The sequence below is a fragment of the Trinickia terrae genome (assembly GCF_005144415.1).
Taxonomy (GTDB): Bacteria; Pseudomonadota; Gammaproteobacteria; order Burkholderiales; family Burkholderiaceae; genus Trinickia_A; species Trinickia_A terrae.
Genome location: NZ_SWJE01000001.1, coordinates 401,080 through 457,774 on the forward strand (window position 1 = coordinate 401,080; position 56,695 = coordinate 457,774).

At 64.9% G+C, this 56,695-nt stretch carries 51 protein-coding genes, 2 pseudogenes and 1 riboswitch (2 of these 54 running past the window's edge); of the genes and pseudogenes, 33 read left to right on the forward strand and 20 right to left on the reverse strand.

All coding sequences use genetic code 11. The features are described 5' to 3' along the window. The 3 genes from FAZ69_RS01800 to FAZ69_RS34510 form a co-directional block, all read right to left on the reverse strand. Positions 1-726, reverse strand: the 5' portion of a protein-coding gene (locus FAZ69_RS01800; RefSeq protein WP_136892217.1) for a glutamine synthetase family protein. Its footprint begins 609 nt before the window's first position; 726 of the gene's 1,335 nt are visible here — the first part of the coding sequence; the start codon lies at positions 724-726; its stop codon lies off the left edge, out of view. A gap of 38 nt (positions 727-764) precedes the next feature. Beyond that, entirely contained in the window at positions 765-1,559 is a 795-nt protein-coding gene (locus tag FAZ69_RS01805; RefSeq protein WP_136892218.1) for a gamma-glutamyl-gamma-aminobutyrate hydrolase family protein, read from the reverse strand. A gap of 303 nt (positions 1,560-1,862) precedes the next feature. After that, positions 1,863-2,069: a hypothetical protein gene (locus FAZ69_RS34510; protein ID WP_136892219.1), complete on the reverse strand. Its 207-nt coding sequence runs from the start codon at positions 2,067-2,069 to the stop codon at positions 1,863-1,865. A 391-nt stretch (positions 2,070-2,460) separates the two neighbouring features. On the opposite strand from FAZ69_RS34510, the gene FAZ69_RS01815 reads away from it, so the two are divergent. The 5 genes from FAZ69_RS01815 to FAZ69_RS01835 all read left to right on the forward strand — a co-directional run bounded on the left by FAZ69_RS01815 (position 2,461) and on the right by FAZ69_RS01835 (position 7,514). After that, complete coding sequence (locus FAZ69_RS01815) at positions 2,461-3,012, forward strand: cupin domain-containing protein (protein WP_136892220.1); 552 nt, start codon at positions 2,461-2,463, stop codon at positions 3,010-3,012. A 132-nt stretch (positions 3,013-3,144) separates the two neighbouring features. Then, a complete protein-coding gene (locus tag FAZ69_RS01820) occupies positions 3,145-4,638 on the forward strand; it encodes an aldehyde dehydrogenase (RefSeq protein WP_136892221.1) in 1,494 nt (497 codons plus the stop codon). A gap of 181 nt (positions 4,639-4,819) precedes the next feature. Next, a complete protein-coding gene (speB, locus tag FAZ69_RS01825) occupies positions 4,820-5,782 on the forward strand; it encodes an agmatinase (protein ID WP_136892222.1) in 963 nt (320 codons plus the stop codon). A 59-nt stretch (positions 5,783-5,841) separates the two neighbouring features. After that, positions 5,842-6,747, forward strand: coding sequence for a LysR family transcriptional regulator (locus FAZ69_RS01830; RefSeq protein ID WP_136892502.1), 906 nt, complete (start codon positions 5,842-5,844; stop codon positions 6,745-6,747). A 95-nt stretch (positions 6,748-6,842) separates the two neighbouring features. After that, complete coding sequence (locus FAZ69_RS01835) at positions 6,843-7,514, forward strand: HAD-IA family hydrolase (RefSeq protein ID WP_136892223.1); 672 nt, start codon at positions 6,843-6,845, stop codon at positions 7,512-7,514. Here FAZ69_RS01835 and FAZ69_RS01840 read toward each other — a convergent pair whose 3' ends face one another. The 5 genes from FAZ69_RS01840 to FAZ69_RS01860 form a co-directional block, all read right to left on the reverse strand. Beyond that, entirely contained in the window at positions 7,515-8,498 is a 984-nt protein-coding gene (locus FAZ69_RS01840) for a sulfonate ABC transporter substrate-binding protein (RefSeq protein ID WP_439654734.1), read from the reverse strand. Positions 8,499-8,662: 164 nt separating this feature from the next. After that, on the reverse strand, positions 8,663-9,238 hold the full coding sequence (locus tag FAZ69_RS01845; RefSeq protein WP_136892224.1) for a GNAT family N-acetyltransferase: 576 nt from the start codon (positions 9,236-9,238) through the stop codon (positions 8,663-8,665). A gap of 6 nt (positions 9,239-9,244) precedes the next feature. Next, a complete protein-coding gene (locus FAZ69_RS01850) occupies positions 9,245-9,586 on the reverse strand; it encodes a DHCW motif cupin fold protein (protein WP_136892225.1) in 342 nt (113 codons plus the stop codon). Between the two features lie 167 nt (positions 9,587-9,753). Continuing rightward, complete coding sequence (locus FAZ69_RS01855) at positions 9,754-9,996, reverse strand: hypothetical protein (RefSeq protein ID WP_136892226.1); 243 nt, start codon at positions 9,994-9,996, stop codon at positions 9,754-9,756. 80 nt (positions 9,997-10,076) lie between these two features. After that, positions 10,077-11,594, reverse strand: a complete 1,518-nt coding sequence (locus FAZ69_RS01860) for an MDR family MFS transporter (protein ID WP_136892227.1) — start codon at positions 11,592-11,594, stop codon at positions 10,077-10,079. An 82-nt stretch (positions 11,595-11,676) separates the two neighbouring features. On the opposite strand from FAZ69_RS01860, the gene FAZ69_RS01865 reads away from it, so the two are divergent. The 7 genes from FAZ69_RS01865 (at position 11,677) to FAZ69_RS01895 (ending at position 20,751) form a co-directional block, all read left to right on the forward strand. After that, positions 11,677-12,390: a TetR/AcrR family transcriptional regulator gene (locus FAZ69_RS01865; RefSeq protein WP_136892228.1), complete on the forward strand. Its 714-nt coding sequence runs from the start codon at positions 11,677-11,679 to the stop codon at positions 12,388-12,390. Between the two features lie 352 nt (positions 12,391-12,742). Next, entirely contained in the window at positions 12,743-13,153 is a 411-nt protein-coding gene (locus FAZ69_RS01870) for a response regulator (RefSeq protein WP_136892229.1), read from the forward strand. A gap of 314 nt (positions 13,154-13,467) precedes the next feature. Further along, on the forward strand, positions 13,468-14,220 hold the full coding sequence (locus FAZ69_RS01875; protein ID WP_136892230.1) for an SDR family NAD(P)-dependent oxidoreductase: 753 nt from the start codon (positions 13,468-13,470) through the stop codon (positions 14,218-14,220). 44 nt (positions 14,221-14,264) lie between these two features. After that, the gene (locus FAZ69_RS01880; protein ID WP_136892504.1) at positions 14,265-15,626 is read left to right on the forward strand and encodes an MFS transporter; all 1,362 of its coding nucleotides are present in this window, start codon (positions 14,265-14,267) and stop codon (positions 15,624-15,626) included. Between the two features lie 3 nt (positions 15,627-15,629). Beyond that, on the forward strand, positions 15,630-16,808 hold the full coding sequence (gene rhmD / locus FAZ69_RS01885) for an L-rhamnonate dehydratase (RefSeq protein WP_136892231.1): 1,179 nt from the start codon (positions 15,630-15,632) through the stop codon (positions 16,806-16,808). Between the two features lie 56 nt (positions 16,809-16,864). Beyond that, complete coding sequence (gene lra1, locus FAZ69_RS01890) at positions 16,865-17,647, forward strand: L-rhamnose 1-dehydrogenase Lra1 (protein WP_136892232.1); 783 nt, start codon at positions 16,865-16,867, stop codon at positions 17,645-17,647. Positions 17,648-18,354: 707 nt separating this feature from the next. Further along, on the forward strand, positions 18,355-20,751 hold the full coding sequence (locus tag FAZ69_RS01895; RefSeq protein ID WP_136892233.1) for a thiamine pyrophosphate-dependent enzyme: 2,397 nt from the start codon (positions 18,355-18,357) through the stop codon (positions 20,749-20,751). Positions 20,752-20,859: 108 nt separating this feature from the next. Here FAZ69_RS01895 and FAZ69_RS01900 read toward each other — a convergent pair whose 3' ends face one another. Continuing rightward, positions 20,860-21,825: a LysR family transcriptional regulator gene (locus tag FAZ69_RS01900; RefSeq protein ID WP_136892234.1), complete on the reverse strand. Its 966-nt coding sequence runs from the start codon at positions 21,823-21,825 to the stop codon at positions 20,860-20,862. Positions 21,826-22,070: 245 nt separating this feature from the next. On the opposite strand from FAZ69_RS01900, the gene rhaM reads away from it, so the two are divergent. The 9 genes from rhaM (at position 22,071) to FAZ69_RS01945 (ending at position 31,415) form a co-directional block, all read left to right on the forward strand. Beyond that, positions 22,071-22,385, forward strand: coding sequence for an L-rhamnose mutarotase (gene rhaM, locus FAZ69_RS01905; protein WP_136892235.1), 315 nt, complete (start codon positions 22,071-22,073; stop codon positions 22,383-22,385). A 58-nt stretch (positions 22,386-22,443) separates the two neighbouring features. Continuing rightward, positions 22,444-23,337 (forward strand): amidohydrolase family protein, encoded by an 894-nt coding sequence (locus FAZ69_RS01910; protein ID WP_136892236.1) that lies wholly within the window; start codon positions 22,444-22,446, stop codon positions 23,335-23,337. Between the two features lie 58 nt (positions 23,338-23,395). After that, a complete protein-coding gene (locus FAZ69_RS01915) occupies positions 23,396-24,925 on the forward strand; it encodes a sugar ABC transporter ATP-binding protein (protein WP_136892237.1) in 1,530 nt (509 codons plus the stop codon). Further along, complete coding sequence (locus tag FAZ69_RS01920; protein WP_136892238.1) at positions 24,922-25,980, forward strand: ABC transporter permease; 1,059 nt, start codon at positions 24,922-24,924, stop codon at positions 25,978-25,980. The genes FAZ69_RS01915 and FAZ69_RS01920 overlap by 4 nt, the downstream gene beginning before the upstream one ends. Continuing rightward, entirely contained in the window at positions 25,973-26,989 is a 1,017-nt protein-coding gene (locus tag FAZ69_RS01925) for an ABC transporter permease (RefSeq protein ID WP_136892239.1), read from the forward strand. Before FAZ69_RS01920 ends, FAZ69_RS01925 begins: the two co-directional genes overlap by 8 nt. A 117-nt stretch (positions 26,990-27,106) precedes the next feature. Beyond that, a complete protein-coding gene (gene rhaS / locus FAZ69_RS01930; RefSeq protein WP_439654740.1) occupies positions 27,107-28,078 on the forward strand; it encodes a rhamnose ABC transporter substrate-binding protein in 972 nt (323 codons plus the stop codon). Positions 28,079-28,255: 177 nt separating this feature from the next. Then, positions 28,256-28,828, forward strand: a complete 573-nt coding sequence (locus tag FAZ69_RS01935) for an H-NS histone family protein (RefSeq protein ID WP_136892241.1) — start codon at positions 28,256-28,258, stop codon at positions 28,826-28,828. A gap of 217 nt (positions 28,829-29,045) precedes the next feature. Next, entirely contained in the window at positions 29,046-29,714 is a 669-nt protein-coding gene (locus FAZ69_RS01940) for a glutathione S-transferase family protein (RefSeq protein WP_136892242.1), read from the forward strand. Between the two features lie 96 nt (positions 29,715-29,810). Next, the gene (locus FAZ69_RS01945) at positions 29,811-31,415 is read left to right on the forward strand and encodes a hybrid sensor histidine kinase/response regulator (protein WP_136892243.1); all 1,605 of its coding nucleotides are present in this window, start codon (positions 29,811-29,813) and stop codon (positions 31,413-31,415) included. A 26-nt stretch (positions 31,416-31,441) separates the two neighbouring features. Here FAZ69_RS01945 and FAZ69_RS01950 read toward each other — a convergent pair whose 3' ends face one another. Beyond that, complete coding sequence (locus FAZ69_RS01950) at positions 31,442-32,068, reverse strand: glutathione S-transferase family protein (RefSeq protein WP_136892244.1); 627 nt, start codon at positions 32,066-32,068, stop codon at positions 31,442-31,444. Positions 32,069-32,226: 158 nt separating this feature from the next. Here FAZ69_RS01950 and FAZ69_RS01955 point away from each other — a divergent pair, with 158 nt between their 5' ends. After that, on the forward strand, positions 32,227-33,882 hold the full coding sequence (locus FAZ69_RS01955; RefSeq protein ID WP_136892245.1) for an ATP-binding domain-containing protein: 1,656 nt from the start codon (positions 32,227-32,229) through the stop codon (positions 33,880-33,882). Between the two features lie 10 nt (positions 33,883-33,892). Here FAZ69_RS01955 and FAZ69_RS01960 read toward each other — a convergent pair whose 3' ends face one another. From FAZ69_RS01960 to FAZ69_RS01970, 3 genes are all read right to left on the reverse strand, one after another. Then, complete coding sequence (locus FAZ69_RS01960) at positions 33,893-35,437, reverse strand: methyl-accepting chemotaxis protein (RefSeq protein ID WP_136892246.1); 1,545 nt, start codon at positions 35,435-35,437, stop codon at positions 33,893-33,895. 121 nt (positions 35,438-35,558) lie between these two features. Next, positions 35,559-36,506: a phosphoribosyltransferase gene (locus tag FAZ69_RS01965; protein WP_136892247.1), complete on the reverse strand. Its 948-nt coding sequence runs from the start codon at positions 36,504-36,506 to the stop codon at positions 35,559-35,561. Between the two features lie 117 nt (positions 36,507-36,623). After that, positions 36,624-37,271: a pyridoxamine 5'-phosphate oxidase family protein gene (locus tag FAZ69_RS01970; protein ID WP_136892248.1), complete on the reverse strand. Its 648-nt coding sequence runs from the start codon at positions 37,269-37,271 to the stop codon at positions 36,624-36,626. Positions 37,272-37,370: 99 nt separating this feature from the next. Here FAZ69_RS01970 and pdxR point away from each other — a divergent pair, with 99 nt between their 5' ends. The 3 genes from pdxR (at position 37,371) to FAZ69_RS01985 (ending at position 41,024) form a co-directional block, all read left to right on the forward strand. Next, positions 37,371-38,840, forward strand: coding sequence for a MocR-like pyridoxine biosynthesis transcription factor PdxR (gene pdxR / locus FAZ69_RS01975; RefSeq protein ID WP_136892249.1), 1,470 nt, complete (start codon positions 37,371-37,373; stop codon positions 38,838-38,840). 520 nt (positions 38,841-39,360) lie between these two features. Then, complete coding sequence (locus tag FAZ69_RS01980; protein ID WP_136892250.1) at positions 39,361-39,630, forward strand: YodC family protein; 270 nt, start codon at positions 39,361-39,363, stop codon at positions 39,628-39,630. A 152-nt stretch (positions 39,631-39,782) separates the two neighbouring features. Beyond that, positions 39,783-41,024, forward strand: a complete 1,242-nt coding sequence (locus tag FAZ69_RS01985; protein ID WP_136892251.1) for a cytochrome P450 — start codon at positions 39,783-39,785, stop codon at positions 41,022-41,024. 82 nt (positions 41,025-41,106) lie between these two features. Here the strand turns inward: FAZ69_RS01985 and FAZ69_RS01990 are convergent. Both FAZ69_RS01990 and FAZ69_RS01995 read right to left on the reverse strand, forming a co-directional pair. After that, positions 41,107-41,803 (reverse strand): annotated as a pseudogene (locus FAZ69_RS01990) (LysE family translocator). Positions 41,804-41,842: 39 nt separating this feature from the next. After that, positions 41,843-41,926, reverse strand: a riboswitch (ZMP/ZTP riboswitch). Between the two features lie 93 nt (positions 41,927-42,019). Then, positions 42,020-42,331 (reverse strand): superinfection immunity protein, encoded by a 312-nt coding sequence (locus FAZ69_RS01995; RefSeq protein WP_136892252.1) that lies wholly within the window; start codon positions 42,329-42,331, stop codon positions 42,020-42,022. A gap of 173 nt (positions 42,332-42,504) precedes the next feature. Between FAZ69_RS01995 and FAZ69_RS02000 the strand changes: the two genes are divergently transcribed. The 3 genes from FAZ69_RS02000 (at position 42,505) to FAZ69_RS02010 (ending at position 46,212) form a co-directional block, all read left to right on the forward strand. Continuing rightward, positions 42,505-43,968 carry a M20/M25/M40 family metallo-hydrolase gene (locus FAZ69_RS02000; protein WP_136892253.1) on the forward strand — a complete coding sequence of 488 codons (1,464 nt, stop codon included), beginning with the start codon at positions 42,505-42,507 and terminating at the stop codon, positions 43,966-43,968. 82 nt (positions 43,969-44,050) lie between these two features. Beyond that, positions 44,051-45,163 carry a malate/lactate/ureidoglycolate dehydrogenase gene (locus tag FAZ69_RS02005; protein ID WP_136892254.1) on the forward strand — a complete coding sequence of 371 codons (1,113 nt, stop codon included), beginning with the start codon at positions 44,051-44,053 and terminating at the stop codon, positions 45,161-45,163. A gap of 200 nt (positions 45,164-45,363) precedes the next feature. After that, positions 45,364-46,212, forward strand: a complete 849-nt coding sequence (locus FAZ69_RS02010; protein ID WP_136892255.1) for a crotonase/enoyl-CoA hydratase family protein — start codon at positions 45,364-45,366, stop codon at positions 46,210-46,212. A gap of 57 nt (positions 46,213-46,269) precedes the next feature. Here the strand turns inward: FAZ69_RS02010 and pdeR are convergent, their stop codons facing one another. Next, positions 46,270-48,318, reverse strand: a complete 2,049-nt coding sequence (pdeR, locus tag FAZ69_RS02015; RefSeq protein ID WP_136892256.1) for a cyclic di-GMP phosphodiesterase — start codon at positions 48,316-48,318, stop codon at positions 46,270-46,272. 222 nt (positions 48,319-48,540) lie between these two features. Here pdeR and FAZ69_RS02020 point away from each other — a divergent pair, with 222 nt between their 5' ends. After that, entirely contained in the window at positions 48,541-49,119 is a 579-nt protein-coding gene (locus tag FAZ69_RS02020; protein WP_136892257.1) for an NnrU family protein, read from the forward strand. Between the two features lie 44 nt (positions 49,120-49,163). Here FAZ69_RS02020 and FAZ69_RS02025 read toward each other — a convergent pair. Continuing rightward, a pseudogene (locus tag FAZ69_RS02025) lies at positions 49,164-49,586 on the reverse strand (EamA family transporter); the annotation flags it as partial. A gap of 16 nt (positions 49,587-49,602) precedes the next feature. Between FAZ69_RS02025 and FAZ69_RS02030 the strand changes: the two are divergent. The 3 genes from FAZ69_RS02030 to FAZ69_RS02040 all read left to right on the forward strand — a co-directional run bounded on the left by FAZ69_RS02030 (position 49,603) and on the right by FAZ69_RS02040 (position 52,704). After that, positions 49,603-49,806, forward strand: coding sequence for a hypothetical protein (locus tag FAZ69_RS02030; protein WP_369407722.1), 204 nt, complete (start codon positions 49,603-49,605; stop codon positions 49,804-49,806). Between the two features lie 224 nt (positions 49,807-50,030). Then, positions 50,031-52,223: an NHL repeat-containing protein gene (locus FAZ69_RS02035; protein ID WP_136892260.1), complete on the forward strand. Its 2,193-nt coding sequence runs from the start codon at positions 50,031-50,033 to the stop codon at positions 52,221-52,223. Between the two features lie 46 nt (positions 52,224-52,269). Beyond that, the gene (locus FAZ69_RS02040; RefSeq protein WP_136892261.1) at positions 52,270-52,704 is read left to right on the forward strand and encodes a GNAT family N-acetyltransferase; all 435 of its coding nucleotides are present in this window, start codon (positions 52,270-52,272) and stop codon (positions 52,702-52,704) included. Here the strand turns inward: FAZ69_RS02040 and FAZ69_RS02045 are convergent. From FAZ69_RS02045 to FAZ69_RS02055, 3 genes are all read right to left on the reverse strand, one after another. Further along, positions 52,689-53,912 (reverse strand): winged helix-turn-helix domain-containing protein, encoded by a 1,224-nt coding sequence (locus tag FAZ69_RS02045; protein ID WP_136892262.1) that lies wholly within the window; start codon positions 53,910-53,912, stop codon positions 52,689-52,691. The two genes, FAZ69_RS02040 and FAZ69_RS02045, sit on opposite strands and share 16 nt — an antisense overlap. 111 nt (positions 53,913-54,023) lie before the next feature. Then, the gene (locus FAZ69_RS02050; protein ID WP_136892263.1) at positions 54,024-54,503 is read right to left on the reverse strand and encodes an OsmC family protein; all 480 of its coding nucleotides are present in this window, start codon (positions 54,501-54,503) and stop codon (positions 54,024-54,026) included. Between the two features lie 80 nt (positions 54,504-54,583). After that, a complete protein-coding gene (locus FAZ69_RS02055) occupies positions 54,584-55,855 on the reverse strand; it encodes an MFS transporter (protein WP_136892264.1) in 1,272 nt (423 codons plus the stop codon). Between the two features lie 105 nt (positions 55,856-55,960). Here FAZ69_RS02055 and FAZ69_RS02060 point away from each other — a divergent pair, with 105 nt between their 5' ends. Then, on the forward strand, positions 55,961-56,695 hold the 5' portion of the coding sequence (locus tag FAZ69_RS02060; RefSeq protein WP_136892265.1) for a LysR substrate-binding domain-containing protein. 186 nt of this gene lie beyond the right edge of the window; only the first 735 of its 921 coding nucleotides appear in the window; it begins with the start codon at positions 55,961-55,963; its stop codon lies beyond the right edge, outside the window.

Below are 56,695 nucleotides of genomic sequence, written 5' to 3' on the forward strand. Positions count from 1 at the left end.
CGCCATGAACGTCGCATACATGTGGTGCCGCAGCGCCGCTTCGCGCACGGTGCGCTTGAAGAGGAACACGCGGTCCGCGAGATTGAGCGGATCGCCGTGCAGGAAGTTGATCTCCATTTGCGCCGCGCCGACTTCGTGAATCAGCGTGTCGACCTCGAGCTCCTGCACCTCGCAATACTCGTAGATGTCCTCGAAGAGAGGGTCGAATTCGTTGACCGCTTCGATGGAATACGCTTGCCGGCCGGTTTCCGCGCGGCCCGTACGGCCGACCGGCGGTTGCAGCGGCAGGTCGGGATCCTTGTTCATGTCGACCAGGTAGAACTCGAGCTCTGGTGCGACAACGGGCTTCCAGCCACGGCTCTTGTACAGTTCCAGCACGCGGCGCAGCACGCGGCGCGGCGAGATCGCGACGGGCGAGCCGTCGAAGTGCACGCAGTCGTGAATCACTTGCGCGGTCGGATCGACGGCCCAGGGAATGATGCGGATCGTCGACGGATCGGGTACGCACACCATATCGGGATCGGTGACGCCGGTGAAGCTGCCGTCTTCCGGATAGTCGCCGGTCACGGTTTGGATCATCACGGCCTGAGGCAGCCGCATCGATTCGCCGGATTCGAACTTGTTGCGCGGAATGATCTTGCCGCGCGCGATTCCGGCCATGTCGGGGATGATCGCCTCGATCTCGGTGATGCGGTGTTTCTTCAGAAATTCATCGATGTCTTGCATGATTGTTCTCTTGGCAGAGTTGTGCGCGGACCGGCTTCTTAGCGGCGTGCTGCTGCGGCGAGCGCCGCATTCAGGCCGGCCCTGGTGCGCATTCGATCGCGGCAGGCGGCGCCGAATGCACGGAAGATCGCGTTCGAGAGCGGGTCGTCCGCCTGCTTCCACTCCGGGTGCCATTGCAGGCCCAGGGCGAAAGCCGGTGCGTCCTTCACGCTGATCGCTTCGATCAATCCGTCCGGCGCGACGGCTTCGGCAAGCAAGCCGTCTCCCAGCCGCTCGACGCCTTGGCCGTGCAGGGAATTCACGCGCGCTTCGAGCGCACCGCCGGAAAGGCGGTTCAGCAATCCGCCGGAGCTCAGGCGAACCGCGTGCGAAGGCGCGTATTGCACGTCCAGTGCGTCGTCTTTGTTCTCGCGGTGGTCGTTGTAGCCTTCCACCTCGTGAACCCTTTGATGCAGCGTTCCTCCGAAGACCACGTTCATTTCCTGAAAGCCGCGGCAGATCGCGAGCACCGGCACGCCGGCATCGATCGCCGCGCGCATCAGCGGCAGCGTCGTCGCGTCGCGCGCCGGGTCGTGCAGCGTGCCCGGCGCGCTGGCCGCGCCGCCGTAGCGGTGTGGCTCGACATTCGAATACGCGCCGGTGAAGAGCAGCCCGTCGACCGTCGCCAGCACGTCGTCGGCCGATTGCTTCGCGCCGAGGGCAGGCAGCAGCATCGCCAGTGCGTCGGAGCCGTCGACGATAGCGGCAATGTATTTCTCGCCGGTCACGTGCGACGGATGCGATCCCATCATGGTCCTGTCGGCGGTAATGCCCACTAGCGGTTTATTTCGCATGGCTAACAGTGATTTTCAGTGGCCGCGAAAAGCGGCATCGCAAAACGTTCGCGTCGGACGGCGGCACGCCGCGGCTTTGTACGGACGAACAAAGACCGCCTGACGTCGCGCATCGGCGTACGCCGGACCAAGCGAAATGGGGGCGCTGTTCGATTTTCCGATTGCGATCCGGGGCTTGCGCGAGCTTTGCCGCAGCGCGATGCAACAAGCACGCGATGGACGGGCGCAAGCGAACACGGCACGTGCGAATCAACGCACGTTCACGCAATCCGACAAATCGAACCGCGAAGAAGGAAAGAGGCGCTACGGGAGCAGGGAAGCTACCTCGTCGCAGTGCACGGCGATGAAGGCGCGTGCTGCGACTGCATTATGACGTCGGACGGAACGACGGGAGAGGATCGTGAAGACGGACAGGAAACGGCGAAACGCAAGGCTGCCGCTGCTGCCGTCGGCGATGGCGCCGTCAGCACGGGGGCAACCCCGCAACTGACTTCGATCCCACCTAACCAAAGGGCCTCGGACTCTCACGATTACACTCGACTGGCTGCGTTGAAAGTATTGAACGCCTCATTCGGAAAAACGCACTGTGCGTTTAACGAAATGGGGCATCGGTCGATGGCTTGCACCCTATTGAAGCATTTATGCTGCATTGCGTTACAAAGGTGTGACTACGACCTGGGATTCAGGATATACGAGCCAAAAACGGCGTCAATTCCTTTTATAAAATTTTTTCTCGGGGGTTTCCCTGAGCGTGAATGGCGATGCGGGGCCGAACGGAACGTGCGGGTACGTCCCCGTGTTTTCGAAATTTCTCAGGGTTTTCCCGAGCGGCGCGGGCATCAAAGTGATTAGAATATTCAACACTCGCGAGCCCCATCAACCCCGATTCGAGAATCGCATCGTGTCTATCGAAGTCGCCACCCGCCTTCAGTACATTCGCAAGAAGCATGGCCTGTCGCAGCGCGAATTGGCAAAGCGCGCTGGTGTGACGAATGGCACGATTTCTCTTATCGAGCAGAATCGCGTGAGCCCGTCCGTGGGTTCGCTCAAGAAACTGCTCGAATGCATACCGATGAGTCTTGCGGAGTTCTTCACGTTCGACGTCGAGGCGAACCGCGCGGTCATTTCACGCCGCGCTCAGATGCCGAATCTCGGCAACGAGTCGATCGAGTTCTACCTTGCCGGAGCCGGCGTGAAGGATCGCAACATGTGCATCTTGCGGGAGGTCTATCAGCCGCTCGCCGATACCGGCCCGGAGATGCTGCAGCATGAGGGACACGAGGGCGGCGTCATCGTCAGCGGCCAAATCGAGCTGACCGTCGACGGTACGACGTGGCTGCTCGACCCCGGCGACAGCTATTACTTCGAAAGCCGCTTTCCGCATCGCTTTCGCAATCCGAGCCCGGAGCGGGTCTGCGAGATCGTGTCGGCGAATTCGCCGGCGACGTTCTGAGACTTGACGCTCGATAGCGAAGGAATCACCCATACACAGTACCGGCGCACAACGCGCAGCGCGTTCTTGCCGGTGCCGCCGGAGGGATTCACGGCGCGCCGCGCATCGAACGCATAACAGTGAGGCATCCTGATGGAAACGAAGAACCTGGGATATTGGAACGAACTGGCCGCCAAGCTCTCGATCGAGGGGCGGGCATTTATCGACGGCGAATACTGCGCGGCCCGATCGGGCCGCACGTTCGACTGCGTGAGCCCGATCGACGGCAAGGTGCTCGCGAAGATCGCCGACAGCGGGGCGGAAGACGTGGATCACGCCGTCGCCGCGGCGCGGCGCGCGTTCGAGTCGCGCGTGTGGGCCGGGCTCAATCCGCGCGCGCGAAAAGCGATCCTGCTTCGCTGGGCCGCGCTGATGCGCGAGCATCTCGATGAGCTCTCGCTGCTCGAAACGCTCGATGCGGGCAAGCCGATCGGCGACACCACGACCGTGGATGTGCCCGGCGCCGTTTATTGCGTCGAATGGTTTGCGGAGGCGATCGACAAGGTCGGCGGCGAGGTCGTGCCGAGCGATCATCACCTCGTGGGTCTGGTCACGCGCGAGCCCATCGGGGTTGTCGCCGCCGTCGTGCCGTGGAATTTCCCGATCCTCATGGCGTCATGGAAGTTCGGCCCTGCGCTCGCGGCGGGCAACAGTGTCGTGCTCAAGCCGTCCGAGAAGTCGCCGCTGACCGCGATTCGCGTCGCGCAACTCGCGCACGAAGCAGGCATTCCCGCGGGCGTCTTCAACGTACTGCCGGGCGGCGGCGAGCCGGGCAAGCTGCTGGCGCTGCATCAGGACGTCGATTGCCTGGCGTTCACGGGGTCGACCAACGTCGGCAAATTGATCATGCAATACGCGGGGCAGTCCAATTTGAAGCGCGTGTGGCTCGAGCTCGGCGGCAAGTCGCCGAACATCGTGCTGCCCGATTGTCCCGATCTCGATCGCGCGTCGCGTGCCGCGGCCGGTGCGATCTTTTACAACATGGGCGAGATGTGCACGGCAGGTTCGCGTCTGCTCGTGCACCGCGATATCAAGGACGCGTTCCTCGACAAGGTCATCGCGGCTGCGCGCGGCTATACGCCCGGCAATCCGCTCGATCCGCAAACGTCGATGGGGGCGATCGTCGACAAGATCCAGCTCGAGCGCGTGCTCGGCTATATCGAAGCGGGGCGTGCCGAGGCCAAGCTGCTGCTGGGCGGCTCGCGCGTCAAGGAGGAAAGCGGCGGCTTCTATATCGAGCCGACGATTTTCGACGTGGCGAAGCCGGGCGCGAAGATTGCCCGCGAGGAAATCTTCGGGCCGGTGCTTTCGGTCATCACGTTCGACAGCGTCGAGGAAGCGGTGCAGATCGCCAACGATAGCGAGTACGGCCTCGGCGCAGCGGTGTGGACCGCGAGCCTCACGCACGCGCACGAAGTCGCGCGCAACCTGCGGGCCGGCACCGTGTGGGTCAACTGCTACGACGAAGGGGGCGACATGAACTTCCCGTTCGGCGGCTATAAGCAATCGGGCAACGGCAGGGACAAGTCGTTGCACGCACTGGAGAAGTACACCGAGCTGAAGTCCACGCTCGTGCGGCTGCGCTAAAGGATTCGCAAGCCAGCGCGGCTGTCGATCCGGAGTTTGCGCTTCAGCGCTTACTCCGGTCCCATGCAAAGCAAAGCCATGGCGCGCGCCGTCGCGTTCCCAATGAATCCGACGCCGAAGCGGCGCGCTCAACCAGGAAACTTTCGCGCGCTGCATTCGGCACATTCCATCAGGTCATCCCATGACTGAACTCCTCTATGGCGACGGCGCAATCCGCCGTCCGTCCCTCTACGGGTCCTCGATCGAAAACACTTATGCGGGCGTGCTGTCGTTCATGCGACGCAACTACACGCGCGAGCTCGACGGCGTCGATGTCGCCGTGTCCGGCGTGCCGCTCGATCTCGCCACGACGTTCCGCTCGGGCGCGCGGCTTGGGCCGTCCGCGGTGCGTGCCGCGAGCGTGCAGCTGGCGGAGCTGCATCCTTACCCGTGGGGCTTCAATCCGTTCGACGATCTCGCCGTGATCGACTACGGCGATTGCTGGTTCAACGCACACAACCCGCTGTCGATCAAGCCCGCGATCATCGAGCACGCGCGCACGATCCTGCGCTCGAACGCCAAGATGCTGACTTTCGGCGGCGACCACTACATCACGTATCCGTTGCTCGTCGCGCATGCGGAGAAGTACGGCAAACCGCTCTCGATGATCCACTTCGACGCCCACTGCGATACCTGGGCCGACGACACCCCCGATTCACTCAATCACGGCACGATGTTCTACAAGGCGGTGAAGGAAGGGCTCATCGATCCGAAGACATCGGTGCAAGTCGGCATCCGCACCTGGAACGACGATTATCTCGGCATCAACATACTCGACGCCGCGTGGGTTCATGAGCACGGCACGCGCGCCGCGATCGAGCGGATCGCGTCGATCGTGGGCGGCCGCCCCACGTATCTCACCTTTGATATCGATTGCCTCGACCCGGCGTTCGCGCCGGGTACCGGTACGCCGGTGCCCGGCGGCCTGACCTCGGCGCAAGCGCTGGCGATCGTGCGAGGCCTTGGCGCGGTGAACCTGATCGGCGCTGACGTCGTCGAAGTGGCGCCGGCTTATGACCAGAGCGAGGTCACGGCGCTCGCCGCGGCGCATATCGCTTGCGATTTGCTGTGCCTCTGGCGGCAGAAGAAGGTCGGCGCGCGCTGATTCGCGGGTACGTCGTCGATAATAGAGCGATCCACTCTTTTATCGACGACATTGCCGACATGAACGACTCCCCCGACATCCGTTTCCTATTGGCGATCCGGGCGTCCGGAAGCCTCGCTGCGGCAGCGAGAAAGCTCGGGCTGTCGCCGTCCGCGGTCACGCAGCGTTTGCAGCAGCTGGAGCGGAAACTGGATACGCGCCTGGTCGATCGCACGGCTCGCCGGCTGCAGTTCACGGAGGAAGGGGCATTGCTCTGCCAGCGCGGTGCAGAGATCGTGCAACAGTTCGACGCGCTGTTCGAGGATTTGCAGGCCCGCCGCAAAGGTCTTGTCGGCAGCCTGAAGATCAACGCGCCGCTGGGATTCGGGCGACGTTACCTGGCTCCCGTTATCGCCGACTTTCAGAAAGAGAATCCAGGCGTGGACATCGCCTTGACGCTTTCCGATCAACCCTTGACCGAAACGGCCGATCGCTACGACATCGTCGTCCACATCGGCGAGCTTCCCGCCTCGAATCTCGTCGGCTATGCGATTGCGCCGAATGCGCGCTTCGTTTGCGCATCCCCCGCATTGCTGAAGCGCTTCCCGCACCCCGAATCCCCCGAAGAGCTGGCCGGGCTGCCTTGCATCGTGCTGCGCGAGAACAATGAAGATGTGTCGCTTTGGCAGTTTCGCAAAGGACGCGTGACGTGCAGCGTCAGGGTGCCGTCGAAGCTGAGCTGCAACGATGGCGAAGTGATACGCCTCTGGGCCTGTGAGGGCCGCGGCGTGATTCTCCGCTCCGAATGGGATGTGGCCGACGATATCGCCAAGGGAAATCTCGTGCGTCTGCTGCCGGCATGGAAAGCGCGCGATGCCGACGTGATCGCTCTCACCCACCACCGCGCAGGCCTGCCTGCGCGGACGAGACATTTCATGCGCTACCTGCAGGACAGGTTCAAGCCGCAGCCGCCGTGGCGAAGCTGATTCAGTCTATTTGAATGATTGAATCGGTTTGGCTGAATCGCTCATGAGCGACGAAACACTATACTGGCCAGGTCCATAACGGAGTTCGTCAGCTCATGAGTGATTCTTCTGCACTGGCCGCCTATCCGAAGGCGGTGCTCTTCGATCTTTTGACGGCGCTGCTCGATTCATGGACGCTGTGGAACCGTGCTGCCGGTTCGGAGCAGGCTGGGCGTGCCTGGCGCGCTGAATACCTGCGCTTGACGTATGGCTGTGGCGACTATGTCGCTTACGAACAGCTGGTGCGGCAGTCGGCCGAGCGCGTGGGGCTGCCGGAATCCGCGCCGCTTGCGCTCGAAGCCGGCTGGCTGAAGCTTGCGCCTTGGCATGGCGCCGTCGAGGCACTGCGGCAACTGCAGCCGCATTGCAAGCTCGCCATCGTCACCAACTGCTCGATACCGCTGGGCCGGCAGGCGGCAGCCATCATTCCGATCGAATGGGATGCGGTGATTACCGCCGAGGAAGCCGGTGCGTACAAACCGGACCCGCGTCCCTACCGTCTCGCACTCGAACGGCTTGGCGTGGCCCCCGCGGATGCGGCGTTTGTCGCGGGCTCGAGCTATGACATGTTCGGTACGGCTGAAGTTGGCCTGCGCACGTACTGGCACAACGCGATTGGGCTGTCATTGGTCGAAGGTGCGCGGCCGCCTGATATCGAGGCTCCGACGCTCGATTCGCTGGTGCCCTGGTGCCGCGGTTTCGGCGTGCCTGCCCCGGGCGGCCTGTAATCAGCGCGCCTCGCTCAAGCTCTCCGCCGCGGCCTTGTCCTGCCAGACGTTGTCCTTGACGGTGAGCTTTTGCGGGATCAGACGCGCGCCGTAGAACGAGTCGGCAACGTCCTGCTGCAAGGCGGCGACGTTGTCCGTGACCGGCGTCGCGCCATACGGCACGCGCCGCACCCAAGTCTTGACGATCGGCAGTTCCAGCCCGATTTTCGGCGCGACCAGCGCGGCCGTTTCGTCGGGGTGCGTGTTGACCCATTGACCCGTTGCACGCAACTGACTCAGTAGGGCAGCGACGATATCCGGATGCGCTTGGGCGAATTCGCGTGTTGCTTCGTAAAAGCTGTAGGTGGGAATGCCGCCATAGTCGGCAAGCGTGCGGACCTTGAGCGTCGCTTGCGCCGAAGCGTAATAAGGATCCCATACCACCCACGCGTCGACGTTGCCGCTTTCGAAAGCCGCGCGCGCATCGGCGGGGGCGAGATACACGGGCTGCACATCCTCATAGCGCAAGCCGGCTTTCTTGAGCACTTCGAGCAGCAGGTAGTGGGAGCTCGATCCCTTTTGCAGCGCGACGCGCTTGCCCTTTAGATCGGCGGGCTTGCGCAGCGGCGAATCGTCTTTGACGAAAATCGCCTCGTTATGCGAGGCGCCCGGCTCAGCGCCGACGTAGACGAAGCGCACGCCACCCGCCTGTGCAAAGATCGGCGGCGGCGCGCCCGTGTAGCCGAAATCGACGCTGTCGGCGTTCAACGCCTCAAGCAATTGCGGGCCCGCGGGGAATTCGAACCATTTGATTTCATAGCCGAGCGGCTTGAGCTTTTGCTCGAGCACGCCTTGCGCTTTCAGCACGGCAAGCAGGCCGGCCTTCTGATAGCCGATACGCAGCACTTTTCCGGCATCGCCTTGTGCGAATGCGGAAGCGGCTGCCAGCGCCAACAGCAGGGTAGCGGCAATGCGAAAACGGGAGCGGGCAGCCGGTTGGATCACGAATGAGTCTCCATGCGAGCGAGCGGTGACGAGGGGCGGTCCCGCGCTTCATATCGAAGCGCAGAGGCCGCCGGAGTCAGCGAATCGTCGCATGCAGGTACGGCGAAGCAAACCAAGCAATTGCGATTTGAATATGACGCGAGCGCTGCGGTACCGGGCTTTTGCTACTTGCCGAGACCGTCCGGCAACGCATCGCTTCCCGCGCCGAGCGTGCGCTGCATGAGCGCCGTGTCGAGCCAGCGGCCGTGCTTGAAGCCGACGGCCTTCAACGTGCCGATCGGCTCGAAGCCGAGGCTCGCATGCAGCGACATCGAGCCGCCGCGGCCGCCGTCCGCGACCACGGCAATCATCTGCCGCCACGGTCCCGCCTCGCAGCGCCCGATCAGTGCGGCGAGCAGTGCGCGGCCGACCCCGCGTCCGCGGCAGGTCTCGTCGATATAGACCGAGTCTTCGATCGTATGGCGGTAGGCGGCGCGCGGCCGATAGGGCGTCGCGTACGCATAGCCGGCGACGCGGCCATCGAGTTCCGCGACCAGATAAGGCAAGCCGTGCTGCAGCACCGACGCGCGCCGTGCGCGCATGTCGTCGACGCTAGGCGGCGTCTCCTCGAACGACGCGACGCCGGTCAGCACGTGATGGGCGTAGATGGACTGGATGACGGGAACGTCGGCGCCGGTTGCGTCGCGAATGACGGGCGCGGTGAATTTGTTCGCACAGAGGGGGGCGTCGGTTGTGCTCATCCGTGTTCAATCGACGATGAACAACTTCGCGCCGGTGCGACTGAATGACTGGTGCGCTTCGGCGTTGTCGCCAACCTGATAGCTCGTGCCGGGCGTCAAGACGAACTTGCGCCCGTCTTCGAGCGTCGTCTCCAGTTCGCCTTCCAGGCAGAACAGGATGTGTCCTTTCTTGCACCAGTGGTCCGCCAGGTAGCCCGGCGCGTATTCGACCATGCGCACGCGAATGCGATTCTCCTCGTCGCCGAAGAACCGGGTTCGCCAATAGGCCATGCCGGTTTCCCCCTTGTGCTCGGTTCTTTCGACTTCCGCCCAGTTGGTCGTTCCAAAAGCAAATGCGTCCATCTTCATGTCGGCGTGTCCTTTTTATTGGAGGTCGTTGGAGCATACCGCAGCTGTTCGCGGACGCAACGCGCAGGACTATTCTCTGGAACGACGCGGGCCAGGCATTGCCGCACAGCGTGCGGCGGCCCGGCAATGCCATACGCGCATCAACCGTGCGAATGGAGGCTTGGGTTCTAGACGCGATGCGGTTGCGCGTGACGGCGCGGCGCATGATGGCGCGGCGCATGATGGCGCGGCTTGCGGTGCTTGGGCTTGCCGTACCGCGGGGGATGGCGATGCATTTGGGCCGGATGCGCGTGCGGCGCAGCTTGGCCTTCATCGAAACGGTACGTTTGGGAAGTCTGCGCGGTGGCGCTTGCGGTAGCGGCTGCTGCGGCGAGCGTGAGCGCCACGGCGAGCCAGGTCGAGAGCTTCATGTGTCCTCCAGGTAGGCGGGGCGAGAGGATACAACAACTCGGCGCACCTGGCATCGGCATTCGCTGAATTCCTGGCTCGTTTACTTCTTTCTGAGCGGCGCATCCTCGATCAGCCACGCGAGCGCAAACGCGAGCACGACGACACAGGCGGCGACGAGAAACACCGTATGCATCGCGCTGCCGAACGCTTGCAAGTAATCGCCGCGCAGCGCAGCCGGCAACTCGTGGACGGCCGACGGCCGCAGCGTCTGCGGCAGCTCGGCGCCGGCGGGCAGCCGCGCCGCGAGCCGCGCATGGAGCACGTTCGTGAACACGGCGCCGAACGCCGCCACGCCGACCGAGCCGCCGATCGAGCGGAACAGCGTCGCGCCCGAGGTCGCGACCCCCATGTGCTTGAACGCCACGGTGTTCTGCACGGCGAGGATCAGCACTTGCATGACCATGCCGAGCCCGCAGCCGACGAGCCCCATGTAGAGGTACAGGCGCTCGATCGGAGCGGTGACGGTGAGCGTGGCAAGCAGCAGCATCCCGATGCAGACGAGCAGCGTGCCGGCAATCGGAAACACGCGATACTTGCCGATCTTGCTGATGATGCGCCCGCACACCATCGACGTGACGAGCATGCCGCCCATCATCGGCAGCAGTTGCATGCCGGCTTGCGAGGGCGTCGAATTCTTGACGACTTGCAGGTACATCGGCAGGAACGTCACCGCCCCGAACAGCGACACGCCGACGATGAACCCGATCACGCTCGAGAGCAGAAACGTGCGGTGCTTGAATAGCTCGAGCGGAATGATCGGCTCGGCGGCAAGACGCTCCTCGTAGATGAAGCCGGCAATCGCGATGAAGCCGAGCACGAGCGTGAACCACAATTGCGGCGACGACCACGGCAGGATCGTGCCGCCCTGGCTCGTGAACAGGATGATGCAAGTCAGCGCGGTGGCGAGAAAGCCCGCGCCCATGTAGTCGATCTGGTGCTTCACGTGCGCGACGTGCGGCTTGAATGCCGCCCCGATCACCGCGAGTGCGACGAGGCCGATCGGCAGGTTGATGTAGAAGATCCAGCGCCACGACAGATGCTCGACGATGAAGCCGCCGGCGAGCGGCCCGATGACGGTCGCGAGCCCGTATACGCCGCCGAACAGGCCCTGATAGCGGCCGCGCTCGGCGGGCGGAATGATGTCGCCGATCGCGGCCATGGTGATGACCAGCAGGCCGCCGCCGCCCAGGCCTTGCAGCGCGCGCAGCAGGATCAGCTGCGGCATGTTCTGCGCGAGCCCGCATAGCGCCGAGCCGAGCAGGAACAGCGCGATCGACGCCTGCAGCACGATCTTGCGGCCGAACAGATCGCCGAATTTGCCGTACAGCGGCACGACGATGGTGGAGGTAAGCAGGTAGGCGGTCACGACCCACGACAGGTTTTCGAGCCCGCCGAGTTCGCCGACGATGGTGGGGAGCGCGGTCGAGACGATGGTCTGGTCGAGTGCGGCGAGCAGCATGACGAGCATGAGCGCCGAGAAGATCAGCCGGATCGGCGCATGCTCGCCGGCCTTGGCGGGCATGCTTTCGACCTGGGTGGCGGAGGTTTCGATATCCATGGGGGCTGTCGCCTTGAAATTAATTAATGCGGAAGTTAATATAGTCGACATTCCTTGCTTGGTCAAACAACTCGCCCCGAAGATGGCTACCAGAAAGCGCGCCGAGAGCAGCACCCCAACCGCGAAAACCTCGCCCAAACCCGCCGCGGCGGGCCGCCGGCCAGGCCGGCCGACAGGCGGCCCGAGCGGTCCGGAGCAGCGCGAGCGGCTGCTCGACACGGCGCTTGCGCTGTTCGCGCGGCAAGGGATCGTCGATACGACGCTCGGCGCGATCGCGCGCGAAGCCGGCGTGACGCCGGCGATGGTGCACTACTACTTCAAGACTCGTGAGCAACTGCTCGACGTGCTGATCGACGAGCGGTTCCTGCCGGTGCGCGTGGCGATTCGCGAGGCGTTCAACGAAAACGAGGACGACCCGGTCGCGGCGCTGACGGCCGTCGCGCAGCGCTTCGTCGATATCGCCGCGGAGCGCCCCTGGTTTCCGTCGCTATGGGTACGGGAAGTCATCAGCGATGCCGGTTTGCTGAAGCAGCGCATGGACGACCGCTTCAGGGATACGCACCGCAAAAGAGCGCTTCGATGGATCATCCGCTGGCAAAAGGAGGGCCGCCTGAATCCGGACCTCGAGCCTGCGCTCGTCTTCCCGACGCTGCTCGGCCTCACGCTGTTGCCGCTGGCGGCCTCGACGACCTGGCGCGCAGATCCGGAGCGGCGCCAGATCGGCACGCGGGAAATTGCGCGGCACGCTGTCGCGGTGCTCACAAGCGGCGTCGGAGCGCGTACCCGTAATAGCTGACTGGATGCCGACATATCGCCGGGCCCGGGTCTTGCGGCATTCAGCGGCGAACCTCGCGCGCCATGCTTGAAAACCGGCTTGATGGCCCCCAAATGGCGGCCGTCGGTCATGGGCGTTTCTTGCTCGCGTGTTAGCGTGCTGCCCGTCACGTTTGCGCGCGCGGGCGCCGCGCTGCATGGGGCGCGGCGCGGCAACTCACGTTACGCATTCGGGCCGGAAACTTCGGCACACGTCCGCGAGTCGTCAGCCGCCATGAAACGGTTGCAACGGATGCGTGCAAAAAAAGCAGATTGATTGGTGACACGCCGCTTGGCTCGTGGCGTTTCGCGTCGTATCGGGTGGTAAAGAACATATGGACGGAGCATTGAGACTTGACCGGGCGACGATCGTCCTCGTGGAGGACGATCCGCAGAACCGGGATTCGCTCGTGATGTTGCTGGAGTCGGAAGGGGCGCAAGTCGTGGCGGTGGCGGATGCGGAAGAGGGCGTGGAAGCGGCGATGCGGGTGCTGCCCGACGCCGTCGTCTGCGATCTCGACCTGCCGGCGATGGACGGTTTCTATTTGATTCAGCGCTTGCGCGATTACGAGCTCTGCACGAATCACAGCCCGTGCGTCGCGGTCGCGATCACCGGGCACACCGACGAGGCCTACCGGCTTCGCAGCATCGGCGAAGGTTTTCAGCACTTCATGACGAAACCCGCGCAGCCCGAAGCGCTCGTGGCGCTGCTGCACGAATCGATCGGCGCTCGCGCGGCGGGCTGACGCCGTTTGCACGAGGCGGCGTGCGCGCTTTTTCCCGCTGGCGGCTGCCACCGCCAGCGACGGCCATCTTTTTTTCTTTGGCGTCAGACTCTTACGCATTCTTCCCGCAGGTTGTCCACAAGCTTGCCAACAAAAACTGTGGACAAATCTGCGTAAGCAAAAGGGCAGCCACACCTTATCCACCGGGCGGATCGCAATCCGCTTTCGCTATCTCCCGATCCAATACGCGAATTGTCCTGCTATCGACCCTGTCGATATAGTCGAACGCATGACATCAACGGCGCGCTTCGATTGCGCCACGCGTGGAGGAAGACATGAATCGAATCGATCTGGACCATCGTGTTGTCGTCGTGACGGGCGGCGCACGCGGGATCGGCTATGCGGTTGCGCAACGCGCGCTTCGTTCCGGGGCGGCGGTCGCGCTCTGGGATCTCGACGCCGAGCGCCTGTCGCGCAGCCAGGCGGAATTGAGCGGGCTCGGCAAGGTGAGCGCCTTTGCCGTTGAGCTGACCGACGAGGCGGCCGTCGCGAGCGCCACGCAGGAAACGGTCGCGGCGTTCGGCTCGCTCGACGTGCTCATCAACTGCGCCGGCATCACCGGCGGCAACGGCGTGACCTGGGAACTCGCCCCCGACGTGTGGCGCCGTGTCATCGAAGTCAATCTGATCGCGCCATACCTGACCTGCCGTGCAGTCGTGCCGCAGATGCTCAAGCAGGGCTATGGACGCATCGTCAACATCGCGTCGGTCGCGGGCAAGGAAGGAAATCCGAACGCCTCGCATTACAGCGCGTCGAAGGCGGGCCTGATCGGGCTCACGAAGTCGCTCGGCAAAGAGCTCGCGACCAAGAACATCCTCGTCAATGCGGTCACGCCGGCGGCGGCGAAGACCGAGATCTTCGATTCGATGTCCCAGCAGCACATCGACTACATGCTCTCGAAAATTCCGATGAACCGCTTCCTGCTGCCGGAAGAGGCGGCGTCGCTGATCCTGTGGCTGGCGTCCGAGGATTGCGCGTTCAGCACGGGCGCGGTGTTCGATTTGTCGGGCGGCCGTGCGACTTACTGAGCGCTGAAGCGCCAACTCTGGCCGACAGGAGAGAGACAACCATGATGGAGACGACGCGTTGCGCGGCAGAGTCGAGCGCGACACGCAAGACGATGCGGCACCTGCTGCCGTTCCTGCTGCTGATGTATGTGCTGGCGTTTCTCGACCGCGCCAATATCGGCTTCGCGCAGCACGCACTGCGGCACGACACGGGCCTTTCCGACAGCGCGTTCGCGTTCGGCGCGGGGGTGTTCTTCATCGGCTATGCGCTCTTCGAGGTGCCGAGCAATCTTGCGCTGCATCGCTTCGGCGCGCGCGGCTGGATGTGCCGGATCATGGTGACCTGGGGCCTCGTCTCGGCCTGCATGGCATTCGCGCACACGGCGCCCGTGTTCTATACGCTGCGCTTTCTTCTCGGCGTGGCGGAAGCGGGCTTTTTCCCCGGCATCGTCTATTGCCTGTCGCGCTGGTTTCCGCAGCGCTCGCGGGCGCGCGCGCTCGGCCTGTTCTATTTCGGCGCGCCGCTGGCCTTCATTATCGGCGGACCGCTGTCGGGCATGCTGCTCGATCTGCACGGCGCATTCGGCATCGCGGGCTGGCAATGGATGTTCATCGTCGAGGGGTTGCTCGCGTCGGCGGTCGGTGTGTGGGCGTTCTGGTATCTCGACAACAGGCCTTCCGACGCGCGCTGGCTCGGTGCTGACGAACGCAACGCGCTCGAGGCAGCAGTCGGCGAGGACGCGCGTTCCGCTGCGGCGCATGGGCCGCATAGCGTGGCCGGCGCGCTCACCGACGCGCGCGTGCTGATGCTCGCGGCCATTTATCTGCTGATCCAGGTCAGCGTCTACGGCGTGATTTTCTATTTGCCGCAGCAGGTGGCGCAGCTGCTTGGCACGAAGGTGGGCGCCGAAGTCGGTTTCGTGACCGCGCTGCCGTGGCTGTGCGCGGTGATCGCAACCTGGCTCGTGCCGCGCCGTGCCGATCGCAGCGGCACGCATCGCGGTTGGGCGATCGGCTTGCTGCTTGTCTCAGGCATCGGTGTGATCGTCTCGGGCATGACGCCGAGCGCGGCTGTCGGGCTGATCGCGCTCGCTTGCGCGGCGAGCGGCTTCATTGCCGCGCAGCCGCTGTTCTGGACCTTTCCGACGCGTTATCTGACAGGCGCGCCCGCCGCCGGCGGCATCGCGCTGATCAATTCGATCGGCAGTCTCGGCGGCTTTCTCGCGCCGACCTTGCGCATCGGGGCCGAGCATGCGTTTGCCTCGGCCGCCGCCGGTCTTGCCGTGCTCGGCGCGGCGAGCCTCGCGGCAGCGTTGCTGATTGCCGCTGCAGTGCGCCGCCAGCCGGCGCTGCAGGCCGGCAACGGCGCCACCCAAACTTTCATCGCCGACGCCCAAGCCGCATCGGCTTCCACTCGACGGAGCTAACTCATGGCAATGCCTACCATCCGGCACGTCCGCGCGTTCACGGTGCGCGGCGGCGGCGCCGACTATCACGACCAGGGCGCCGATCACTGGATCGACGACCACATCTCGACGCCGATGGGGCGCTATCCCGAGTACCGGCAGAGCCGCCAGTCGTTCGGGATCAACGTGCTCGGCTCGCTGGTGGTCGAGATCGAAGCGAGCGACGGCACCGTCGGCTTCGCGGTGACGACGGGCGGCGAGATCGGCGCGTTCATCGTCGAGCGGCATCTCGCACGGTTTCTCGAAGGGCAGCTCGTCACCGACATCGAGAAGATGTGGGACCAGATGTACTACGCGACGCTCTACTACGGACGCAAGGGCGTGGTGCTGAACACGATTTCCGGTGTCGATCTCGCGTTGTGGGATCTGCTCGCGAAGGTGCGCAAGGAGCCGGTGTACCAGTTGCTGGGCGGCCCGGTGCGCGACGAGCTGACGTTCTACGCGACGGGCGCGCGGCCCGATCTCGCGAAGCAGATGGGTTTCATCGGCGGGAAGATGCCGCTGCAGCATGGGCCGGCGGAGGGCGAGGAGGGCCTGAAGCTCAATCTCGAGAAGCTCGCCGGCATGCGCGAGAAAGTCGGCGGCGATTTCTGGCTGATGTTCGATTGCTGGATGAGCCTCGACGTCAACTATGCGACGCGTCTGGCGCAGGCCGCGCACGAATACGGGCTGAAGTGGGTGGAGGAGTGCCTGTCGCCGGATGACTATTGGGGATACGCGCAACTGCGCAAGAACGTGCCGCACGGCATGCTCGTCACGACCGGCGAGCACGAAGCGACGCGCTGGGGCTTTCGGCTGCTGCTCGAGATGGGCTGCTGCGACATCATCCAGCCCGACGTCGGCTGGTGCGGCGGCATCACTGAGCTGATCAAGATCTCGGCGCTTGCCGATGCGCACAATGCGCTCGTTGTGCCGCACGGGTCGTCGGTGTACAGCTATCACTTCGTCGTCACGCGGCATAATTCGCCGTTTGCCGAGTTCCTCATGATGGCGCCGCAAGCCGACCAGGTCGTGCCGATGTTCAACCCGCTCCTGCTCGACGAGCCGGTGCCCGTGAACGGCCGCATGAAGGTGCCCGACACGCCGGGCTTCGGCGTGCGGCTCAATCCCGAGTGCAAGCTACACCGGCCTTACCAGCATTGAAGCGAGCGAACGTGCGGCTGCGGCTGGCGGCCCGCATCCCGCAGAAGGAGAACAGGATGTTGCTGAAGGACAAGATAGTGATCGTGACGGGTGCGTCCCGCGGCATCGGCCGCGCCATCGCGGTGACGGCGGCCCGCGAGGGCGCCGACGTCGTGCTCAATTACTGGGGCGACAACGATGCGGCCTACGACCGTCGCCCGGCGATTCGCGAGGTGCTCGACGATATCGCGTCGCTGGGGCGGCGCGCGATCGCGGTCGAGGGCAACGTCGCCGCGCGCGAGACCGGGCCGGCGCTCATGCGCGCGGCCGTCGACGCGTTCGGACGTGTCGACGTGCTTGCGAGCAACGCCGGCATCTGCCCGTTCCATGCGTTCCTCGACATGCCGCCCGAGGTGTTCGAGACGACGATGGCGGTCAATCTGCACGGCGCGTTCTATGTGACGCAGGCGGCCGCGAACCAGATGAAGGCGCAGGGCACGGGCGGCGCAATCGTGGCGACGAGCTCGATCAGCGCGCTCGTGGGCGGCGGAATGCAGACGCACTACACGCCGACGAAGGCGGGCGTGCATTCGCTGATGCAATCGTGCGCGATTGCGCTGGGGCCTTATGGCATTCGCTGCAATTCGGTGATGCCGGGGACGATCGCCACCGATCTCAATGCGGAGGATTTGTCGGATGCGGGGAAGAAGGCGTACTTCGAAAAGCGCATTCCGCTAGGGCGGCTGGGGGCGCCTGAAGACGTCGCCGAATGCGTGGTGTTTCTCGCGTCGGACAGGGCGCGGTATGTGACGGGCGCGGCGTTGCTGGTGGATGGGGGGATGTTTGTGAATTTGCAGTAAATGCCGATGTCCGCATTGCAGACAAGGTCATCTAATACCGCGCTTCGATCGTCCGCGCGCCATCGTAACCGTGGTGGCGTGCACCACCGAACGGACAGCGGGGCATGGCGGCGGCCGATCTCCTCAGCACCCCATGTTTGTCGGGAAAATGAAAGCCTGGATAAGTCCAACTGGCTGGATATCATTTCACCTTGAAACTTCCGAGGAGTTATCTAATATCATTGCTGATCTTGCGTTTTGCATATTAAAGGTGAATTGATCCAATATAGACAGGTCTTTTTTATCAAATGGTGTCTTTAGCATTGAGGCGCTCGAAGTTATCGCGGATACGTTGAGTTTTTTAATCGATTCAATCAAGCGGAGCTTTTATGGAGTTCAGCCGATTGGATCAACGACTGCGTCGCCGGCAACGAAAAAATTGCTGGCACTTGCCGCGAAGCCAACCGCGTCCGACAAGCGGTTTCATAAGTTTCCTCCGCATCGGCGCAGGCTGGCACTCATTCGAGTGCCATTACACCACCGGCGCACGCCATGCCATGAAATAGCGCTTTTTGCCTCGTTGAATTCGGCCGAATGAAATCGGCGTGATGCTCAATAGACACGCCGACTCGATTCTTGAAATCGATTTGCGGTAGTGCCGTAACTACGGGTAATCGATCTGGAACAAAAGGCGACGGATTCCCCATCATCGAAAACGTGAGGACGCTATGGTTATCGCTCGCAACAAGCAAGAACTCTTCGTCGCGATCGTGTCCGGTGATCGGAGTTTCGCCAATACCATTGCTTCCGCGCTACGCCACCTCGGGCGCGACGAGAGGCAGATCACCGGAATGTCATTTGACGATCCGTCATCTGATTTTGAACATCCGGTGTTCCGCACGCTTTCCGAACGCGCGAACACCTACCTCGACGAAGCGCTTCCGGATGCTCTGATCAAACTCGTCAACGTCGCACGTCTCGACGAATTGGATATCGCGCTCAAGGAGCGGCTGCGGACCTTGCAGCGGACCACCGACGGCCCGAGACCATGGAGCGACGGCACAACCGTGCTGTTCCTGATCGATACCCGCACCGCCTCGACCAGCCCGAATAGCGATGCCCGGTTCAACATCGCAAAGGCCACCCTCTTTCGCGTTTGCGAAAAATTCGGAATTTCGCTGTCGCCATACTCCGTCTGCATCTATGACGAGTTTGACGAGAGCATCGTTTATTCCCACACCTTTGGAAGCAGGCGCAAGCTTCCTGATGAGAAATGGGTGCTTGCGGTGGACGCCATTCGCGCGTTCACCGATCTGGTTCAAACGCGCCACGCGAATGCGCGCGCCATACTGCCGGAAACCGAGACCAAGATTAGCCTCTCGATTGCCCTGACCGATTTTCTAACCAGGCAAGCCGGCACGCGGTGGGGATTCCACTTCTTCACGGGGACGATTGTCTCGAAGCTGATTCAGGACTGCGCCACGGCCGCTCGCTGGGCCGGCAACCCGGTGTTGCGAGGCGCCAATGAACACAGTCTCGCCGCCGGCGCCCTGGCGCGCTGGCAACTGCAGCAAGCGCCTTTCCTCATCGTCGTTACCGCCGCCATGGTTGACGAGTTCAGGGGCACGCTGGCCAATCTCAGAGCGGCTCAGGCAAAAGGCTTCATCGTCTTTGGAGAGACCGAGCCCGGCGTCTGGCAGCCCTTTCAAGGGACAGTGCATCGTGACGAAGATGCGCGAGCGGTCATGGCCGCACGTGGCATCCCGTGCGTCTACCTCACTGACCCGGACCGGCTTGGGCAGGATCTGACCGCTGCGTTTGAAGCCTATCATCGGCGCCAGGGGCCAGTCGCGATCATTGCTTCGCCGACCATACTGCGCTACGCCGAACCGATTGAAATACCCAAACCAGAACCCGTCGCCGCCCAGCCGAATGCAAGCGACGACAGCATCGACGCAGTAGCGCGTCTCCTCAACGAGGAGCCGTGCGTCGTGGTGTGTCAGTGCGGCCATCTCTCCGAATCCGAGCGCAATCTTGTTTATGAAATCGCGCATCAAACGGGTATCGCTCTCGTCGATTCTCTAGCCCGTCCCGGCACCACGGCGCGATACGACAACGGACGCGTCGTTGACGAATTCCTCGGAACGATGAGCTTATACGGCTGCTCATCCTCGGTGTGGCATCTGCTCCACCCGGCTGGACGCCCATTGGAGCACGACGAGAACGCGGTTATTTTTTTGAAGAGCCGGATCACGGATCTAGCGACGCCTTTTAGCGAAAGCGTGCTGCGTGATCGCATTCGGGTGGTCCAGGTAACCGATACGCCATCGCATATCGCGCCATTTACGGACCTCCCGGTTGTCGACGAACTTCATTCCTTTCTCGTTCGTCTCAAGCCTCGCATTGCGCCCAAATACTGGATCGTCGAAAGACGCCGTACGGCGATCGCCGAGGCCCGTGCCCGCCCACTCGACCCGCTCGTCGCGGTGCCTTCCATGCCGATGAGCTCCGAATACTTCTTTGCGCAGCTCAACGCCGTGCTTGAAGAACTCATCGCCAACCACAACTACACCTACACGGGTTTTTATGACGTCGGCCGCGGCGGCATTTCCGCTGTCAGGAATCTGGTGCGAACTGGCGAAGGCGTGTCCGGTTGGTACGGACGCGCACTCATGGGCGACGCACTCGAGGCCATTCCCGCCGTGGCGCTCAGCAGCCGTCGCAACATTCTCGGTTTTATCGGAGACGGCGCACTGCAACTCGTTCCCTCGATCTTGCCCGCTCTGCGCCAGCAACTTTGCTACGAGGGAGCGCGTATCGAAGGCAACGTCAGCATCTTCCATTTGCTCAATGGCGGCTTCTCGATCATCCGCTCATACCGCGAACTGCAGCAGTCGGCGAATACCGACGCGCAAATGTCGTTGCTCACATCCGTTGAGGGCGACTGGCAGACCCAGTACGGTGAGACGGAAATCGCTCATCAGCGGTTGGTCGACCTGAATCCGGCGGCCTTATCGGCCAAGCTGCTTGCTCCCGCGACACTCAATCTGTTCTCCGTCTACCTGGCGCACGATAACGAGGGAGACTCGGTTCTTCCGCTATCGCGGAAGAACTGGAGGATGTGAGGTTCTGCCGTATCACGCATTGGACTCGCTGCCGTATTTCGAGCACCCGCCGATCATCGCCATGAAAAGAGCAGCCACGGTCAAACGCTCCATTGTTTCTGTTTTCCCTTATACGGCTTCGGACTGCCGCCCGCCCGAATACTGCCTCAGCAACTCCACGAACCTCACCGCCGGCTCCGACAACGGCTCTTCCTTACGCACCAGCAGCCCGAACCCTTCCAGGCTTTCGCCGATGTCGATCGGCAACGCCACGAGCAACTTCGCGCGCAAATAATCCCTGACGACCGACTCCGGCAGCATCGCCACCGCATCGGTGTTCTGCAGCAATTGCAGCGTCGCGAAGATCGACGCGCATTCCACGAGATTCGCCGGCGACGCCAACTGCGCCCGCGCCAACTCCTCCTCGAACAATTGCCGCGCAGGGCTCGCGAGCGGCTGCACGACCCAGGGCCAGCCGAGCAAGTCCGCGAGCGATGCGGCGGGAGCCGCCGCGCCGCTAGCAAGCGGATGCACCGAGCGCACCACCAGCATCAGCGATTCGCGTGCAAGCGGCTCGAAGTCGAAGTCGTTGTGCTGCAACGCATTGGTGAAGCGCCCCAGCGCGAGATCCACTTCGCGGCGATGCAGCAATTGCAGTACCTGATCGCTGGTCTCGCCAAGAATGCGCACGTTCAAAAGCGGACGCTCCGCCTTGAGATCGGCAATCGCCATCGCCAGCAAATCGGGTGCCGCGCCCATGATGGCAGCCACAGCGAGCTGACCGTGGCCGCCCTTGCGCCTGACTTCGAGCCCCTCGGCGAAGCGCTGCAAGTCCGCCAGCGAGCGCCGCGCATAGGCGAGGGCCACGACGCCGAGCGGCGTCGGCTGCATGCCGCGCGAATTGCGCTCGAAGAGCAGGAAGCCGAACGCTTCCTCGATGTCGCCGAGCATGCGGCTCGCGCTCGGCTGCGCGACATTGATCGCTTCGGCGGCCTGATGGAGATTGCGCATGTCGTCGAGCGCGACGAGCAAGGCGAGGTGCTTGAACTTGAGACGGTTGACCAGCGCGACGAACGACGACGAAGAGGAGCTCATTGATTCGCTTTAGCGATCGCCCAATCCAAAGAACGGATTGAGATGTTATCGGTGGGCCGATTATAGTCAAAACATATCAACGCCACGCAAACGCCTCAGTGCGCGGGCGAAACAAACCGGAGACAGCGGCACCGCGATGCGTGTCGCACCTTGCGCACTGTTTGCATCGCCGTCTCCGAAGCTCAACGGATTCGCCGGGCCCGCTCTTCGAGCGCTATCCCGGCCGCAACAACAACGAGCCGCAAATGGAGACGATCGCTTTCAGAATGGTGTTGAACCCCGGCATGCGCGACGAATACGCGCGCCGCCATCGCGAACTGTGGCCCGAGCTGGCGCAGGCGCTGCGCGACGCCGGCGTGCACGACTACTCGATCTTTCTCGACGAAGCGACGAACCATCTGTTCGCCGTCCTCAAGCGAGCGCCCGGCCACACGATGGATCGCCTTCCGCAACTCGACGTGATGCGCCGCTGGTGGGACTACATGGCCGACATCATGCAGACCGAAGGGGACGGCACGCCAGTCGCGACGCCTTTGGTCCAAGTCTTTCATTTGCCTTGAAAGTCCATACCCGGTTCTTCAACGGACTTCCCTTTTTGAACGCTTAGCGAGAACCCCGATGCTAGTCGTCGATTCACACGTCCATTTTTGGGACTTGAGCGCCCATCACTATCCGTGGCTTGCGAATCCCAGCATGTCGTTTGTCGGCGATGCGCGTGACTTGAAGCACGATTATTTGCCGGCCGACCTGATCGAAGACGCTGCCGAGATCGAGTTGCTGAAGGTGGTCCACGTCGAAGCGAATTACGATCCGGCGAACCCGGTCGGCGAGACGCGCTGGCTGCAGTCGCTGGCCGACACGCGCCGCGGCCGCGATTTCCCGAATGCGATCGTCGCCGCCGCGGACTTGTCGCAAAGCAATGCGCAGGCCGTGCTCGAAGCGCATAGGGAGTACGCCAATACGCGCGGCATCCGCCAGATTCTCAACCGCCATTCCGATCCGCTCTACAACTACGTGCAGCAGGACTATCTGCATGACGACACCTGGCGCCGCAATTTCGGCTTGCTCGCGCGCTATGGGCTGTCGTTCGACTTGCAGATCTATCCGTCGCAGATGGCCGATGCCGCGGCGCTCGCCCGTGCGCATCCCGACACGCTGCTGATCCTCAATCACGCGGGCATGTTCGTCGATCGCGACAGCGTCGCGGGTTATCGCGCATGGCGCGACGGGCTGCGGCTGCTCGCGTCGTGCGAGAACGTCGCCGTGAAGATCAGCGGGCTGGCGATGTTCGATCACCGCTGGACGGTCGAAAGCTTGCGCCCGTATGTGCTGGAGACCATCGACGCATTCGGCGTCGAACGCGCGATGTTCGCGTCGAACTTCCCGGTCGATCGCTTGTTCGGCACTTATGCCGCGTTGTGGCAGGCGTATGCGGCGATCGTCGCGGGGGCTAGCGAGAGCGAGCGCGATGCGCTGTTCAAGACCAACGCCCAGCGCTGCTACCGGATCTGAAGGCGGCGGCTTATCGATGCTCCATCGGCGAGGCGCCATTGACCAATGCAAGGCAGGCATGACCACATCGACCCATCCGGCACCGCGTCTCACGCTCGCGCGTGCGACCAAGACCTTCGGGCGCGTGCGCGCGCTCGAGAACGGCAACCTCACGCTCTGGCCCGGCGAAGTTCACGCGCTGCTCGGCGAGAACGGCGCGGGCAAATCGACGCTCGTGAAGATCCTCGCGGGCGTGCATCGCCCCGACGGCGGCGAACTGACGATAGACGGCCAGGCGCGCGTATTCCACGATCCCGCTGACGCGCGCAGCGCAGGCATCGCGGTGATCTACCAGGAACCGACGCTGTTCTTCGACCTGTCGATCGCCGAGAACATCTACATGGGACGCCAGCCGACCGACGCGCTGGGGCGTATCCGCTACGACGAGATGCATCGCGAGGTCGACGCGCTGCTCGCGTCGCTCGGCGTGAACCTGCGGGCGCAGCGGCTCGTGCGGGGCTTGTCGATCGCGGACCAGCAGGTGGTCGAGATCGCAAAGGCGCTTTCGCTCAACGCGAACGTGCTCATCATGGACGAGCCGACTGCCGCGCTTTCGCTGCCCGAAGTCGAGCGTCTGTTTACGATCGTCAGGAAGCTGCGCGCGGACGGCGTCGCGATTCTCTTCATCACGCACCGGCTCGACGAGGTGTTCGCGCTGACCGAGCGCGTGACGATCATGCGCGACGGCGCCACCGTCGAGACCGCGATGACCGGCACGCTGACCACCGAGCAGATCGTCGCCAAGATGGTGGGTCGCGATCTCGACACGTTCTATCCGAAGGCCGACGTGACGCCGGGCGAGGTGCGGCTGTCGGTGCGCGGCCTGACACGCGCCGGCGTGTTCAAGGACGTGTCGTTCGAGGTGCGCGCGGGCGAGATCGTTGCGCTGGCCGGGCTCGTCGGGGCGGGCCGCAGCGAAGTCGCGCGCGCGATCTTCGGGATCGACATGCCCGATGCGGGAGAGGTCCGCGTCGCGGGAGCGCGCGTCCCGCCCGGCAAGCCGGCCGCCGCCGTGCGGGCAGGCATCGCGCTCGTGCCGGAGGACAGGCGCGCGCAAGGGCTGGCGCTCGAGCTGAGCATCGCGCGCAACGCCTCGTTGACCGTGCTCGGCCGCCTCGTGCGGCATGGACTCATTTCATCGAATAGCGAAACGAAGCTGGCGGCGTATTGGGGCGAGCGCCTGCGGCTCAAGGCGGCGAGCCTCGACGCGCCGGCCGGCACGCTCTCGGGCGGCAACCAGCAGAAGGTCGTGCTCGGTAAATGGCTCGCGACCGATCCGCGCGTCCTCATCATCGACGAGCCGACGCGCGGTATAGACGTCGGCGCGAAAGCCGAGGTCTACCGGACGCTATCCGACCTCGTGCGCGAGGGCATGGCCGTGCTGATGATCTCGAGCGAGCTGCCCGAAGTGCTCGGCATGGCGGACCGCGTGCTGGTGATGCACGAAGGGCGCATCAGCGCGAGCCTGCCGCGCGCGCAGGCCACCGAACAAAGCATCATGGGCGCCGCGCTCGGCGGCACGCCCGTCACCATGGGACACGCGGCATGACCCGGCATTCTTCCACGGCGCCCGCTGGCGCGCATCATCACGCACCGGGCTTGCCCGCTCTCAGACTCGGACGGATCGCGGCCGTCGTCGCGCAAAGCCGCGAGACGACGCTCTTCGTCGTGCTGATCCTGCTCGTAGGCGGCACGGCGCTCGCGCGGCCCGAGTTCCTGAACCTGCAGAACCTGCGCGACGTGCTCCTGAACGTGTCGATCATCAGCCTGCTGACGGCGGGGATGACAGTGGTCATGCTGATGCGGCACATCGATTTGTCGGTCAGCTCGACGGTCGGCATCAGCGCCTATACGGTGGGCAGCCTGTTCGTCGCCTATCCGAACCTGCCGATCGCCGGCGCGCTCGCCGCGGGTATCGCGATCGGGCTGGTGGCGGGGGCGATCAACGGCACGCTCGTGACGTTCGGGCGTGTGCCTTCGCTGGTGGCGACCTTGTCGACGCTCTATATCTTCCGCGGCGCCGGCTACGCCTGGGTCCATGGCGGCCAGATCAACTCGACGAGCCTGCCCGACGCGTTTCAGCGGCTCGCCACTGGAACGCTCCTCGGTGTGCCGAACCTCGTCGTGATGGCGGCAGCCGTGCTGATCGCGCTCGCGATTTATCTCAAGCAGTTCCGAGCCGGGCGCGAGCATTACGCGATCGGCTCGAATCCGGAGGCCGCGGTGCTCGCGGGCATCAAGGTCGAGCGGCGCGTGTTTGCCGGCTTCCTGCTGTCGGGGGCGATCGCCGGGCTCGCGGGCGTGCTGTGGCTCGCGCGCTTCGGCACCGTCGACGCCGGCACGGGCAAGGGCATCGAGTTGCAGGTGGTGGCGTCCGCCGTCGTCGGCAGTGTGGCGATCACGGGCGGTGTCGGCACGGTGCTCGGCGCGACGCTCGGCGCGCTCGTGCTCGGCGTGATCAATATCGCGCTCGTCGTGCTGCGCGTGTCGCCGTTCTGGCAGCAGGCTATCCAAGGGGCGCTGATCGTCGCGGCCATCACGGTCGATACGCTGCTTGCCCGCTCCGTTGCCAAACGCATGATGAGGAAACGCGATCATGGCTAAACCCAATTCCATCCCGGCCGTTCGCAAGCGCGAGTTTCGCGTCACCTGGGAGGCGGCGCTTGGCCTTGTGCTCGTGCTGGCGCTCGTGTTCGGCAGCACGCTCTCGCCGATGTTCATCAGCAGCGCGAACCTCGGCAACATGCTCGCCGATTTCACCGAAATCGCGCTGATGGCGCTGCCCATGACGCTCATCATCGTCACCGCGGAAATCGATTTGTCGGTGGCGTCGGTGCTCGGCGCGTCGAGCGCGCTGATGGGCGTGCTATGGCATATGGGCTTGCCGATGCCGGCCGTCATCGCGCTGGTGCTGGTTTTCGGCGCATTGGCCGGGTTCCTGAACGGCTTCGTGATCGTGCGCTTCAACCTGCCGTCGCTCGCCGTCACGATCGGCACGCTCGCGCTCTTTCGCGGGCTCGCCTATGTGCTGCTCGGCGATCAGGCGGTCGCCGATTTTCCGGCCGGCTATACCGCGTTCGGGATGAATAACGTCGGCAGCACGTTCCTGCCGCAGCCGTTCATCCTCGTCATCGTCGGCGCGATCGTCTTCAGTGTGCTGCTGCATCGCACGGCGTTCGGGCGCAGCCTCTTCGCGATCGGCGCGAACCCGACAGCCGCCGCGTTCTCCGGCATCGACGTCGCGCGCGTCAAGCTCAAGCTGTTCGTCATGTCCGGTTTCGTGAGCGCGCTGGCGGGCGTCGTCTACACGCTGCGTTTCACCAGCGCGCGCGGCGACAACGGCGAAGGCTTCGAGCTGTCGGTGATCGCGGCAGTGCTGTTCGGCGGCGTGAGCATCTTCGGCGGACGCGGCTCGATGATCGGCGTGCTGCTCTCGCTCGTGATCATCGGCGTGCTGCGCAATGCGCTGACGCTCAACGACGTATCGAGCGAAACGCTGACGATCGTGACCGGCGCGCTGCTGCTGTCGTCGGTGCTGATCCCGAATCTGATCGCGCGCTGGCGCAATATCCGCGAGCGGCGCTCGCTGATGCGCGCGGCGGCTTCGCGCTGATTCCTTCTATACCAACAACCGCTTGGGGCTCCGAATGGCGGGGTCCGGGCGTCTATCAGGAGACTTGCTATGGCTGGGCATTTGCGTTTCTTTCTTCGCGGCATCGGCAAGCCGCTGATGTGCGCCGCGCTGGTGGTGGCGACATGTGCGGCTAGCGCCGCCGATATCAAGTCCGGTCTGAAGATCGCCTTCGTGCCGAAGCAGATCAATAACCCTTACGAAGTGACCGCCGATAACGGCGGCATGGATGCGATCAAGGAATTCGGCGGCGACGGCAAGGTGGTCGGGCCGTCGGATGCGGGCGCTTCGTCGCAGGTTTCGTACATCAATACGCTCGTCACGCAGCGCCAGAGCGCGATCGTGATCGCCGCCAACGATGCGAATGCACTCGTTCCTTACCTCAAGCGGGCGATGTCGCAAGGCATCAAGGTCGTGACCTTCGATTCGGACACGGCGCCTGCCGGACGGCAACTGTTCGTCAACCAAGCGAATGCCGAATCGATCGGGCGCGGGCAGATTCAATTGCTGTCGAAGCTGATCGGCGGCGAGGGCGAATTCGCAATTCTTTCGGCGACGCCGAATGCGACGAATCAGAATACCTGGATCAAGTGGATGCAGGAGGAATTGAAAAAGCCCGAATACGCGAAGATGAAGCTCGTCAAGATCGCCTATGGCAACGATGACGACCAGAAGTCGTTTGTCGAAACTCAAGGCTTGCTGCAGGCGTATCCCAATCTCAAGGGCATCGTCGCGCCGACTTCGGTGGGCGTCGCGGCGGCGGCTCGCTATTTGTCGACTTCGCCTAAGAAAGGGCAGGTCGTGGTGACGGGGCTTGGCACGCCGAACCAGATGCGCGCGTTCATCAAGAATGGAACCGTCAAGGCATTCCAATTGTGGGATCCGGGTCAATTGGGTTATCTGGCGGCTTATGCCGCGGCCAACCTGGCGTCGGGGACGATCACCGGCAAGGAAGGCGAATCCTTTGACGCGGGCAAGCTCGGCAAGCGGACGATCGGCAAGGACGGCGAGATCATCCTTGGGCCGCCGACGACATTCGATGCGAGCAATATCGATAATTTCAATTTCTAACCCGATTGGGGCCGACAGGCGGCTGCACCGCAACAAGCTTCTTTCCTAAGAACCGGTGTTGTTTTTAGCGCCCTTTTGGGCGCTTTTTTATTGTTCTTTACCGCGCGGGGGCAGATAGCGTTAGTCAATCCGGGCAACCCGTGGCATAGTCACGCAAATTGTTCTTTAGGAGAAAAGATGGCTACGCTCAAGCAAATCCAAAGCCGAATCGAAAAGCTGCAGGCGCAAGCGGAGAGCTTGCTCGCTAAACGCGCGTCGGTCGTGATCGCGGAAATCCGCGCCATGATGGATAAACATGGTTTGACCACCGCCGATATCGACGCCCATACGCCGAAGAAGCGCGGGCCGAAGCCCAAGGGCGCCGCCTCGCTGGCAGGCGCGCCGGGCAAGGTCAAAGGCCTCACGGCCGCGGGCAAGATGCCGCCGAAGTACCGCGATCCGGCGACCGGCGCGACCTGGAGCGGCCATGCGCGTCCGCCGGCATGGATCAAGGATGCAAAAGACCGCTCAGTCTTCCTGATCGACAAGTCGGCCGCGGGCGCTTCCGAGGCAAAGCCTGCTGCCGCTAAAAAGGCTCCCGCCGCCCAGAAGGCGCGTGGCGTAAAACGGGCGGTGACGCGCAAGGCCGCCGCCAAGAAGACGGCAACGGCAAAACCCGCCAAGACCAGCAAAGCGGCCAAACCGGCCGCAACGCGCAGCAAGCGCCGCACTACCGCTGCCAAAAGCGCTGCCAAAAGCGCTGCCGCCTGAGACTCGCGGCGCACCCGCCGCGGCGTGATGGACGGTATCGGGTTGCACTTCGGATCGGATTTGTCCGTTCCCAAGTGCAACGTGAATTAAGCGCGGCACGAATCGATTCGTCTGGCGAATGCGCTTTTTTGCAATTTTGTTGTCAATTTTTCATACCGGAAATGCCTATTTTGGCTCGCCGGCAGGCTGAAGCGCAGCCAAGAAAAAGGACCCGCCGATGCTCGTCGTCCATCACCTGAACAACTCGCGCTCGCAGCGCGTGCTGTGGATGCTGGAGGAACTCGGCGTCGAGTACGACGTGCGCCGCTACGAGCGGGACCGCGTGACGATGCTCGCGCCGCCCGAGCTGCGTGCCGTCCATCCGCTCGGCAAGTCGCCGGTCGTGACCGACGGGGCGCTGACGCTGGCGGAGTCCGGCGCAATTCTTGAATATCTCGTCGAGCGCTACGGCAACGGGCGCTTCATGCCGCCGCCAGGCACGCCCGAGCGAGCGCGCCATACCTATTGGATGCACTACGCCGAGGGGTCGGCGATGCCGCCGCTCTTGCTCAAGCTCGTCGCCTTGCGCATCGCGGCAGCGAAGGCGCCGTTCTTCGTCAAGCCGATTGCACGCAAGATCTCTGAGAAGCTGCAAGCGGATTTCGTCGATCCGCAACTGAATCTGCACTTCGGCTATATTGCCGGCCAATTGAGCGCAACCGGCTGGTTCGCGGGCAACGATTTCACGGCCGCCGACATTCAAATGAGCTTTCCGCTGGAAGCAGGCGCGAAGCGCGCGGGCGCGGCAAAGCATCCGAACATCCTGGCGTTTCTCGAACGCATTCACGCTCGCCCGGCATATCGGCGAGCGCTGGCGCGGGGCGGTCCTTACGACCTTTTGGATTGACCGCCGTTGCGGATAGCGAACATCGGCATAAGCCTTGCTTGAGGCAAATGTGAGCGGCTGGTTGGGCCGCGTCCTTTTAGCGAGCCCGCCACCGATATGCACCCGGACAATCCAGCCTCAGAGCATGCTTTCTCCGCCGCCGCGCGCGACCTTGTCGCGCCGCCCGAAGAGCGCTTCCGAATTCTCGTCGAAGCCGTCGAAGACTACGCGATCGTCATGCTCGATCGCGATGGCTGCATCGCGAGCTGGAACACCGGCGCGCAGAAGATCAAAGGCTATTCGGCGCGCGAAATCATGGGGCGGCATTTTTCCATCTTCTATCCGCCCGACGACGTGGCGGCGCGCAAGCCGGAGCGGGAGCTCGAGACGGCGACGCGAATCGGGCGCGTCGAGGACGAAGGCTGGCGCGTGCGCAAGGACGGTTCGATGTTCTGGGCCAACGCGGTGATCACGGCAGTCTACGAAACGCGAGACGGCAAACGCGAGTTGTGCGGTTTCGCAAAGGTGACCCGCGACATGACAGAACGCAAGCGGCTACGCGAGCTCGAAGTGGCGAGCCAGCACATGAACGAGTTTCTCGCCACGCTCGCACACGAGTTGCGCAATCCGCTCGCGCCGGTGCGCAACGCGCTGAGCGTGATGATGCTCGAGCCGTTCGCGAGCCCGACGGTCAAGCAATGCCGCGACATGATCGACCGGCAGATTACCCATCTCACCCGTCTCGTCGACGACCTGCTCGACGTGGGCCGCGTGACGACGGGCAAGATCGTGCTGCGCCTCGAGCCGGTCGACATGAAAGACGTGATGATCCGCGCCATCGAGATGATGCGTCCGCACCTCGACATGCGGGAGCAAGCGATCGACGTCTCCTATCCGAAAACGCGCATCATGGTGAACGGCGACTTGGCGCGTCTCGTGCAAATCGCGCAGAACTTGCTCAGCAACGCGTCGAAGTTCTCGGAGCCGAAAACGCGGATCGGCATGTCGCTGCACCAGGAGGGGAATCTGGCCACGCTGCGCGTGACCGATAGCGGCTGCGGGGTCGAGCCCGATGCGCTCGATTCGATCTTCGATCTGTTCATGCAGGCCGACAACCAGCTCGAGCGCAAGGAAGGCGGGCTCGGCGTCGGCTTGACGCTGTGCCGGTGGCTCGCCGAGATGCACGGTGGCGCGGTGACGGTGGCGAGCGCCGGCCGCGGGCAGGGGGCCACGTTTACGTTGCGTCTGCCGCGGATCGCGGCGACGTCGAAAGACGCCGAGCCGGATGGCGCCGCACCGGTGGCGGCTGAGCCGGGCGGAAACGACGATCGCAACATGCTGCACATCCTGATCGTCGACGACAACCGCGACTCGGCCGACAGCATGGCGATGCTGATGACCCTCAAGGGGCATCGCGTGCGGGTGGCCTATAGCGGCCTGCAGGCGCTGGAGATGGCGAGCGCCGAACGCGTGGACGTCGCGCTGATCGACATCGCGATGCCGGGCGCGGACGGCTTCGCGGTATTGCGGCAGTTGAAGGCGATACCGGCGACGAAGGAGGTGCTGTACGCGGCCATGACCGGCTTCGGCCAGGCGAGCGACATGGAGCGCTCGCTGCAGGGCGGATTCGACGCGCATCTGACGAAGCCGGTGCCGTTGGCCCTGATCGATTCGCTGCTGCAGCGCGCGATCGAGCGGCGCGGCGGGGGAGAGGCGCACTAGCGCGCGTGGTCCCCATCAGTGCGGCGTCAAGTGAGCGGCAAATCGATGTGCTTCTTGAACGGCGCGCGCTGTTCGAGCCGCGAATACCAGCGCTCGAGATTCGGCATCGACGGCCGTTCGACACCCTGCAGCCCGAACCAGCGCTTGGCGAACGCGCCGAGCACGATGTCGGCGATCGTGAACTTGTCGCTCTCCAGGAAGAATCGGCCGCTCAGATGGTCGTCGAGCAGCTTCCAGCGCGCCGTGACGGTCTTCAGGTCCGCTTCGAACTGAGCGAGGTTGCGCTCGGCGGCGCTCGTGCGCACGACGCTCATGAACACCGGCCGCTCGGCGGGCTGCAGTGCCGAGAGCGACCAGTCGAGCCAGCGGTCGATGCTCGCGCGCAGCTTCGGCTCGGCGGGGTAGAGCTGGCTCGCGGGTCCGTACTGTGTGACGAGATAGCGCAGGATCGAGTTCGACTCCCAGAGCACGAAGGTCCCGTCGACAAGCGTCGGGATCTGGCCGTTCGGATTGAGGCTCAGGTAGTCGGGATCGCGAACGCGGCCGAACTGCAGGCCGGCGTCGATGCGCTCGAACGGCAGGCTCAGTTCGTCGCAGCACCAGAGCACCTTCTGAACGTTGACCGAGTTGGCGCGTCCCCAGATTTTCAGCATTTGTCCATTCCTCCCATAAGCGGCGTCTCGTTGCCCGCTACGATACACGATCAGCCTGACGAGCCGCCTGCCGTGGCGGGACGGCCCTGCCCAGCGTTTTGCCTCGACAAATTTGTACAATACGGAGAACTTCGAAGGTCCTGCGAGGAGGCACCCGAATGGCCCGCATTGTCCCGGACGACTGGAAGCAATTGACCGCCGTCGGCGCCGCCGAACGCGAGCGCGAGACGCTGGCGCGCTTCGAGACGGCGCTGCCCGACGGCTACACCGTCTATCACGGCGTGCATTGGACGCGCCTGAACCAGAGCTTTTCGGTATTCGGCGAAGCGGACTTCGTGATCGTGAGTCCGGCGGGCCGCGTGCTGATCGTCGAGCAGAAGGCCGGGTTTCTGCGCGAGACGCCCAAGGGGCTCGTCAAGGTGTACCTGCAGACCGAGCGCAACGTGTCGATTCAATTGGCGCGCACGATCGAGGGGATGCATCGGCGCTTTACAGCGGCCTTCGGCGCGGGCACCTACTGCATCGAAGAGCTGCTGTATTGCCCCGACTATGTCGTGAAGAATGCGGCGATCGCGGGCGTGAATCCCGATCGCATCGTCGATGCGACGCGCAAGGATCGCCTCGCGGCGATCGTCCTCCAGGCGCTTCCGGCCGACGAGCCGCGACTCTCATGCGCGCCGAAAATCCACCACTTCCTGGCCGACGAACTGGCGCTGACGCCCGACGCGAGCGCGCTCGTCGGCCAGGCGGGCACGCTCGTCACGCGGCTTGCCGGCGGTCTCGCCACCTGGGCGCGCCGGCTCGAGTTCACGCCGTTCCGGCTGCGCGTGATCGGCACCGCCGGCTCGGGCAAGACGCAACTGGCGGTGCAGGTGATGAAGGATGCGGTCGCGAGCGGCAAGCGTCCGCTCTATGTCTGCTTCAACCGGCCGCTGGCGGATCACATCGCGCGCGTCGCGCCGCCCGAGGCGAAAGTTGCGAACTACCACCAGCTCTGCGACTGGATCGCGCGCGACGCGGGGCGCACGCCCGATTTCCAGTCCCCCGACATCTTCAGCCGTCTCGAGACGACCTTCGCCGATGCGCCGATCGATGCGCGCTGGCAATTCGACATCCTGATCGTCGACGAGGGGCAGGATTTCCAGCAGCCGTGGGTCGATGCGCTGGCGCGGCTCGTGGCGCCCGGCGGTGCGTGGTGGTGGCTCGAAGATCCGCTGCAGAACCTCTACATGCGCGAGCCCGTGGCGTTGCCGGGCTGGACGGTGCTCAAGGAAATGACGAACTACCGCAGCCCGCGCGACATCCTCGACTACGTGCGCGACATCGTCGGCGAGCCGGTGCCGCTCGCGGCGAGCCTGGCATCGGGCAGCCCGTTCGACGGCTCGGAGATCGCCGTGTCCGCCTATGACGCCGCGAGCGGGGACGGCGCCATCGAGGCGACCAAGCGCGCCATCACTCAGGCTCTCTCGCTCGGCTTCCGGAAGCAGGACATCGCGGTGCTGTCGTTTCGCGGACGCGAAGGCTCAGCGCTGACCGCGCTCGATCATCTCGGCCCGCACCGGCTGCGCAGCTTCACGGGCAAGTACGATTTGTTCGGCAACCCCGAGTATCGCGAGGGCGACGTGCTGCTCGAATCGATCTATCGCTTCAAGGGGCAGTCGGCGCCGTGCGTGATCCTGACCGAGGTCGATTTCGAAGCCTTCGACGAACGCAGCGCGCGCAAGCTCTTCGTCGGCGCGACGCGGGCGACGATGAAGCTGATCGTCGTCGCGTCGCAGCGTGCGGCGCGCCATCTGCGCGGCGGCGAGGCGTGACTCGCTCTCTCTACGCAACCTGAAACGTCGACACCGCGCGCCGCAAGCCGTCGGCCTGCTCCTCGAGCGACGCGGCCGCCGCCGCGGCCTGCTCGACGAGCGCGGCGTTCTGCTGCGAGACCTCGTCCATCTGCGACACCGCGCGGTTCACCTGCTCGATCCCGTCGCTCTGCTCGTGCGAGGCGGCGGCGATCTCGTTCATGATGTCGGTGACGTGGCGCACCGCGCTCTGGATGTCCTGCATCGTTGCGCCCGCCGAGCTGACGAGCCGCGAGCCGGCCGCCACGCGCTGCGCCGATTCGCCGATCAGCTCCTTGATCTCTTTCGCGGCCACCGCCGAGCGCTGCGCGAGCGTGCGCACTTCGCCCGCGACGACCGCGAAGCCGCGGCCTTGCTCGCCGGCGCGCGCGGCCTCGACCGCCGCGTTCAGCGCGAGGATGTTGGTCTGGAACGCGATGCTCTCGATCACGCCGATGATGTCGACTATCTTTTGCGAGCTGCGGTCGATCTCGTTCATCGTCCCGACGACTTCGCCGACCACCGAGCCGCCCTTGCTCGCGATCTGCTGCGCGTTGTCGGCGAGCGTCTGAGCTTCGCGCGCGTTGTCGGCGTTCTGCTTCACCGTCGCCGTGAGCTCCTCCATGCTGGCGGCGGTCTGCTGCAGCGCCGCCGCTTGCTCTTCGGTGCGCTGCGACAGGTCGGAGTTGCCGGCCGCGATCTCGCGCGTGGCCGTCGCGATCGATTCGGAGCCGTGCGTGACCTTGCGCACCGTGTCGGTCAGGCTGCGCTGCATCGTCTGCAGACCCTTCGTGAGCTCGCCCATTTCGTCCTGCGAGCGCGTCTCGATGCGGGCCGTCAGGTCGCCGCCGGCGATGCGCTTGAAGTGATCGAGGATCTCCGCGAGCGGGCGCCCGATCGCGCGCTGCAGGCTGAACGCGCAGCCCGCGCACGTTACGAGGCCGAGCACGATCAGGATGCCGTTGATCCAGGAGAGCGTCGTGAAGCGGTCCTGCGCCGCTTCGAAGGACTGCTGGCCGTGCGTGTGCTGATACTCGTCGAGCGCGTTGGTCAGCTTCGACAGCGCAACCGAAAGCGGCGGGATGGTCTTCATCGTGAGCGTGTCGGCGCTCTCGCGGTCGCCTTTTTTCAGCGCATCGACGAGCGGCAGGATCGCCTGCTGCAAGAAGGTCTGGCGCGCGGAGGCGATGGCGCTGTAGAGCGCTTCTTGCTCGGCGTTGCGCGGTATCGCCTCATAGTCCTTCCAAGCCTTGTCTGAGATCGCCTGGTAGTTGAGCGCCTTGTCGATCAGCGCGGGCACTTCGGGCGAATCGGGGTGAATGAGCACGCGATCGAGCGTGGTGCGGACGATGAGCAGGTTCAGCTTGGACTCGTCGAGCGCGATTTGCGATGCCAACTGGTGCGAGTAGGCGTGTTCCAGCGCGCGATTGCTCGCTTGCATGCCGATCTGGCCGAGCAGGCCGATGACGATGAGCAAGACCCCGAGCAGGCCGAGCGTGCTGTAGAGGCGGGCTTTGATGGACAGGCGTTTGAACATGGCGGGCGCGATCGGACGAGGGAAAAACGCTTGCCGGCGACGCGCGGGCGCAACCGGGTGTCACGGGAGCGACATCCGGTGATTACGGCAACCTGTCGGGAAAACTTGAGGGGCGCCGCGCTCAGCGCCAGTGAGCCGCACTGACGAGCGTGCCCCGGTTCTGCTGCGCGTCCCACCAGATCACGCGCAAAAGCGGCGCGAGCCGCGAGATCAGGATCGCCTGCAAGGGGTCGCTTTCGATGAAATGCGTGATGCCGAGCGCACGTATCGCCGCGGCCTTGTGCTCGGCGGCGCCTTGCGGGCCTTCGCCGTGGCTCGCGGGGTCGCGCATGACGAGTTCGAGGCCGCCGAAGCCGTGCCGGTCGAGCCAGGCCTGGGTGCGGCCGCGGTCCGCCTCGGGGCGGCCGGTGACGATGGCGCGCACCGTATCGAGCGCGATGCCGGGCAGCGTTTCGAACGGCGCGAGCGCATCGCGCTCGATCAAGGCCGCGGCGAGGTCTTCGTCGTAGCGGGCAAGCGGAATGTCGGGCAGGAGGATGCCGTCGAGATCGATCGCATAGGCGGCGTACTCGTGGTCCTCCGCCATCCGCCCGCGTCCCCCGGCGACGGCCTGATCCCAGTCCGAGCGGTAGCGTTCGGTATGGGCCTGCCGCTCCCACGGAAAGTGCGCGAAATAGCCGGCCGCATCGATCCCGTAGTCGGGGCGCACGCGGCTCAGCTCGTCGTAAGCGGCAGTAAGCGTTTTTACGGCGAGGCCATGCTGCTCCAGAAACGCGACGCAGTCGGCCATCGTGAAGCCTCGGCCCGAGATGTCCTCGCATAGCAGGACCTTGGCGCCGCGCGGCGGCATCGGCAGCGAGCAGTCCCAGGCGACGGTGCGCGTCGCGCGGTCATAGCGCAGGAAGGCGACGGGCACGCCCGCCGCGTGCGAGACCATCAGCGCGAGCGGCGCGCCGCCGCGCAGGATGCCGATGGCCATCGCGAAGTCTTCGGCGATGAGCGCCGGCTGCAGCGATTCGATCCAGTGGTCGAGGTGTTCGTACGTCAGGGGGAGGATCGGTCTGGGCATGGCGATGCTGCCGGCGCGAGGGGGTTGCCGCATGAGGAAGGGCAACATTATGCATCGCGAAAGCGCCGGCAGCGCGTTTGCCCGCACCGGGCGAGGGGTTGGGGCGGGAGCCTGCTGTCAGTCTGCTGCCCACTTCGCGACGTAGTCCGGCATGCGGCTCATGGGGCCGTCCGGAATCGGCGTTTGTCCGGCCGTCGTCATTGGCAGCACGCCTGCCCAGACGTCGCGCGACATATCCTCTTCGCTATCGTGAGGGCCGCCCGTGCGGATCTTGCATGCCGCTTCCGCGAGCGAGACGCGCAGCACGGTCGTCGCGGCCAGCTCGGTGGCGTCGCCGGGCCGCGCTTCGCGCGAGCGGCCCGGCGCGAGCTTCTCCATGAACGCATCGAGACGGCCCGCCTTGCGTTCGTCTGGGATGCGCTCGAATACGCCGTAGATCACCGCGGACCGGTAATTCATCGAATGATTGAACGCCGAGCGTGCGAGCACGAGCCCGTCGATGTGCGTGATCGTCACGCAGACCTGCAGGCCGGCGGCGGCCACCTTCAGCATGCGGCTGCCGTTCGAGCCGTGGATATACAGATGGTCGTCCTCGCGCCAGCAGGCGGTCGGGATGCAGTGCGTGCCTTTGTCGTCGTTGAAGGCGATGTGGCAAACGTAGGCGGCGTCGATGATCGCGTGGAGCGTTTCTTTGTCGTAGCGTCCTCGATCAGCTTCGCGGCGTACGCGGGTGCGGTCCGAAACGGGGGCGGTGGTCTGGGTCATTGAAGAGGGGGCTCCAAGTGGGTGGGTCAGCGTGCAGAATAGCGATTTCGTGGCACCATGATTAGACCCACGGATCATGCAGATATTGGAACCACGACTATGGACTACGGCCTGCTCGTCTCGACCTTCACGCATCGAAACCAGACGCGCGGGCTCACGCAGCAGCGGCTTCTCTACGAGTGCCTGCGACAGGCCATTCTCGAGGGCCGTCTTGCCCAAGGCAGCCGGCTGGCCTCGTCGCGCGCGCTCGCCGAAGAGCTCGGCATGGCCCGCAATTCGGTGCTGTACGCGTATGAGAGGCTGGCCGACGAGGGTTTCGTCGCCGCCACGCGGCAAGGCTCGGAGGTGGCTCGCGTCGGGCTCGTGCGGCCGGAGCCCGCGCCGGTCGCCGCGGGCCGGGAGGTTGCGCTCGCGCGGCGCGTCGAGGGGCTGTACCGCGAGAGCGTCGCCCACGGTGAGCAGAAGCCGTTTCGCCTCGGTATCCCCGCGCTCGACGAGTTTCCGCTCGCGCAATGGCGGTCCTCGCTCGAGCGCGCGTGGCGCACGATTGGCCCGCAGCATCTCGGCTACGGCAATATCGAAGGCCATCCTGCGTTGCGGCATGCGATCGCCGAGCATCTGAAGGTGTCGCGCGGCGTGCGCTGCGAGATCGACCAGGTCTTCATCACGGACGGCACGCAAAGCAGCCTCGACCACTGCGCGCGCCTCTTCGCCGATCCGGGCGAGCCCGTCTGGCTCGAGAACCCGGGCTATAACGGCGCGCGCGCCGCGTTCCGGTCGGCGGGCCTGACGATCGTGCCGATTCCCGTCGACGCGGACGGCATCGCGCCCAGCGCGAAGGACTGGCGGCGCGCGCCGCCGAAGCTCGTCTACGTGACCCCGTCGCATCAGTATCCGCTCGGCAGCGTGCTGAGCCTGGAGCGCCGTCTGTGGCTGATCGAAGAGGCGCGCAAGACCGGCGCCTGGATCATCGAGGACGACTACGACAGCGAGTTTCGCCACGACGGCCCGCCCTTGCCCGCGGTGCAGGGGCTGACCGCCGATGCGCCGGTCATTTATCTCGGCACCTTCAGCAAGACGATGTTTCCGTCGTTGCGCCTCGGGTTCATGGTCGTGCCGGCGGCGCTGACGGCCGCGGCAGCGGGGCCGCTCGGGGCTCTCGCGCGGCGCGGCCGCTTGGCCGAGCAGATCGCGCTGGCCGATTTCATCGAGAGCGGGCTCTACACGCGGCACCTGCGGCGCATGCGGCGTCTCTACGCCGAGCGGCGCGATGCGCTCAGCGACGCGCTGCGCAGGCATTTGGGCGGGATGCTCACGGTCTCGGCCGGCGCGGGCGGCATGCACCTGAGCGCGCAGCTCACGGCGCCCATCGCGGATGTCGACGTCTGCGCGGCCGCGCGCCAGGCCGGGCTGATCGTGCCGCCGCTCAGCGCCTACTGCCTGCCGTGCGTCGATATAGCGCGCTATAACGGTTTAGCACTTGGTTATGCTGGCGTGCCGTCCGGGAATATGGACGGACTCGCCCAGCAGCTCGCCTGCATTCTCGGCAGTTTCAAAACAAATCGTTAAAACCGAAAACGTTTCCGCAAAATTCGCATAAAACTCAATGTGATTTTCATGTGAATTAAGCTGTATTTGTTGTTCGGTCAAAAATTCCATGCGCAATAGTTTGACTTTGCGCGATCGGTATAAATGTCTGACTTGAGGCAAGATATGTGGGGCGGGTAGCGGCGATGCCATGTGCCGTTTGGCGCCTCCCTATCCAGGCCGTCAGGTGGGCGCTGCAGCAGAAATGCATCAGTCCTGCCTCGAGTGTTTCTCAGCCCGAAAATCAGTATTGCGATTTTACGCATCGAGGTGGCGGTATGTCTGAGGGAAGCTTCTGCTACCCTTTGACGGGTGCTCCGGATAAACCCGGGAGCCGAAGGGTTTTGGTTAAAATCGCTTGTAGAACAAATATTCTATTGTTAGCCTACTTCCACGTTGGGGGATTTCCTTTTGGCAGCCGGGGTTGAGGTTCAAATCTGATTCTTGTGTTCATCGGCGCACAAACTTCGACGAACGAGCTTAAATCTATATCGGGGCGTATATGCTTACAGCTACCTGCACACAGATGGCACAGTTTTTCGTAGGCGACGTGGTGACGCTCAAGGCGGGCGGACCGCGAATGACCATTACCTATATCGGACCCGTGCGATACGCCGAGGGCGATTGGCTGCGCTGCGAGTGGTTCGACGACCGCGGCGAGCTGCGCCAGGACCTGTTTTCCCAGGACGACGTCAAGCGCGAGCCGCGCTCCATCGCTCCGGGCTCCATGCACCTGCGCACCTACGCGAGTCCAGTCCGCTCGTCTTTCTAGACGATTCCGTGGGTTTCGTAGTCTTGTGCTTCGGCGGCCTCAGGGCCGCCGAAGCCGTTTGGCGGCATCCCTGCCGGAGCATGCAACGCATGCGTGCATATTTCGCTTCAACCTGAAGCGTCGAGCCTCATCCGGCGGGCATACTTTCCGGCATGAATCCAATCGATCCCATCGATGCGGTCGCTCATGCCGACCCTTATCCCTACTACGCCGGGCTCACGGCCAATGCGCCATTCGTGTTCGAGCCGCGGCTGCGGCTATGGCTCGCGGCGAGCGCGGAGGCTGTCACGGAGGTGCTGGCGCATCCCGAGCTGCGCGTGAGGCCCGCAGCCGAGCCCGTGCCAAAGGCGATCGCCGGCGCACCGTCGGGCGAGGTGTTTGCGCGGCTCGCCCGCATGAACGACGGCGCGCCGCATCGAGCGCCGAAGCTCGCTTTGCAGCACGTGCTCGGCGGTCTCGACCTGCAAGCGGTGTCCACGCTTGCGCGCGGCATTGCTGCGGATTCCGAGCGTGAGCTGCAGCGGCCGGGCGATTTGTCGGCGTGGCTGTTCGAGACGCCGGTGCAGGTCGTCGCGTCGTTGCTCGGCTTTGCCGACGAGACGTTGCCTGGCGTCGTCGCATGGATGGCTGATTTCGTCGCCTGTCTTTCCCCGTTGAGTACGCCGGAGCAACTGGCCCGCGCGAACGACGCAGCGCGTGTGCTTGTGCAGCGCGTCGAGTCGTTGGTTGCGCATGCGGCAGCGAGAGAGGGGACGCAGGGCGATCGTTCGTCGGCCCCGGGGATGTCCGGCGGCGCATCGCTCGTGGCGCTCGTGCGGCGGGAAGCGGAGGCAACCGGCTGGGAGGATGCCGATGCGCTGGCCGCGAATCTCGTCGGCTTGCTGTCGCAGACCTACGAGGCGACCGCGGGCTTGATCGGCAATACCGTCGTGGCGCTGATCACGCAGCCGGGTGTGGAAAGCGAGGTGAGGCGCGCGCCGGACAGGCTCGCCGGCCTGATTCGCGAGACGAGCCGCTTCGACTCGCCCGTGCAAAACACACGGCGTTTCGTTGCGGCGGATACGACGGTTTGCGGCGAGCGTCTGGAGGCGGGCGCGGCGATCCTTGTGCTGCTGGCTGCGGCGAACCGCGACCCGGCCGCGAATGCGCGGCCGCACGAGTTCCTGCTCGACCGTCCGCGGCGGCGCGTGTTCGGCTTCGGCCACGGCATGCATGCATGCCCGGGCGAACAATTGGCATACACGATCGCTTCGGCGGCTGTCGGCGTGCTGCTGGAGCGCACCACGCTCGCGGGGCGAGACGATCTCGACTGGTCCTATCGCGCGTCGGCCAATGCGCGGTTGCCGGTCTTCACCGCTATGCGCGACGCACGGCCAGCCGCCCGCGCCGGATAAGCGCTATTGGTATACGGTCGAATGTATACGGTATGCCAATGCCGAGCTCGCTTTGGCACGGGCGGTGCCGGCAAGTGCGGCCTCAGCGCCGCGCTTCGGTCGCCATCCGCACGGCGAGCCCCGCGAGCACCGTGCCCATCAGCCAGCGCTGAACCAGGATCCAGGTAGGCCGGTTGCCGAGAAACGCGGCGATCGAGCCCGCCATGACGGCGATCGTCGCATTGACACAGACGCTGACGGCGATTTGTGTCGTCCCCAGCGCAAGCGATTGCGCGAGCACGCTGCCGTGCGACGGATCGATGAACTGCGGCAGCAGCGACAGGTACAGCACGGCCGCCTTCGGATTCAGCAGGTTGGTGACGAGCCCCATCGCGAACAGCTTGCGCGGACTGTCCTTGGGCAACTCCCGGATCTGGAACGGCGAGCGTCCGCCGGGCTTGAGCGCTTGCCACGCGAGATACAGCAGATACAACGCGCCGCCGAATCGCAGCGCATCGTAGGCGTACGGCACGGCGAGCACCAGCACCGTAATGCCGAATGCCGCGCACAACATATAGAAGACAAAGCCGAGCGCGACGCCGCAAAGCGAGATCAGGCCGGCAGTGCGGCCCTGGCTGATCGAGCGGGAGATCAGGTGCGACGCCGCAAAGCGAGATCAGGCCGGCAGTGCGGCCCTGGCTGATCGAGCGGGAGATCAGGTAGATCATGTTCGGCCCGGGCGTGAGCACCATGCCGAGGGCAACCAGGCCGAAAGTGAAGAGGCGGGGAAAGTCGGGCATTGCCAACACTCCAATGAGACGAGTCAATGGGTCAGGTCAGGACAATGCCCAGGCGCGCGGCGGCACAGCGCTTCGCGTTCCCTGATGGTGATCCATCTCGAAGCGCCAGTTACGCGAGCCCGGCGATTATTGCACGCTTTTTGGGATGACGTGGACGAGGAAGGACGGCTGCGGTCGCGCTTCGCCCGCCATCACCCGATCAAGCGCTCGACGGCGTCAATTGCGCGCCCGGTCGCGCTTGGCGGCGCGCGCCTGCACGCGCTCCGCAAGCCCTTTGGAGAAAGTGCTCAGGCTGAGCAGGCGGCGCTTGCTCTTCACTTCGTCGGCGACATCGGCCGGAGGATTCGGCTGGAACGCCCAATACAGCGCGATGAGCCAGCCGACGACGGTCCACCCGAGGCAGGCATTGAAAAGCGCGATGAGCAGGACATCGAGGCGCTTGCGGCGGTCGGCGACGATTGCCGGCAGGAAATAGGCGGCGAGCGCACCAATGACTTCGGCGGTCTGAATGACGATTCCGCCTTGCATGACGGGTTCTCCAAAGGGTGGGGTATGCCGATTGTCGCGCGATTGTACGGTTCATGCATCGAGATAGCCGATGCTTGCGCCGAGCCGTTCCGTCGCCGGTGCGCGCGGCCGGCAAGGGCGACCCCGATCGGTACTATCATGTGCGTTTCGACCGACCGATCGGACAATCGAACATGACTTCCGCCGCCACGACTTCGCAGACCGCGCAACTCGATCACGACGCGCTCGTCGCGTTCGTCGACCGCAAATGGAACGACGAGATCGTTCCCGCACTGACCGACTACATCGCCGTGCCGGCCAAGAGTCCCGCGTTCGACGCGGACTGGGCGCGTCACGGTTTCATCGAGCGCGTGGTGACCGACGCCGCGCAATGGGCCGAGACGCAACCGGTGCGCGGCCTGAAGCTCGAGATCGTGCGCTTGCCGGGCCGCACGCCGGTGATCTTCTTCGAGTCGCCCGCCACGCGCTCGGGCAGCACCGAGACGATCGTGCTCTACGGTCACCTCGACAAGCAGCCGGAGTTCGACGGCTGGCGCAACGACCTCGGCCCCTGGCAGCCCAAGCTCGAGGACGGCAAGCTGTACGGCCGCGGCGGCGCCGACGACGGCTACGCAATCTACGCGAGCATCAGCGCGCTGGCTGCGCTCGATGCGCAGGGCGTCGAGCGGCCGCGCTGCGTCGGGCTGATCGAAACCTGCGAGGAATCGGGCAGCTACGATCTGCTGCCGTACGTCGACGCATTGCGCGACAAGCTCGGCGTGGTCGGTCTCGTCGTCTGCCTCGACTCGGGCGCGGGCAACTACGATCAGCTCTGGCTGACCACGTCGCTGCGCGGGCTCGTCTCCGGCGGCCTCGAAGTCGAGGTGCTCGACGAAGGGATCCATTCGGGCGGCTACGGCGGTATTGCGCCATCGAGCTTCCGCATCATGCGGCAATTGTTTGCGCGTCTCGAGGATGCCGCCACCGGCGACCTGCTGCCACAGGCGTTCCATTGCCCGATTCCGGCGAACCGGCTGAACGAAACCAAGGTGACGGCGGGCATTCTCGGCGACAGCGTTTGGAAGACCGTCCCGTTCGCCTGCGGCCAGGACGGCAAGCCGGTGCTGCCCACCACGACCGACGCCTGCGAAGCGCTCTTGAACTCGACGTGGAGGCCGTCGCTGTCGGTGACGGGCGCGCAGGGGCTGCCGCCGCTCGCGAGCGCGGGCAACGTGCTGCGTCCGCGCACGGCGTTCAAGCTGTCGCTGCGGGTGCCGCCGCTCGTCGACGCGGCGAAGGCCGTCGCCGACCTGAAGCAGCTCCTGGAGCTCGACCCGCCGTACAACGCGAAGGTCACGTTCAAGCCGGACCCGAGCGCGGCCAACGGCTGGAGCGCGCCCGATCTCGCGCCGTGGCTGCAGACGGCGCTCGACGCGGCCTCGCAAGCGCACTACGGCGCCAACTGCGCGTACATCGGGCAGGGCGGCACGATTCCGCTGATGAACGTGCTGCAAGCGGGCTTCCCGAAATCGCAGTTCATGGTATGCGGCGTGCTGGGGCCGAAGTCGAACGCGCACGGGCCGAACGAGTTCCTGCATGTGCCGTACGCGAAGAAGCTGACGGCGGCGGTCGCTCAGGTGATCGCCGCGGCGCCCTGAGCGCTCGGAGCAGGCCGAACCTCGCGCCGAGCCGCCTCGAATCCCAACCTTTGTCCACACCTGGGCGACACCTGAATCACCGATGACCGATACCCGCGCGACCGACCAGCCGGAGCTGCGTCTCCAAGCCGACGAACTGCATGCCTATGTCTGCGCCATCTGGGAGCGAGCGGGAAGCAGTGCCCGCGAAGCGCGGCTGGTCGCCGACCATCTGGTGGCGGCGAACCTGGCGGGCCACGATTCGCACGGCGTCGGGATGATCCCGCGCTACGCCGATTCGCTGCACGACAACGAGCTGAAGCTGAATCGCCACGCCGAGATCATTCGCGACGCCGGCGCGGTGCTCACCGTGGACGGCGGCAAGGGCTTCGGGCAGGTGGCCGGCTTCGAGGCGATGGAGCTCGGCGTCGAGCGGGCGAAGCGGCACGGCATCTGCGCGGTCGGCCTGCGCGGCGCTCACCATCTCGGCCGCATCGGGCATTGGGGCGAGCAATGCGCGGCAGCGGGGATGGCGTCGTTCCATTTCGTGAACGTGGCGGGCGATCCGCTCGTCGCCCCGTTCGGCGGCGCCGATCGCCGCTTCGGCACGAACCCGTTCTGCGCCGCGTATCCGCGCGATGGCAAGCCGCCGTTCGTGCTCGACTTCGCGACGAGCGCGATCGCCTACGGCAAGACGCGGGTCGCCTACAACAAGGGCAAGACGGTGCCGGCCGATTGCCTGATCGACGCCGAAGGGCGGCCGACGATCGAGCCCAAGGTGATGCACGAAACGCCGTTCGGCGCGCTGCTGCCGTTCGCCGCGCACAAGGGCTACGGCCTCGCGGTGCTGTGCGAGCTGTTTGGCGGCGCGCTCACCGGCGGCCTCACGACGCACGCGGCGACGCTCGAAACGACCAATGCGATCGTCAACGGAATGCTGTCGATCATCATCGATCCGCAGGCCTTCGACGCGCACGACGGACAGGCGCAGGCCGAGGCGTTCGTCGCGTGGGCGAAGGCGTCGCCGCTCGCGGCCGGCGCCGGGCAGGTCCTCATGCCCGGCGAGCCCGAGCTCGCCACGCAGGCGGCGCGCCGCGCGCAGGGCATTCCGATCGATCCGGCGACCTGGCAGCAGATCAGCGACGCCGCACTCGAACTCGGCATGACCACCGGCGAAATCGGTCGATACAGCGAGAGCGCACGCCGTTCCGCTTGACGCATCATCCGTGGCTCGTCTTGCTCGAGGCGAGCCCGGCGCCCTCATCAGCCATCCCCGCCATCCAGGAACGACGCGCAGCGCTGCGCGTCTCTTCCTGACTTTCCCGAGATGAGTCGGGCGTAGAAGTTTTTTCGATTAGGTCTCCTTTAGGCTAGGGGCTTCACCCACCCTCAATAACGTCAAAAAGGGAGCTCCCTATGCATCTCGGAAATCATCAATCGTGCAGGCTGTTTGTCGAGGCAGGTCATTTGTCGCAGCTGGCGGCCCATTACGAGGAAGGGCGCAACGTCATGTGGATGATGCTGCGCGCGCGGCCCGGACCGTACTTCAGCCTTGCGCTCGCGCAGGACATCCTGGCGCTGGCGCGCGCCGCGCGCGAATCGCTGGTGCCGATCGACTTCTGGGTCACGGGCTCGCTGACACCGGAGACGTTCAGCGCCGGCAGCGACTTCGGCTTTTTTGCCGCCGCGATCCGCTCGGGCCAGCGTGAGCGGATCGCGGCGTACCTGCAAGCCTGCGTCGAATGCGTGCATGCGGTGGCGAGCGGTTTCGACACCGGCGCGATCACGATTGCGATGGTCGAAGGCGCGGCGCTCGGCGGTGGTTTCGCGGCGGCGTTGGCGCATCACTTCGTGCTGGCGCAAAGCGATGCGAGCCTCGGCTTTCCGGAGATCGCCTGCAATCTGTTTCCGAGCATGGGCGGCTACGTGCTGGCGGCGCGCAAGGGGGGCACGCGCCTCGCCGAAGAGCTGGCCGGCAGCGGCGCGGTGCACGCCGCCGAATGGCACGCGCGCCACGGTCTCGTCGATCAGCTATTCAGCCCCGGCGAGGGGTATCTGGCGACGCGCACATTCATCGACGCGATGCGCCCGAAGCTGCACGGCATGCGCGCGATGATCCGCGCGCGGCAGCGCATGTCGCAGCTCACGCGCGCCGAGCTCGCGGAGCTGACGGAGGACTGGATCGACGCGGCGCTCGCGATCGGCGAACAGGACCTCTTCTGCATGGAGCGGCTCGCCTTGCTGCAACGCCTGCCCGAGGCTTAGCCGAGTCCGGCGCATCGAGCTGAGCTGAACGCTTCGAATCACCAACCGTGCGCGGACTCATGCGATCAGCCTGAGCCTGCGCCGGCCGGCGAGCCAGGCCTCGAACTCGGCGGCGGGCATCGGTTTTCCGTACAGGTAGCCCTGGACGCAATCGACGCCCGCCGCCTTCAAGAAGTCCTCCTCCGCCGGAGTCTCGACGCCTTCGGCAAGTACCTCAACGTTCAGTTCCTGCGCCACCGCGACCATCGAGCGCACCACCACCTGCGAGCGCGGATTGACGTCGATCGCGGTGATGAAGCTGCGATCGAGCTTGATGGCATCGAACGGAATGCGCGCGAGCTGCGAGAGCGACGAGTAGCCCGAGCCGAAATCGTCGAGATGGACCTCGGCGCCGAGCTTGCGGAATTCCTTGATGAGGCTGATCGCGGCCGCTTCGTTTTCGATCAGGCAGCTCTCGGTGAGCTCGATGTCGAGCGTGCAGCGGGCGAGCCGGGCCTTGCGCAGCGCCTCCTCGAAATGCGCGGTGATCGCCGTGTCGACCAATTGCCGCGGCGAGACGTTGACTGCGATCCGCAAATCGAGCCCTTGAGCCTGCCAGCGCGCCGCCTGCTCCGCCGCGTTATCCATTACCCAGCGTCCGAGCGGGGCGATCAGGCCGGATTCCTCCGCATACGGGATGAATTCGGCCGGCGCGATCTGGCCGCGCTCGGGCGAGTTCCAGCGCAGCAGGGCCTCGGCGCCGACGACAGCGCTCGTGCGCGTGCAGAGCCTCGGCTGGTAGTGAAGCACCAGCTCCTTTTCTTCGAGGCCTTTTCGCAAGTTCGTGTTGAGCCACACGTAATCGGCGACGCGCTTGTCCATGTCCGGCGAGAACACACGATAGGCGCGCTTGCCGGAGTCCTTGGCGACGTACATCGCGACGTCGGCGCTGCGGATCACGCTCTCGACGCTGTCGCCATGCCGCGGCGCGAGCGCGATGCCGATGGAGCTGCCGGTATGGACCTCGACGGCCCCGATGTCGAACGGCACGCACAGGCGCTCCTGGATACGCTGCGCGGTGGCTTCGAGCGCCGGGAGCGTGGCGGCGGGCGAGAGCACGATGAACTCGTCGCCGCCCAGGCGCGCCAGCGTGTCGCCGGGCGCGAGGCACCCCTTGACCGCCGACGAGACGTCGCGCAGCAACTGGTCGCCGAACGCGTGGCCGTAGTGATCGTTGACCTTCTTGAAGTTGTCGAGATCGAGAAACAGGATGCCCGTTTGGCCGTCGCCCGCCTCATCGATGGCGGCGCGGATCTTTTCGTGGATGGCGTGGCGATTGGGCAGCCCGGTGAGCGCGTCGGTGGTGGCGAGTTCCGTGAGGCGGGCCTGCGCGGAGCGCTCGTCGGTGATGTCGGCGCCCGAGCAGATCAGGAAGACTTCGTCGAGCCCGCCGCCGCTCTTGACGAACTTGTTGCGGAAGCGATAGAGGCGTGGCCCCTTGAGCGTCTTGACGTAGCGCTCGACTTCCGATGACTTGCCGTGCCTGAAGAAACTATCGATGTTCCCACTCGACGCGCCGTCGCCGGAGATGAACAGCGCCTGCGCGCTCTTGCCGACCACGTCCTCTTCCTTCATGCCGGTTGTTTCTTCGGCGAGGCGGTTGAAGCGCTGGATGATGCCGCGGCGATCGAGAATCACGACGACCGAGTTCACTTCGGCGAGCACCTGCTCGGCGAACGGCAGCCGGTGCGTGCGGTCGCGCGCGACGGCGCGGCTGTCGTCGTAAGGGGCGGCGGTGCCGGCCCACTCGGCCGGGCTCAGCTTCTTGCCGACGAGATCGAGCCGCAGCGGCTTGCCGTAGAAGCTGACGTCGACGGCGAGATGGGCGGTGACGCCCGTCAGCCGGCGGATGCGCTGAGCCTCTTCGCGCGGGAGCGCGACGGCGGCCGCAGCCGGCGCGGCGGGCGCATCGGCAAAGGCGGCGAGCTCGAGCGTGTTGCTGTCGCTCGTGAGGCGCCAGCGGGGACGGGTGGTGCCGAACAGGGTGTAAAGCGTCAACTGGTCGTCTTGCGATGATGTTTGTCGAGTCTTGTCGGTGTACTGACTATTTATGAGACTGAATGTCATGGCGAGCGGATTGCTTGTACGGAAGCGAAAGAGTGAAGCGGGCGCGCCCTAGGATACACGCGATAAATCGCCGATTAACCTATTTACCCTTTTAGTACGGACGCAAATCCACGGTGCGAATCCGTTGTCTTTATTTTCAGATTTTTCTGGTAAATCCCGTATTGGATCGATCGGCGGCTTGCGTACAATCGTGACGCGCAAAGACCAAACAAGGAGTTCGAGATGGGAATTCTGGTAATTGGGTTGTTGATTTTCCTGGGCGTGCATTCGATTCGAATCTTCGCCGATCCATGGCGCAGCGCGCTAATCGCGCGCCTCGGCGAGAGGCCGTGGAAGGGGTTGTATTCGATCGCCTCGATTGTCGGCTTCGTGCTGATCGTCTGGGGCTACGGAATCGCGCGGCGCGAGCCGGTCGTGGTCTGGGCGCCGCCGGCCGGTATCCAGCATCTGACGATCCTGCTCGTCGCGATTGCCTTCGTCCTGATTACCGCGGCCTATGTGCCGGGCAACCGGATCAAGCGCGCACTTGGGCATCCGATGGCCGCCGGTGTTGCGCTCTGGGCGTTCGGCCACTTGATCGCGAACGGCACGGCCAACGCCGAGCTGCTGTTCGCCGCGTTCCTGGTTTGGTCGGTTGCGAGCTTCCTCGCGGGACGCCGTCGCGATGCCGTTGCGGGCACGACCTACCCGGCAGGGACCGTTGGGCGCGATGTCAGGGTGGTGGTGGGCGGGCTCGTCGTTTGGGCTGTGTTCGGCCTGTTCCTGCACGGCTGGCTGATCGGCGTGCGCCCGATGGGATGACGTCGCATGGGCGGACGCGCTTGCTGTCCGCCCGCCCGCGATGGTTAGCGGCGTCCGCGCAGCGCGACGAACCCGACGCCCGCGATCGCCATCAGGCCGCCGCACAGCGTGGCGGGTCCGGGCCGCTCGCCGGTCAGCGCGGTCGGTAGCACGATCGATAGCACGATCGATAGCGCGGTCGCGACGGCCGGCGTCAGATACAGGAAGTTCGCTGCGCGCGCCGCGCCGAAGTAGCCGGGCGCGAAATACGCCGCGCAGCACATCGCCGCTCCCAGGATCAGGCTTGCCCCCGCGCCGAGCAAGAGCCCGCCGGGCTGCCCGAGCGCGATGACCGCCACCCCCGCCAGGCTGAACGCCGAGCCATACCAGCCCGAGCGGTTGAAGCGCTCGCGCAGGAACACCGTCGCGAAGATCGCTGTGAAGATCGGCAATGTCGACGTCGACGGCGGCGAGGCCGATCTGGCGATTCGCTATGGACACGGCATGTGGCAGAACGTCGAGGTCGAATCCTTCCTGGACGAAGCGCTGTATCCGGTCGCGAGCCTCGGCCTGGCGGAGAAGCTCAAGAATGCGTTGTCTGCGGCCGATATCCTCAACTATCCGCTATTGCACGACTCGGACGTGTCCGGCTGGCGCGCGTGCCGTTCGCCGATGCGTACCTGCGCCAAAGCAAGCTCGTGCGGGTGAGCGAGCATGCGGTAAAAAGTCCGCTGCGCTTTTATTTCGTCGGCACGCGCAAGGAAAAACGACCGAAAACGCGTCTACTGATCGCACGAATGATGGAGGCGTGCGAGAGGTCGATCTGATTTGCGGATCGTCGATGGCGGTCGGATTCGTTATCGTCAGACGAATTACTTATTCATCTGATAAAAGCGAATGGCTTCCCGTTGACGTGTTTCCGAGGATCGCTCATGAAATGGCTGCATCGAATTTCGTTGTCCGTGGCGGCGTTGTGCGCCGCCGTTTCACCAGGCGCTTCGGCGCAAACGCAGCCGACCTACGAAACCTCGTGGATCGGCAATAGCTTCGGCTTCGGCGACGGCAAGTGGGTGCAGCTCGACGTGGAGGCGATCAGCGTCGGCTCGGACGGCACCGTGTATACCAACGCGCCGTGGGACGAAAGCGGCAGCGAGGTCGGCGCCTACAAAGGCGGCAGCAAGGTCGCCGTGGCCGGCAATACGCACGGCTGGGGGAACGCCGGCGGCGACGCTGTGGCATCGAACGGCACGTACCTGTATGCGGGGATGTCGATCGGCAACGAGAGCAACGCGCTTGTGGGCAGCGACTATCCGCCCTCGAACACGACGTGGTACGGCATCACGCGCCGCCTGGTCAGCAATATCGCTACCGGAGCGCCGTTCGCGAGCGGTATCGGCAACAGCGCCAACGTCACCAAGAACAGCTTCCTGCGCGAGAACGCCGTGCCCACGGGAACGGACGCGAGCATCCGCGGACTCGCCGCGAGCGCCACCGAGCTTTACGTCGCGAACACTTACGCCAACCAGATCGAAGTCGACGATGCGAACACGATGCGCCGCCTGCGCTCGTGGGCCGTGCCGTCGCCGGGCCGCATCCTGATCGACACCGACGGCACGCTCTGGATCATCCAGGGGCTGCAGGGCGCGACGGGCCGCAGCATCGTCCACTATTCGACGGCCGGCGCGCTGATCGGCAGCGCGGTGTCGCTGCCTTCAGGGACGGTCCCCGTCGACCTGGCGATCTCGCCCTCGGGACAATTGCTCGTCGCGGACGGCGGAGCGTCGCAGCAGATCCTCCTCTACAACAAGACCGCTTCGGGGCAGACGTCGCTCGCTGGCCAGCTCGGCACGCGCAACGGCATCTTCCATGTGACCACCGGCGTGCCGGGCGACTGGCGCTTCAACGGCATCACCGGGATCGGCTTCGACGCATCCGGCAATCTCTACGTCGCGCAGAACGGCTTCGGCCCGCGCGCGTTCGGCTCGGTGTTCGACGGCGAGGGCACGGTGCTCGAAAGCTACGCATGGTCGTCGCAGGCGCTGAACTGGCGGCTCTATGGGCTGACGTTCGTCGACGGCGGATCGTTCGATCCGGCTGAACCCGCGAGCGTCTTCAGCGGATCGAAGCACTTCTCGCTCGACTACCGGCAAACGCAGCCGGGGCAGGAATGGAGCTATGCGGGGTTCACGCTCGACCGCTTCCAATATCCCGACGACCCGGCGCTCCACTTGCCCAAGGGCGTGCGCGGCGAGCCGATGGTGCGCCGCGTGAACGGCAGTCTGCTGCTCTACACGATCGACATGTACTCGCACTATCTGAGCATCTACCGCTTCAACGCGGCGGCTGAAGGGCAGGTCGCGATTCCTTCGGGCCTCTTCGCGGAGAATCCGATTCCGGGCAGCTGGCCCTCGGGGCAGCCTTCGTACGGCGAATGGATGTGGCGCGACGCCAACGGCGACGGCCACGTCGATGCCAGCGAGATCCAGGCCAACCCGTCTTCGGGCAACGCGCCGGAGGACGGTTTCTGGTGGGTCGACAGTCAGGGCAATATCTGGCTCGGCATGCTGGGCAGCGGGATTCGCGAGCTGCCGCTGCAAGGCTTCGATGCGTACGGCAATCCGGTCTATACCTATGCGAGCGCGAAGACGTATGCGATGCCGCAGCCGTTCTCGCGCGTGGCGCGCATCGTCTACGACGCATCGAGCGACGCGATGTACGTGTCCGGCTATACGAGCGCCTATCCGTACGACTCGTCGCATTGGAAAGCGGCGGGGCGCCTGCTCGTGCGCTACGACAACTGGAGCTCGGGCACGCCGCAGGCGCGCTACACGATCATGCTGCCGTGGAACGTGACAGCCGATCCGCAGCAGACGCCGGTGGGCGTCGCGGTCGCGGGGAACTACATTTTCGTCGCGGAGCTGTATACGGATCGCGTCGATGTCTACGACGTGCGCAACGGGCAGCAGGTCGGCTACATGAAGCCGGGGACGTCGGTGGGCGGCACGTCGGGCTGGGTCGACGTCTATCTCGGCATCAGCGCGGTCGAGCGCAGCACCGGCGAATATGTCGTGCTCGTCGAGGACGACGCGCGCGCCAAGATCCTGATGTATCGATGGACGCCTTGAGCGATACTGGCGCTCTTTTGTCACTGTCATGCGATGGGGGAGCGCCATGCTGGAACCGCGGTTGCAGTTCTCGACGGACAAGACCCGGCTCGATGTGCCGATGATCCACACGTTCCTGCGCGACGAGGCGCCGTGGGCGAAAGGGATTTCGCTCGAGGTCGTGCAAAGGGCGATCGAAGGTTCGCTGTGCTTCGGCGCTTATCTCGACGGCGCGCAGGTGGCCTTTGCGCGCCTCGTGACCGACCATGCGACGTTTGCCTACCTGTGCGACGTGTTCACGCTGCCCGAGTATCGCGGGCGCGGCTACGCGAAGGCGCTGATGGAGCATGTGTTCGCCGACGCGTCGCTGGCGCGCCTGCGACGCATCGTGCTCGTGACCTCGGATGCGCACGAGCTGTACCGGCCGGCGGGGTTCGCGGCTTTGACGCAGCCGGAGCGGTATATGGAGCTGCATCGGCCCGATGTCTATTCGGTTTCGTAAGGCCGCGCCAGGCCGGCCGCCAGTTCCGGCGGCGCCGAACCGACGGCGATCTGCGGCGTGCCGTGCCAATCGGCGCAGCGCTGCACGGCGCGCCGCAAATCCGCGACGAGCCCCGCGCCGATACGCACGCCGGGCTCAAGGTGAACCGACTTCAATTCGAACACGCCGCTCGCCCGATGCGCCTTCGCATCGACGCGGCCCACCAGTTTCCCGCGGCTCAGCACCGGCAGGCAGAAGTAGCCGAACTTGCGTTTTGCGGCGGGCGTGTAGCACTCGATCGCATAGTCGAAATCGAACAGCCCCGCGGCGCGCCTGCGATCCCAGACGACCGGATCGAACGGCGAGAGCAGCGTCGTGACGGTCGAGCGCAGGCGCGCGTTCGCGGCATCGTCGATCAGCGGCGCCAGATCGCTCGAGACGAACACATCTTCCTTCCAACCTTCCACGCGCACGGCCAGCAGTTCGCCGGCATCCGCGAGCGCATGCAGGTCCGCGGCGTACGAGCGCTTCGCGAGCCGGTAGTAATCCGCGATCCAGTCGGCGCGGACCACGCCGAGCGCGCGACAGGTTTTCGCCACCAGCGCCTGCTGCGTTGCCTCGAGAGGCGGCAGGTCGCGCGCATCGTCCCAATCGAGCAGCACGCGCTCGGCGAGATCGTAGACGCGCTGGAAGTTGCGCCGCTCGGACACCATCAGCTCCCCGAGCGTAAACAGCACTTCGAGGTGGCGCTTCTCCGGTTTCCAATCCCACCAGCCGTTGCCGCTTTCGCCGTCGGCGCGAGCGAAGTCGGCCGAGCGCACGGGGCCGTTGTCGCGGATGTGCGCGAGGAGGGCGTCGATATCGTCTTTGTGGCGCTCGTGCCAGTCGACCGAATACTTCCATCCCATCCCGCTCGGATCGAGCATCCGATGACGCAGCAGGCCGTAGTCCTCGATCGGCACGAAGCACGCTTCATGCGACCAGTATTCGAAGAGGCGTCCTTCGGCGAGATGCTCGTCGAGCCATTGCGGCTCGAATGCGCCGACGCGGCTGAACAGCACGAAGTAGGGGCTGCGGGCGACGACGTGGATGGTGTCGATTTGCAGCTGCGCCATGCGGCGGATCGCGGCCAGCACGTCGGCCTTGTCCGCCTTGCGGCGCGGCGGCGCGAGCAGGCCCTGGGCGGCGAGGTGCAGCGTGCGGGCGGCGGCGAGCGGGAGGGTTTTCACGGTTTGGGTTCGTCGAGGTCGCGTTTCCGGTGCCGATAGGATCAGAATCGCGGCGCGTTGCGCGCGCTCGCGTATGCAGCGAAACGGCGCGCTGATCGCCTGCCGTTCCGCTCAACCTTCGCGATACGTCCACGTCCCCGCGACGCCGATTTCGCTCTTCACCGACTTCGCCAGAAAGCATTCCTCATGCGCGCGGTGATGCAGATGCTCGACGGCCGCATCGTCGGGCCGCTTGGCACCGGAGAACGCAACGGCCGGCCGCAGCTCGACGCTCGCGATCCAGGGCTTGCCGTCGCTGCCGCGCTCCATGTGCCCGACCGCTTCGTCGACGTACCGGTCGACCACGTAGCCCGCGGTACGCGCGATGTCGAGAAACCACAGCATGTGGCAGCTCGACAGCGACGCGACATACGCCTCTTCAGGATCGACATTGGCCGGATTCGAAAGCGGCGCCTTCACCACGTCGGGCGAGCTCGACGCGGGAACGACCGTGCCGCCGTCGAACGACCAGTGGTGCGCGCGGCTGTACCGGTTGTCGGTGAAGAGCGCCCCGGAGCGGTCCCATTCGATCTTGACGCTGTGACTGGACATGGCATCTCCTTTTGATCGAGACGGCATTGTATCGAGATCGATCATGCTTGCCTCGCGCGTCTTTCGAATGACGGCACGAGCTACCTGTCACGCGCCGCCTTCGGAAACAGCGGATACGTCAGCAGCGCGGACAAACCCGCCACGGCCCACACGCCCGCCCACGAGCCGGCGGCTAGCAGATGCGGGATCGCGATCGGCGCGACGAAGAGCCCGCAGTAGACGACTGTGTTCGCCATCCCGAGCGCCGTGCCGGCGCGCCGCGGACCGGCCAGCGTCGCGAGCTCGGTATACGCGACGCCATGCCAGGCCGACACGCAGATCCCCGCCAAGGCGATCAGCGCCACGAGCAAGGCCGCGAACGTGCTGTGCAGGACCGCCACGGCTAGCGCCAGCACCGCAAACGAGGCCGTAGCGACGAGCGTCGAGCCGCGCAGGTACGAACGGCGGTTGCCGCGCCTGTCGGTGTAGCGGCCGCTCCAGACGCGCATCACCATCGCGCCGCCTTGCACGACCGCCATCGTTGCGCTGATCCCCCCGGCGTGCACACGGGCGAAGTCGTGCAGGAACACGGTCGCGAACGTCAGGATAGCGAACTGCGGCACGCACAGGATCCCGATGCCGAGCACGACACGCCAGATCTGGATATCGGCGAGCGGCCCGCGCTGCGCGGCGGCGTCCGCGCGCGTGGTCTCCGGTGACGCTGCCGCAGCCGGTGGCTCGTGCAGCCAGCGCCACGCAAAGCCTGCGGACAGGGCGACCATCGCGGCAAGCGCGCCGAACACGCCGCCAAAGCCCCACGACCCCGCGAGCCACGGCAGCAGCACCGCGCCGAGACCGCCGCCGAGCGGCACCGCGGTCTGGCGGATGCTCATCGCGAGACCGCGCTCGCCGTCCTTGAACCAGCTCATCACCGCGCGCCCGCTCGAGCCGTTCACGCTGCCGCCGAGCAGTCCCGTCACGCACATCGCCGCGATCATCAGCGGCAGCGCGGGCACGGACCCGCCCGCAGGCACGGCGAACAGCGTCATCATCAGCAGCATGAACGCGGTCGAGAGGAGGCCTGTCAGCAGCACCGGCCGGTCGCCGAAGCGGTCGGTCGCGAAGCCCCACGGCAACTCCGACAGCGCCAGTCCGAGTCCCATCGACCCCATCACGAGGCCGAGAGCGGCATTGCTCAAGTGGTAGTCGTGACGCATCCAGATGGCGGTCGTCGGAATGCCGGTCGCCGTGGCCGAGAAGCTCGCGTTGGCCGCCACGCCGACGCCGAGCACCTTCCATTTATGCAAGGCGCCGAGCGCCAACTTCGCCGATTTCGCCCGTCCGGCGGGATTGATCAGAGATCGGGTTTCCATGAGCGTCCCTTCTGGGTGGATTTGACGGACGCAGTTTGGCACCCTATATTCATCCTGAATATCAGAAATTTTTCGTCGCATCGTTCGATAAAACAGGATGATTGAATGAGTCAGGTGAACTTCGATTTGGTGAGCCTGCGCAGCTTCGTCACGGGCATGGACCTGGGCAGCTTCGCCAAGGCGGCCGGCAAAGTCGGGCGCTCCACGTCCGCGATCAGCGCGCAGATCAAGAAGCTCGAGGAGCAGGCGGGCATGCCGCTGTTTCGCAAGGCCGGCCGCGGGCTGGCGCTGACCGACGCGGGCGAGACCATGCTGCGCTACGCGCGGCGGCTGGTCGAGCTGAACGACGAGGCGTCGGCGGCGGTGCGCGGCACCGATCTCGAAGGATGGGTGCGGCTCGGCCTGCAGGAGGACTTCGGCGAGACGCTCTTGCCGGAGGTGCTCGGCTCGTTTGCGCGGGCGCATCCGAAGGTGCGCGTCGAGGCGCGTGTCGCGCGCAACGTCGATCTGATGGCGCGGCTCGATGCGAATGAGCTCGATCTTGCGCTGATCTGGGACAGCACGGCGGCATCGGCCTATTCGCGCCGCGCGGACGGGCGCGCCGATCGTGTCGCGCGGCCCGCGCTGCGCTGGATCGGCTCGAAGACGCTGAGCTGGCGCGTCGATTCGGGCGAGCCACTGCCGCTGATCGCTTTCGATGGACCTTGCGTGATGTACGACGCGGCGCGGGCCGCGCTCGATCGTGCGGGGATTCCCTGGCGCGTCGTGTTCACGAGCCCGAGCCTGGCGGGGTTGTGGGCGGCGGCGTCGGCGGGCCTTGGGTTGACCGTGCGCACGCTG

Bases quoted from the DNA above. Each gene is read 5' to 3' on its own strand.
- FAZ69_RS01805 (WP_136892218.1), bottom strand. From the start codon at position 1,559: ATGCGAAATAAACCGCTAGTGGGCATTACCGCCGACAGGACCATGATG.
- FAZ69_RS01820 (WP_136892221.1), top strand. From the start codon at position 3,145: ATGGAAACGAAGAACCTGGGATATTGGAACGAACTGGCCGCCAAGCTC.
- speB (WP_136892222.1), top strand. From the start codon at position 4,820: ATGACTGAACTCCTCTATGGCGACGGCGCAATCCGCCGTCCGTCCCTC.
- FAZ69_RS01830 (WP_136892502.1), top strand. From the start codon at position 5,842: ATGAACGACTCCCCCGACATCCGTTTCCTATTGGCGATCCGGGCGTCC.
- FAZ69_RS01835 (WP_136892223.1), top strand. From the start codon at position 6,843: ATGAGTGATTCTTCTGCACTGGCCGCCTATCCGAAGGCGGTGCTCTTC.
- FAZ69_RS01845 (WP_136892224.1), bottom strand. From the start codon at position 9,238: ATGAGCACAACCGACGCCCCCCTCTGTGCGAACAAATTCACCGCGCCC.
- FAZ69_RS01850 (WP_136892225.1), bottom strand. From the start codon at position 9,586: ATGAAGATGGACGCATTTGCTTTTGGAACGACCAACTGGGCGGAAGTC.
- FAZ69_RS01855 (WP_136892226.1), bottom strand. From the start codon at position 9,996: ATGAAGCTCTCGACCTGGCTCGCCGTGGCGCTCACGCTCGCCGCAGCA.
- FAZ69_RS01860 (WP_136892227.1), bottom strand. From the start codon at position 11,594: ATGGATATCGAAACCTCCGCCACCCAGGTCGAAAGCATGCCCGCCAAG.
- FAZ69_RS01865 (WP_136892228.1), top strand. From the start codon at position 11,677: ATGGCTACCAGAAAGCGCGCCGAGAGCAGCACCCCAACCGCGAAAACC.
- FAZ69_RS01870 (WP_136892229.1), top strand. From the start codon at position 12,743: ATGGACGGAGCATTGAGACTTGACCGGGCGACGATCGTCCTCGTGGAG.
- FAZ69_RS01875 (WP_136892230.1), top strand. From the start codon at position 13,468: ATGAATCGAATCGATCTGGACCATCGTGTTGTCGTCGTGACGGGCGGC.
- FAZ69_RS01880 (WP_136892504.1), top strand. From the start codon at position 14,265: ATGGAGACGACGCGTTGCGCGGCAGAGTCGAGCGCGACACGCAAGACG.
- rhmD (WP_136892231.1), top strand. From the start codon at position 15,630: ATGGCAATGCCTACCATCCGGCACGTCCGCGCGTTCACGGTGCGCGGC.
- lra1 (WP_136892232.1), top strand. From the start codon at position 16,865: ATGTTGCTGAAGGACAAGATAGTGATCGTGACGGGTGCGTCCCGCGGC.
- FAZ69_RS01895 (WP_136892233.1), top strand. From the start codon at position 18,355: ATGGTTATCGCTCGCAACAAGCAAGAACTCTTCGTCGCGATCGTGTCC.
- FAZ69_RS01900 (WP_136892234.1), bottom strand. From the start codon at position 21,825: ATGAGCTCCTCTTCGTCGTCGTTCGTCGCGCTGGTCAACCGTCTCAAG.
- rhaM (WP_136892235.1), top strand. From the start codon at position 22,071: ATGGAGACGATCGCTTTCAGAATGGTGTTGAACCCCGGCATGCGCGAC.
- FAZ69_RS01910 (WP_136892236.1), top strand. From the start codon at position 22,444: ATGCTAGTCGTCGATTCACACGTCCATTTTTGGGACTTGAGCGCCCAT.
- FAZ69_RS01915 (WP_136892237.1), top strand. From the start codon at position 23,396: ATGACCACATCGACCCATCCGGCACCGCGTCTCACGCTCGCGCGTGCG.
- FAZ69_RS01920 (WP_136892238.1), top strand. From the start codon at position 24,922: ATGACCCGGCATTCTTCCACGGCGCCCGCTGGCGCGCATCATCACGCA.
- FAZ69_RS01925 (WP_136892239.1), top strand. From the start codon at position 25,973: ATGGCTAAACCCAATTCCATCCCGGCCGTTCGCAAGCGCGAGTTTCGC.
- rhaS (WP_439654740.1), top strand. From the start codon at position 27,107: ATGTGCGCCGCGCTGGTGGTGGCGACATGTGCGGCTAGCGCCGCCGAT.
- FAZ69_RS01935 (WP_136892241.1), top strand. From the start codon at position 28,256: ATGGCTACGCTCAAGCAAATCCAAAGCCGAATCGAAAAGCTGCAGGCG.
- FAZ69_RS01940 (WP_136892242.1), top strand. From the start codon at position 29,046: ATGCTCGTCGTCCATCACCTGAACAACTCGCGCTCGCAGCGCGTGCTG.
- FAZ69_RS01945 (WP_136892243.1), top strand. From the start codon at position 29,811: ATGCACCCGGACAATCCAGCCTCAGAGCATGCTTTCTCCGCCGCCGCG.
- FAZ69_RS01950 (WP_136892244.1), bottom strand. From the start codon at position 32,068: ATGCTGAAAATCTGGGGACGCGCCAACTCGGTCAACGTTCAGAAGGTG.
- FAZ69_RS01955 (WP_136892245.1), top strand. From the start codon at position 32,227: ATGGCCCGCATTGTCCCGGACGACTGGAAGCAATTGACCGCCGTCGGC.
- FAZ69_RS01960 (WP_136892246.1), bottom strand. From the start codon at position 35,437: ATGTTCAAACGCCTGTCCATCAAAGCCCGCCTCTACAGCACGCTCGGC.
- FAZ69_RS01965 (WP_136892247.1), bottom strand. From the start codon at position 36,506: ATGCCCAGACCGATCCTCCCCCTGACGTACGAACACCTCGACCACTGG.
- FAZ69_RS01970 (WP_136892248.1), bottom strand. From the start codon at position 37,271: ATGACCCAGACCACCGCCCCCGTTTCGGACCGCACCCGCGTACGCCGC.
- pdxR (WP_136892249.1), top strand. From the start codon at position 37,371: ATGGACTACGGCCTGCTCGTCTCGACCTTCACGCATCGAAACCAGACG.
- FAZ69_RS01980 (WP_136892250.1), top strand. From the start codon at position 39,361: ATGCTTACAGCTACCTGCACACAGATGGCACAGTTTTTCGTAGGCGAC.
- FAZ69_RS01985 (WP_136892251.1), top strand. From the start codon at position 39,783: ATGAATCCAATCGATCCCATCGATGCGGTCGCTCATGCCGACCCTTAT.
- FAZ69_RS01995 (WP_136892252.1), bottom strand. From the start codon at position 42,331: ATGCAAGGCGGAATCGTCATTCAGACCGCCGAAGTCATTGGTGCGCTC.
- FAZ69_RS02000 (WP_136892253.1), top strand. From the start codon at position 42,505: ATGACTTCCGCCGCCACGACTTCGCAGACCGCGCAACTCGATCACGAC.
- FAZ69_RS02005 (WP_136892254.1), top strand. From the start codon at position 44,051: ATGACCGATACCCGCGCGACCGACCAGCCGGAGCTGCGTCTCCAAGCC.
- FAZ69_RS02010 (WP_136892255.1), top strand. From the start codon at position 45,364: ATGCATCTCGGAAATCATCAATCGTGCAGGCTGTTTGTCGAGGCAGGT.
- pdeR (WP_136892256.1), bottom strand. From the start codon at position 48,318: ATGACATTCAGTCTCATAAATAGTCAGTACACCGACAAGACTCGACAA.
- FAZ69_RS02020 (WP_136892257.1), top strand. From the start codon at position 48,541: ATGGGAATTCTGGTAATTGGGTTGTTGATTTTCCTGGGCGTGCATTCG.
- FAZ69_RS02030 (WP_369407722.1), top strand. From the start codon at position 49,603: ATGTGGCAGAACGTCGAGGTCGAATCCTTCCTGGACGAAGCGCTGTAT.
- FAZ69_RS02035 (WP_136892260.1), top strand. From the start codon at position 50,031: ATGAAATGGCTGCATCGAATTTCGTTGTCCGTGGCGGCGTTGTGCGCC.
- FAZ69_RS02040 (WP_136892261.1), top strand. From the start codon at position 52,270: ATGCTGGAACCGCGGTTGCAGTTCTCGACGGACAAGACCCGGCTCGAT.
- FAZ69_RS02050 (WP_136892263.1), bottom strand. From the start codon at position 54,503: ATGTCCAGTCACAGCGTCAAGATCGAATGGGACCGCTCCGGGGCGCTC.
- FAZ69_RS02055 (WP_136892264.1), bottom strand. From the start codon at position 55,855: ATGGAAACCCGATCTCTGATCAATCCCGCCGGACGGGCGAAATCGGCG.